Source organism: Geodermatophilus africanus, assembly GCF_900107105.1.
Classification (GTDB): Bacteria; Actinomycetota; Actinomycetes; order Mycobacteriales; family Geodermatophilaceae; genus Geodermatophilus; species Geodermatophilus africanus.
Map to the genome: position 1 here is coordinate 1 of NZ_FNOT01000022.1, position 50059 is coordinate 50059.

The window sequence follows — 50059 nt, forward strand, 5'->3', positions numbered from 1 at the left end:
CGCGCCCGGTGGGATGTGTCGCGCTCGGGCGGCTGAGCGAGTCGGTGGGTGAGGTGAAGCGGATGTACGTCGCCCCGGACACACGCGGGCTCCGGGTTGGTCGTCTGCTGCTGCGGGGGGTGGAGGAGCTGGCCGCCTCGCGCGGCTACCAGCTGCTGCGCCTGGAGACCGGCACTCAACAACCGGAGGCACTACGGCTGTACGACAGTTCGGGGTGGTCACGCATCGAGTGCTACGGCTACTTCAAAGACGACCCCACGACCATCTGCTACGAGAAGACCGTCTGCCGCTAGTCCCGCTGGCGGATCGCTCACCGGGGCGGTGGATAAGACTTGGTCTGGAGCCGACCTGCCCTCAATCGTTGTCGCAGGCTGTCACCCATCCACGAGACGTGAGCATCCAGGAGGTCTTGGCCTCAGTGTCGCCGCGTCACCGGTTGCATCTGGGCTGACTGCGATGCGATACCCGGGAAGCTTTCCGCCGACGCGGATGAACACCAGTCCGCGCGCATCCGGAGCCCGGCGTCGGCACCTCGACCCGGAGTCTCGTCAGTCGCCATCCGCGTCCCCGGACATTTCGTCGCCGTAGGGATGGACCGGGTTTGCCCAATCGGGCACGACGGCTCGGTGCTCGGTCTGCACCTCGATCTGCGCCTCGGGTGCGACCTGCGCGCTGGCAATCAATTCCTCGATCGGAATCGCGTACGGATTCTCCCTCATGCGGCAAGACTCCTCGAGCGAGAGCCCTTCGTCCACCGCTGCGGACGACGGTGTGGGGCGGGATGGTTTGGGGCCCGGCCTCCCGCCCAAGCTCCCACCCGACCTAGCCGGCGATGGCGTCAGCTGCGTGCCGCCGCCGACACTCAGCGACACCCTGTAGGGGGACGGCGCCTGTTTCGACCACCGGGCCGCTTGCTACAAGCCGTCCCAGTCTGGACCGTTCCCGATGGGGCGTCGGCGATGCTGTGGGCGTGGAGTACGTGTCCAGAGTGCCGCGCGCGCCGCTCGACGACCTGATCCACGACGTCTACTACCTGGCGGGCAGGCCGCCGTACCGCCGGCTGACGCTGCCAGCGGCGCCGGCACCGCTGCTCATCGTCAATCTCGAGGCGCCGTTCCACATCCGCGCGGGCAAGCACATCGAGGCGGCCGAGTACGCCGACGGCTGCGTGGTCAGCACGCCGACTCGTTCGTGGGAGTTCGGCTACCCGATCCCGAGCCGATCGGTCGGCGTGCACTTCAAGCCGTGGGGGCTGGCACCGTTCCTGCCGATGGCCGCGGCCGAGCTGTGTGACCGGTCGGCGACGATCGAACAGGTCTGGGGCCGGCCCGCCATCGCCGAGCTGCGAGACCAGCTGGCCACGGCGGCCGAACCCCACCAGATGCTGACGCTGCTCGAGGAGGCGTTGATGAGTCAGCTGAGTGAGATCCACGGTCTGGATCTGGTCCGCCACGTGAGCACCGCCATCGCGGCGACCGGTGGGACGGTGTCGATCGGCGACTTGATCGCGGCAGGAGGTGTCAGCAGCACCTATCTGGCGCGAAGGTTCAAGGAGATCATCGGCGTCACGCCGAAGCGGCTGGCCCGGGCGCACCGCTTCTCCACCACCGTGCTCGCCATCGACCCCGCCGAACCGATCGACTGGGCAGACCTCGCCGCTCGCGCCGGCTACTTCGACCAGGCGCACTTCGGTCACGAGTTCCGGGAGTTCACCGGCTTCACGCCGACCCGGTACGTCGAGGTCCGGAGGCGTTTCCTGCGCGAGCATCCCGGCCACGTGCTCGACGGCTGGCCGTTGCCGGCCGATTGATTTCTTACAAGAGCGAACAGCTCGACGCGCCGCAGACTTCGGGGACACATCCCATCAGAGGAGTCCCATGAGCAAGGTAGTCATGTACGCGTCGGTGTCGGTCGACGGCTTCATCGCAGCCGAGAACGACGACCCCGGGCCGCTGTTCGAGTGGCTGGTCAGCGGAGAGGTCGCGTTGGACGGGAGCGGTGTGTTGAAGGTGTCGCAGGCCTCCTACGACTACGTCCGGCCGTACTGGGACGAGATCGCGGTGACCATCGCCGGGCGCCATGTCTTCGACATCACCGACGGCTGGGACGGGACGCCGCCGGCTGGGGTCGACCACGTCGTCGTCGTCAGCCACCGGCCGCCGCCCGAGGGCTGGGACCCCGAGGCGCCCTACCACTTCGTCGACGGCATCGAGGCAGCGGTGGCCAAGGCGCGGGAGCTCGCGGGTGGTCGCACTGTCGAGGTCGCGGCCGGAGACGTCGGCAGCCAATTCCTTGCCGCGGGTCATGTCGACGAGGTGCGGATGGACGTCGTCCCCGTTGTGTTCGGGTCCGGCAAGCGCTTCTTCGGGTCGGTCCACGCGCAGCACCTGTTGGAGGATCCTGACGTGGTGATTCAGGGCAACCGAGTGCTTCACCTGCGCTATCGGGTGCGCCATTGACCGATCCCCGTGCGCGCGTCCGCGCGACGATCCGTATGCGGTGACGGCGGCTGCGATCTCCGGCCTGTCCCTAAGGGCGGTACTAAGGGACGGCCACGATCCGCTACCTGCGGTGACCGTCGGGCCCGTCCCTACGAACGCGACCCCGGTTGGCGCGCGATCAGGAGATGGTCCGCAGGTTGCCGTCCGTCGGGTCCGAGTCCGAGATCGGCGTGGTGCCGTGCACCGCAAGCCAGGCGGCTCTCCGGCGAGCTGAGGCCTGGGCAAGCCAGGCGTCCTGCACCAGTTGGGCAAAAATCTGCATGGCGATCCCCCCGAGCCGGTTCGCCTGCACCAGCAGCGAGCTGTGCCCGTCGAAGTGCGGGGTGGTGAAGGACGTTGTCTCATGGGTAACGACCTGCAAGGCTCAGGCTGAAGACTGGTCGCGCGTGGTCATGCCTTTGTGATTTTCAGCCAAACCTGTCCATTATAGCGCTCCGTCTTCAACTTGCTAACCCTTAGCCCGCGTTGACGACATTCGGTTCGAATCCAGCCAAGCCGATGGAACACTAGTCCTCGTCTGGATGATTCATGGCTCTTGCCGACCCACTCGTTACCCATATAATCCGGGAAGATAGGCCATCTTGCCCGTAGGAAGGAAGTCAAGAATACGGCCCCTCTGGCACTATTGGTGACAAACGAATCCAGCATCTGTGCAATTTGTCCCTTGGAGGCATGCGTCCAGATCGAGCGTGCCAGAAAAAAGTCAAAGTTCTCACCGAATACCGAGGCGTCGAAGGATGCGTTATGATCAAACCGCGGCTCCTTGGTCCGCAGCACCTCGGGCTCGAGCAGATGGCGCAAACCCGCTTCCAGCATCGCCCGGTTGGGCTCGATCCCGCACATAATGACCGGAAGCCAGGAAGTGAATGAGCCAATACCCGCCACGCAAGCAGCCGCAACCAACATCCAGGATCTTGGACTGCGGATATAGCCCGACGCGCAGCAAAGTGATTAGTTGAAGCCGTCCAACTCTCTCAAAATCTTTCACGAGACCGCCCAGGAATGTCTCCTTAGCGAGCCGTTCTGCTTTGTGGTGCAGGGTCATCTGGTCATCCTCATCCAGTGAAATTGTCTCAACGGATTGGTCGTTCGGCGGTGGTCAGGACGAGTGCCGCTTTGGCGATGACGCCGCTTCGCTGAGGGCACAATCGGATGCGGTTGAGCGCCTTCCAGCGGGGCGTGAGCAGTGCGATCGCGCGTTCGCCCTGGGCGCGCAGACAGTCGATGAGCTGGTGAAGGGTGAGGGGTGAGGGGTGAGGGGTGAGGGGTGAGGTTATCCGGGTGCAGGGTGCCACCGTCGCGGCGGCGCACGTGGTGATCGGCGAGCACACCGGCGCGGCGTCGGCTTACGTCGGGATGACCCGCGGTCGCACTGCCAACACCGCCCACCTGATCGCCGAGGACCTGGCCGAGGCCCGGGCTCAGTGGATCGCCGTGTTCGGCCGCGACCGCGCCGACCTCGACCCCGGCCATGCCGCGCAGCTCGCCGCCGCCGGGGCCGCTCGCTATGCCCCACCTCACCGCTCGAGCAGGTGCTCGCTGAGCTGCATCAGGCGTGGACGGCGGAGCAGCGCTGCCTGGACCGGCTCGCCCTGTTGCAGCCTATGCGCGACCGGCTGCGCGAGGTCGTCGCGCTCGACGCCGGCCACGCCGGCGAGTTCCCAGCCTTGAGGCCCGATGCCGGACGTCGTCCCTCGTGGCCGAACGGGCCACGCAGCAGGTCGAGGCCAGCGGCTCAGCCGTCACGGTGCAGGCCGAGCGGATCCGCGAGGACCTGCTCGGTGGCTGGGACGGCGAAGTGTGGGCACCGTGTGGGCACGGGGCTCGGTCGTCAAGATCGACAATCATGTACCAAGCCGCTGACCTGCCTTTTGCCGGTGGGGCGGGTGGGGCTCGAACCCACGACCCAGGGATTATGAGTCCCATGCTCTGACCGGCTGAGCTACCGCCCCGCGGTGTCCCAGCCTGCCAGATGCGCGAGCCGCCTCAGGACGCGGTGCCGATGGCGTCGATCGCCGTCCGGGCCTGGCCCCGCAGGGCATCGGAGATCGGCGCGGAGCCGGCGACCTCGGCGGCCGCGGCCTGGCCCTCCTCGCTCGTCACGTACGTCATAAAGTCAGCGACCAGTTCGGCGGTCGGGGCGTCCTCGTACGCCAGGCAGCCCGGGTGGTAGCTGACCAGCGCGATCGGGTAGCTGCCACACTCGGCCGTCGTCCGCTCGAGCTCGAGGGCGAAGTCGTACGGGCCACGGCCGCGCAGCGGCTCGGGCCGCTCGACGACGGCGGCCGCGGCCTCCGGGGTCGGCGCGACGAACTCCTCGCCGACGCCGATGCGGGCCACCCCCGGCTCCCCGGCCTGGGAGAGGTCGGCGTAGCCGACGGTTCCCGCACCACCGGCGACGGCGGCCACCACGCCGGAGTTGCCCTGGGCCGACTCGCCGCCCTCCACCGGCCACTCGCCGTCGGGCCCGAACGGCCAGGCCTCTCCGGCCGCGGCGGCCAGGTACTCGGTGAAGTTCTCCGTCCTCCCGGACCCGTCCGACCGGTTCACCGGGGTGATCGCCAGGGCGGGCATGGCGACGCCGGAGTTGTCCGCGGCGATCGCCGGGTCGTCCCAGGTCGAGATCTGCCGGGCGAAGACCCGGGCCAGCGTGGCGGGGGAGAGGGCGAGGTCCTCGATGCCGGGCACTTGAGCACGACCGCGATCGGCGAGATGTAGTTCGGCAGGTCGAAGACCTCGCCGCCGCAGCGCTCGCGGGCGGTGACGAAATCCTCCTCGTCGAGCGAGGCGTCCGAGCCGGCGAAGTCGATGCCACCGGCGAGGAACTGCTCGCGGCCGCCGCCGGAGCCGACGGGAGTCGTAGTCCACGGTCACGCCCGGCTGGACAGCCGAGTACCCGGCCTCCACCCCTGCATCGCCGCCTGCTGGCTGCTCGCCCCGGCGCCCACGAGGGCGCCGCCGAGGTCACCGGCGGCCACGGCGCCCTGGCCGCGCTCGTTCGGGGGCACGTACTGCGACAGCGCCACCGCCGCACCGGCCACCGCGGCGACCCCGACGGCAGCGGCGAGCTTCCTCCGGGCCGACACCCGCGTCCTCCCGACCTCCGGCCCCGCGCTCGCGCCGGGCGTCCGGGCGTCCGGGCGTCCGCCGCGCGACCCTAGGCGTCGCCCCGGGCCCCACCGACCGGCACCCGGCGGCGGCGCTACACGGGTCCCGCGCCCGGCGGAGGGGCCTGTGGACGACGGCCCGACGGCGTCCACAGCCGTTCGGTGTGGCCGAGATCTCAGTGGGATCTGTCCGAGTCGACGTGTACGCCCCATCCGGAGGGGGAAATCCGCGCCGGTTCGCCCGTCCGTGCAGGTCACCCCACCCATCTCGGTGACCACACCCGTCACCGCTCCGCAGTCGGTCCTTGACGCCCGGTAGTGGATGCAGGTGTCGGACCGCAAGGCGGCACTCCGGCTGCGTTACCCGATCGTGACCCGGGCCGGAGATCCGTGTAGGTTCCCCGACGGCCTCGCCGGGCTCAGCTCCTCGGGAACCGAGGGCCTCGGCGCGGCCACCGCCGAACCGCCGACGTCCCGATGCGGGGCCGAGGCGGACCGGGGACCCACCGAACACCTGGGGTGAGTCCTGCGTGCGCAGGTGCTGCGCGCGCGGGTAGGGCGCCGTCCGGCCCGAACCCGTCAGCTAACTCGGTAGGCGGTCGCGAGGATGGGAGAACAGTCGCCTTGGCGACCCTGCACCGCCAGAACACCGTGCTGCCCTGCGCCGCCCCGCCGCGCCGCCGCCTCCGTGCACCGCGCCGAGCCGTCCTCGTCGCCACCGCGGTGGCCGGGCTCCTGGCCGGCACGCCCGTCGTGGCCGGCGCCGCGCCCGCCACCTCCGAGCAGGCCTCGCTCGAGGAGCAGGTCGCCGCCATCGAGGAGCAGGTCGAGGCGGCGGAGGAGCAGCTCCAGCGGATGACCATCGAGGCCGAAGCCGCCGCCGACGCCGCCCTCGTCGCCCGCGCCCAGCTCGCCCACGGCCAGGCCGAGGCCGAGCGAACCGCCGCGGAGCTGGCCGCCGCCCAGGCCGACGTCGCCAGGGCCGAGGAGGACATCGCCGACCTCGGCCGCGAGGCCTACATGGGCGCCGACGAGCGCTACGGCGACCTCGAGCTCATCCTCGACGCGCAGAGCCCGACCGAGCTGCTGCAGCAGGCCGCCACGATGGAGCAGCTCGGCGACCACCGCGCCGACCGGCTGCAGGAGTTCCTCACCGTCCAGGCGCGGGTCGAGGAGGCCGACCGCGCCGCCCGGGCCGCCGTCGCGCAGCTCGGTGAGCTCGCCCGCAAGGCCGACGAGGCCGAGCGCGCCGCCAACGAGCACCTCGCCCGGGCGCAGGCCGACTACGACGCCCGCGCGGCGGAGAAGGCCCGCCTCGACGAGGAACTCCGCCTGGCCGGCGAGCGGCTGCTCGCCGCGCAGGGCGCTGCCGACGCCGCGGCCGCGTGGAACGCCCGCCAGGCCCAGCAGCAGCAGACACTGGCCAGCGCCTCGAGCACGTCCGGCATGCCGACCGCCGGCCGCGTGACCTCCTGCTATGGCCCGCGCTGGGGGACCATGCACCAGGGCGTCGACATCGCCGCGCCCATCGGCACCCCGATCTACGTGCCGGAGGACGGCGTCGTCCTGCAGGCCGGGCCCGCCAGCGGCTTCGGCCAGGCCGTCTACGTGCAGCACGGCGACGGGCAGATCACCCTCTACGGGCACGTCAACCAGTTCTTCGTCAGCGCCGGCCAGGTCGTCCAGGCCGGTGACCACATCGCCGACGTCGGCAACAAGGGCCAATCCACCGGGCCGCACCTGCACTTCGAGGTGCACCAGGGCGGGCTCTACGCCAGCCGGGTCAACCCGATGCCGTGGCTGCAGTCGCGCGGCATCTCGCTGGGCGGCGCCTGCTGAGGGAGGACCGGCCACACCGACGCGGCCGCCGGGGGAGTGCACCCCCGGCGGCCGCGTCGCGTCTACCGCCGTCCGCGCAGCCGGCCCACCAGCCCGCCCACACCGCCGAGGGTCTGCGCCGCCAGCGCCAGGATCGGGCCGCCGGGGATGCCCGGCGCCGACTGCACGATCGGCGCCAGGGCCAGCAGACCGCCCAGCTCGTGGACCCGCAGCCGCCGCCGGGCCAGCGCGGCGACCGGGTTCACCCGGCCGGAGGCCGCCTCCAGCAGGAGGTCCGCCGGGGCCTCCACCGCGGTGCCACGGACGTCGCCCGCGGGGGTCCGGCGCACCGTCCAGCCGGCGCCGTCCGCGGCGAAGGTCCAGCCGCCCTCCGGCGTCGCCAGCGTCGCCCCGCCGATGACGCCCTCCCGCGCCGCCAGGGCGCCGGTCACGTCGGCCAGTGCGGCCAGCCCGGACTGCAGCACCGCGGGCGGGGGAGGGGCCGCGCCGCAGGGGACCAGGTCCAGGCCGTGCACAGCGAGCTCGTAGGCCTGCCCCAGGACGACGCTCAGCAGCGGCAGCCGGCCGACGACGGCCACCGCCGGTGCGGTGTCGAGCTCCGCCGGCTCCTCGGCGAGGTACCGGGCGGTCGCGTCCCGGTTGCGGCGCAGCGCGGCCAGCACCTCCTCCCGGGAGGCGTCCCGGTGGGCGGCGGTCACCCGCGCGTTCGTCGCGTCGACGGCCGGCGGCGTCCCCAGCCCGCCGGCCCGAGCCGAGGCGATCAGGTCGGGCAGGGCGGCGTGGTCGTCCCAGAGGCCCAGGTGCACGCAGACCTCGTGCACCCGCCACTCGGGCAGCCGGGTCGGCCGCCCGAGGTCGACGGCCGCCGCCTGCTCGAGGAAGGCGTCCCACGCGCCGAGCATCATCGGCCCGACGGTGTCGCGGCCGGCGTCGGCCATCCCGCGGTGCTGGGTGTCCCCGCTCGGCGCCATGGCCGCCTCGTACCCGTGAGGGACGGCGGCAGGCGTGGCGTGGGTCTCCACCCCCGGGGTGAGCCCGGTCAAGGTGGAGTCACTCCACGTCGATGGTGGGGCCAAGGACGGCAGGCCGGCCGCGGACCGCCGCTCTCCTCGCCGTGACGGGGCGCGGGGTCGCCGTGCCGTGCTCCACGCCGCCCTGTACCGGCAGCTGGCCGCCGATGACGACCGCGCCGCCTACTGGGTGCGCCACGTGCGCCTGGGCGTCGGCCTCACCGAGGTCTCCGCCCTCGCCGTCGTCGCGTACGCGCTCGTGACCCCGGGCACCGCCACGCGCACCGCCGTCCTCCTGGCCCTCGCCGGCAGCGCCGTCCTGGCCGCGCCGCTGCTGCTCGTCCTGCCCGTCGCGCAGATGGTCCGGGACCGCCGCGGCAGGCTGCTCTTCTACGGGTGGAGCCTCGCGGTCACCGGGCTGGTCGCCGCCGCAAGCCGGGTGGACGGCGGGACGAGCAGCCCGCTGTTCGCGCTGCTGTTCATCACCCTCGGCTTCATGGCGGTCGCCTACCCGCCGTGGGGCGTGGTCGCGATGGGCGCCGTTATGACCGGGGCCTACCTGGTCTGCGTGACCGGCAGCAGCCTGGACTCCTCGGCGTCTTTCATCGCCGTCGTCATGGCCACCTGCACGGTGCTCTGCGCCATGGCCTCGGAGGATCATTGGGAGTCCTACGAGCGGCAGCAGTTGCTGCTGCACACCTCCGAGGTGCTCGCCGCGACCGACCGTTAACCGGGTGCCTCAACCGCCGGGCCTTCCTCGAGCGGCTGGACCGCGCGGCGGCTGGCGCTGAGGCCGCCTGGGTCGTCTGCCTGGTCGACCTGGACGGCTTCAAGGGCGTCAACGACGGCGCGGGCCACGCCGTCGGGGACGCCGTCCGGCGGGCGGTCACCGCCGCGCTCGGCGGCGTGGTCCGGGAGACCGACACCGTCGCCCGGCTGGGAGGCGACGAGTTCGCCGTCCTCGCGGCGGCGGACGCGGGCGGCAGCGAGGCGCTGGCCGCCCGGCTGCGGGAGGCCGTGGCCGTCGCCGGCGCCGGCACCGGGTTCACCGCGAGCGTCGGCGCCACCGACGTCCGGCCCGGCGACGAAGGGGACGAGATGCTCAGCCGCGCCGACCAGGCCATGTACCTGGCCAAGGGCGCCGGCTGACGCCGAGGCGGTGGAAGCCGGTCCCGCGCCAGGATGGTAGCTACGCAGCGTGAGCGCTTTCCGATACTGCCCCGATCATGTGGTCATGGGCTGTGGACCCACGGGGGAGATCCTGTGGACGGGATGTGGGGTGAGGGTGGATGCGTCCACCGCGTCCATGACCGTGCAGTACCGCCGCTGACCAGCGCGGAGGCGCAGGCGGCGTGACCGTCCCGTCACATCGGACTCATCTGTACCGCCCGCACTGGCGCGATCGGGTGACCATCGTGCACACTGTCCCCGGGACCCCTGGTCCGAGATCGCCGAACACAGCCTGTCACCGAATCGATCGTCCGTTGGGGAAGACGAGACCGATCGAGTCGATGGAGGTGCCTCGTGCAGCGACGGTCTACCCAGGGTGTCGTCTTCGTGCACGCGTGCCCGAAGGCGCTCTGCCAGCACGTCGAGTGGGCGCTCGAGCGCGTCATCGGCGCGCCGGTCTCCCTGTCGTGGGCCGACCAGCCCGCGGCACACGGTTCCTACCGCGCCGAGGTCGCATGGACCGGGGCCCCCGGGACGGGCGCCAAGCTCGTCGCGGCCCTGCGCGCGTGGCCGATGCTGCGCTTCGAAGTGACCGAAGAGGCCAGCTACGGCAACGACGGCGAGCGCATGTCGTACGTGCCCGGCTACGGCGTCTTCCGCGCGCCCACGAGCGCCAACGGCGACCTCGTGGTGAGCGAGCAGCAGCTGCGCAACCTCGCGGCCCACGCCACGTCGATCGAGGCGTTCCGGCACGGCGTCGACGAGCTGCTCGGCGCGGCCTGGGACGCCGACCTCGAGGTCTACCGGCACGCCGGCGACGGCAGCCCGGTCACCTGGCTCCACCAGGTCGTCTAGCGGCCCCGTCCCGAGGGCACGGGTTTCTTCATCACGAACTGGCCACGACCGGGCGGCGGCCCCCCACCCCTCGTCGTAGGCTCACAGCGGTCGTCCGGACGTCGTCGGGGAAGCGGCGTCCGGACGACCTGGCTCTCGCCGACCGGGCCCGGCACCTCAGCGGAGGTGCCGGGCCCGGTCGCGTGCGCTCAGAGCGGGATGTTGCCGTGGGCCCCGCGGCCGGGCGGCGCCGCCGCGAGTGCCGCCGCCAGCCGCTGCCGGGTCCGGGCGGGGTCGACCACCTCGTCGACCACGCCGATCTGCAGGGCCCGGTTCACGCCACCGGCGATCCGCTCGTGCTCGGCGGCCAGCTCGGCGTGCAGCGCCTCGCGCTCGCCGGGCGGGACGGCGGCCAGCTTCTTGCGGTGCAGGATGCCGACGGCGGCCCGGGCGCCCATGACCGCGACCTCGGCCCCGGGCCAGGCGAAGACGGTCGTCGCGCCGAGCGCGCGGGCGTTCATCGCGATGTAGGCGCCGCCGTAGGACTTGCGGGTCACCAGCGTCACCCGCGGCACCACCGCCTCGGCGAAGGCGTGCAGCAGCTTGGCGCCGCGGCGCACCACGCCATCCCACTCCTGACCGACGCCGGGCAGGTAGCCGGGGACGTCGACGAGCACCACCAGCGGGACGCCGAACGCGTCGCACATCCGCACGAAGCGGGCCGCCTTCTCCGCGGAGGCAGAGTCCAGGCAGCCGCCCAGCCGCAGCGGGTTGTTGGCGATCACGCCGACCGTCCGCCCGGCGAGCCGGCCCAGCGCGGTGACGACGTTGGGCGCCCAGCGCGGGTGCAGCTCCAGGGCGGGGCCGTCGAGGACGGCGGCGACGAGCGGCTTCACGTCGTAGGCGCGGTTGGCCTGCTCGGGCAGCAGCGCCCGCAGGTCGACGTCCGGCTCGTCGCCGGCCGGGGCGAACCCGCCCTGGGCGGCGAGCAGGTCGACGGCCTGCCGGGCGGTCTGCAGCGCCGCCTGTTCCGAGTCGGTCACCACGTGGACGACGCCGCTGCGCCGGCCGTGGGTGTCCGGCCCGCCCAGGCTCTCCATGTCCACGTCCTCCCCGGTGACCGAGCGGACGACGTCCGGGCCGGTGACGAAGACCCGGCCGGCCGGGCCCATGATCACCAGGTCGGTGAGCGCGGGGCCGTAGGCGGCCCCGCCGGCGGCCGGGCCGAGGACCACCGAGATCTGCGGCACCCGTCCCGAGGCGCGGACCATCGCCTGGAACACCTCGCCCACCGCGTGCAAGGCCGTGACGCCCTCGGCCAGCCGGGCGCCGCCGGAGTGCCACACCCCGACGACCGGTGCCCGCTCGCGCAGGCCGGTGTCGATCGCGTCGACGATGTGCCGGCAGCCGTCGACGCCCATGGCGCCGCCCATGACCGTGGCGTCGGTGCAGTAGGCGATGGTGCGCGTGCCCGACACCGTGCCCCGGGCCGCCACGACGCCGGAGGTGTCGCGCGGGGCCAGCAGTGACATCGAGCCCGCGTCGAAGAAGCGCGACAGCCGGTCCTCGGGGTCGCGCGGGTCGACGGCGGTGGTCGGGGGGACGGCGTGCAGCGTGGTCATGGGACCTCTCCGGGCCGGACGCGGGGGTGCGAGGACGGCCCGGGCAGGCACGCGGCCGACCCGGGCGGCAGTGGCCCCGCTGCAGGGTCCCGCCGCCGGCCCCGTCCCGAGGCTCGCCCCGAGCGTGCGAGGGGTGAGGTGGACGGGGTCCTGCTACGGCGGGGGCAGCGGGGTCCTTCTCTCTCAGGCGGTGGTGAACACCAGCGCGATGTTGTGGCCGCCGAAGCCGAAGGAGTCGTTGACGGCGGCGGCGAACTGCGCGCGCCGCGGCTCGCGGCGGACGATGTCGAGGGCCTGCACGGCCGCGTCGTCGTCCGGGTCGTCGAGGTTGGCCGTCGCGGGGACGACCTGCTCGCGCAGCGCGAGGATGGTGAAGACCGACTCCAGCGCCCCGGCCGCGCCGAGCAGGTGGCCGGTCTGGCTCTTGGTCGCCGTCACCAGGGTGTGCTCGCCGATCGTGCCCCGGATGGCCGCGGCCTCCGCGGTGTCGCCCACGGGGGTCGAGGTGGCGTGCGCGTTGACGTGGCCGATGTCGGCCGAGGTGAGCCCGGCGTCGCGGACGGCGGCCGCGATCGCCCGGCCGGCACCCTCGCCCTCGGGGTGCGGGGCGACCAGGTCGTAGCCGTCGGCGGTGCCGCCGGCGCCGGCCAGCCGGGCGTGGACGCGGGCGCCGCGGGCACGGGCGGAGTCGCCGCGCTCGAGCACCAGCGCGGCCGCACCCTCGCCGAGCACGAACCCGTCGCGGGCCTTGTCGAACGGCCGGGAGGCGCGCTCGGGCTCGTCGTTGCGGGTGCTCATCGCCCGCATCGCCGCGAAGCCGGCCATCGGCAGCGGGTGCACGCAGGCCTCCGCGCCGCCGACCAGCACGACGTCCGCGCGGTCGAAGCGCAGCAGGTCCAGGCCCCAGCGGATCGCCTCGGCGCCGGAGGCGCAGGCGCTGACGGGTGCGTGCACGCCGCCCTTGGCGCCGATGGCCAGCCCGACCGCAGCGGCCGGGCCGTTGGGCATGAGCATCGGGATGGTGAAGGGCGAGACCCGTTTGGGGCCCTTCTCCTCCAGGACGTCGTCCTGGCCGAGCAGGGTCAGCGCGCCGCCGATCCCGGTGCCGAAGACGACGGCCACCCGCTCGGGGGCGACGCCGGAGTCGGCGGCCCCCGAGTGGCGCCAGGCCTCCTCGGCGGCGACCGCGGCCACCTGCTGGCTGCGGTCGAGCCGGCGGGCGCGGACGCGGTCGAGCTGTCCGGCCGGGTCGGCGGCCAGCCGGGCGACGAGCTGGGCCGGGAACTCCTTGGCCCAGTCGTCGGTGATCCGGCTGACCCCCGACCTCCCGGCCAGCAGTGCGTCCCACGTGCTGGCGACGTCGCTCCCGAGCGGCGTGGTGGCACCGAGACCGGTGACGACGACGTCGCCGACGGACGTGCTCATGACGGGTTCCTCCTGGGACGTCCGGCCGGAGGGCCGGGGGTGTGGCCCCCCTGCAGGGTCCCGCCGCCGGCCCCGTCCCGAGGCTCGCCCCGAGCTCGCGAGGGGTGAGGTGGACGGGGTCCTTGCACGGTGGGGGGCAGGGGGGTCCTTACTTCAGGCCTTGTTCTTCTGGATGTAGCTCATGGCGTCGCCGACGGTCTTGATGTTGGCCAGCTCGTCGTCGGGGATGGCGACGCCGAACTTGTCCTCGACCGCGGTGGCGATCTCGACCATCGACAGCGAGTCGACGTCGAGGTCCTCGGTGAACGACTTCTCCGGGGTGGCGTCGGCGGGCGCCACGCCCGCGACCTCCTCAAGGATCTCGGCCAGTCCGGTCTGGATGTCCTCGCTCACGCGCGGTCCTCTCTCTCGGGTGGGGCGGGGGACTCCCGCCGTCGGGCCCCTGTGGCCCGGGGTTTGTGATGCCGGTCAGGGCAGGACGACGACCTGGCCGGCGAAGGTGAGACCGGCGCCGTACCCCAGGAGCAGGGCGATGTCACCGCTCTTGGCCTCACCGGACTCCAGCAGCGCCGACAGCGCCAGTGGGACCGAGGCCGAGGAGGTGTTGCCCGACCGCACGATGTCGCGGGCGATGACGGTGCGCTCGGGCAGTCTGAGGCGCTTGGCCATCAGCTCGACGATGCGCAGGTTGGCCTGGTGGGGGGCGAAGACGTCGATGTCCTCGGGGCCGACGCCGGCGCGCTCCATGGCCGTCAGCAGCGTGGCGGTGAGCCGGGTGGTGGCCCAGCGGTACACGGCCTGGCCGGCCATGCTCATCGCCTTCTCGCCCTCCGGGATGGCGATGGCGCTGGACTGGTCGCCGTCGCTGCCCCAGACGACCGGCCCGACGCCGGGACTGTCCGAGGGCCCCAGGACGGCGGCGCCCGCGCCGTCGGCGAAGATCACCGCGGTCGTGCGGTCGGTGAGGTCGGTGTAGTCGGTCAGCCGCTCGCCGCCGATGACCAGGGCGTTGCGCGCCGAGCCGCTGCGGATGGCGTCGGCAGCGGCGCTGAGCGCGTAGCACCAGCCGGCGCAGCCGGCGTTGAGGTCGAAGGCCCCGGGGCGCTGGGCGCCGAGCCGGTGCGCGACCTCGGGCGCCAGGCCGGGGATGGGCCGCGGGAGGCTGGCCGAGGCGAGCAGCACCAGGTCGACCTCGGAGGCGTCCAGGCCGCTGGCGGCCAGCGCCTTGCCGCCGGCGGCAGCGCTCATCTCCAGCAGCGTCTCGTCGGGCTCGGCCCAGCGGCGCTCGGCGATCCCGACCCGGGCCTGGATCCACTCGTCGTTGGTGTCCATGGTCTGGGCGAGCTCGTCGTTGGTGACCCGGCGGCGCGGCCGGTAGCTGCCGAAGCCGAGGATGCGCGCGCCGGCCGCCCCGGCCGTCAGCTGGAGCCCGCTCATGCCTGCACCTCCGGGTAGAGCCGCGCGATCGGGTCGCCGGCGTCGACGAGGTCGCCCTCCTGGACCAGCCACTCGGCGAGGACGCCGTCGTAGCCCGCGGACACGTCGGCCTCCGCGCGGCGGCTGCGGACGCGGCCCAGCGGGGTGCCGGCCGGGAGGCGGGTGCCCTCGGCGACGGCCGCGGGGCTGACCGTGCCGCGCACGGGGGAGACGACGACCCGCCAGTCGGGCAGGTGGTCGGCCTCGGGGCGGCCGCGCTCGGCCTCGATGAGGGCTCGGGCGCGGTCGAGGTCGGCGGGGCTGCTCACCGCCAGGACCTCGATGTCGCTGTCCTTCCACTCGCGCTTGGCCAGCCCGGCCAGCGCGCCGGCGGGGGGCAGCTCGATGACCGCGGTGACGCCGAGGTCGCGCATGGTCGCCAGGCACGCGTCGAACCGGACCGGGCTGGTGACCTGGCTGACCAGTCGGGACAGCACCTCCCGGCCGCTGGTCGCCGCGGCGCCGTCGGCGTTGGACAGCAGCAGCCGGCTGGGCTCGGCCGGGCGCAGGCCGTCGACGAGCCCCTCGAGCTCGGCCCGGGCGGGCGCCATGTACCGGGTGTGGAAGGCGCCGGCCACCGGCAGCGGCACCACCCGGGTCCTGGCCGGCGGGTCGGCCCGGAGCGCTGCGAGGCCCTCGAGCGGCCCGGCCACGACGACCTGGCCGCCGCCGTTCATGTTGGCCGGCGCCAGCCCGTGCGCCTCCAGCGCCGCGGTCAGCTCGTCGGGGTCGCCCCCGAGGACGGCGGACATCCCCGTGGGGGTCAGGGCGCAGGCGCGGGCCATCGCCCGGCCGCGGACGGCGGTCAGCGCGATCGCCGCCTCGACGCTGAGCACCCCGGCCAGGGCGGCCGCGGTGAGCTCCCCGACGCTGTGCCCGGTGATGACGACGTCCCGGCCGGTCTGCGGCGTGTGCGCCACCGGGCCGGGCAGGCCGCCCAGCTCGCGGGCGACGAAGAGGCTCATCGCGACGACCAGCGGCTGGGTGACCGCGGTGTCCTTGATCGCCTCGGCGTCGCCGGTGGTGCCCAGCGCCAGCAGGTCGGCGTCGGCGATGGCACCCGCCCAGCGGAAGAAGGACTCTGCCCCGGGGAGCTCGAGCCAATCGCTCAGCATCCCGGGCTTCTGCGCACCCTGTCCAGGGGCGAGGACGGCCAGCACCTCCTCACCGTGTCAGAGAACGGGAGGTGACGCGGTGGCGAACGACACGAAAGACCACCGCTGGTCTTTGGAGGGTTCCCACAACAGCACCGGCGTTGCGGGGGGCGTTGCGCGGGTCGTCGTGGTGGGAACTGCACTGTGCGGGGTCGGGGTGGCCTCCGGGCAGGCCCCGCCGTGGCCCCGTGCAGAAGCTCGCCGCGAGGCCCCGTCCCGGGTCCCGCCGGCCTTCCTGCAGGGTCCCGCCGCGAGCTTGCGAGCGGTGGGGGCAGGGAGGTCCTTTACGAAGGGTGGGGAGGGCGGGGTCCTTCCGCGGTGGGGAGGCCGGGGTCCTCTCTCAGTGCCAGAGCGAGCGGTCCTGGTCGAGGGCGGCGAGGGCGAGGGCGACCCGCACGGTCCAGCTCCCGCGCGGGTCGGAGGTCGCCACCCCGGTGATCTCGGTGGCCCGCCGCAGCCGGTACCGGACGGTGTTGGGGTGCACGAACAACGCGCGGGCGCTGGCCTCCAGGTTGCCCCCGCTGGCCAGAACCGCCCGCACCGTCTCGAGCACCTCGCCGCCGGCGGCCTGCAGCGGCACGGCGATCCGCTCCTGCAGGGTCGCGCGGGCGGTCGGGTCGCCGTCCAGGGCGCGTTCGGGCAGCAGCGCGTCGGCCGCCACGGGGCGGGGTGCGCCCGGCCAGGCGCGCACCGCCCGCAGCCCGGCGAGCGCGGCGGCGGCCGAGTCGCCGGCCCGGCCGAGGCCGTCGACCACGGGTCCCATGACCACCGAGCCGGGGCCGAACTCGTCGCTGACCCGCTCGGCTGCCGACTGCAGGTCCGGCGACCCGCCCAGCACGACCACCAGCTGGTCGGCGTGCACACCGACGAGCACCTCGCTGCGCACCTGCCGCGCGGCCCGACGGCAGGCGGCGTGCACGTCGCCGTCCGGCGGCGCCGCGCCGACCAGCACCGTCACCGGGCTCATCGCCGCCCAGCCGAGCGCCGAGGCCCGGCCGGAGAGCTCCTCGGGGCTCTCGCCGCGCACCAGGGCGTCGACCAGCAGGGCCTCCAGACGGGCGTCCCACGCGCCGCGGCTCTCGGCGAAGCTCGCGTAGACGTGGGCGGTGGCGAAGGCGACCTCGCGGCTGTACTGCAGCACCGCCAACCGCAGCACATCGGCGTCCCCGGGCTCGGCGACCGTGCCGACGAAGTCGTCCATCACCTCGACGGTCACCCGCACCAGGTCGACGGTGTGCTTGAGCGGCACGACGCGGGCCAGCTCGCGCGGGGCGGCGCCGAAGACCTCGCCGGTCAGCCGCGGCCGGCGATCGGGGCTGCGGCACCACTCGACGAACGAGGCGAGGCCGGCCTGCGCGACCAGCATCACCCAGGAGCGCTGGTCGGCGGGCATGGTGCGGAACCAGGGCAGCTCGTCGTCCATCCGGGCCACGGCACGGGTCGACAGCGAGCCCGACGCGCGCTCCAGCCGCCGCAGCGTGGCGGCGGAGGGCGGACGCCTGCTGACCCGGTCGGACACAGCGGCCAGCGTGGCACGCGGCGCGCCGTCAGGGAGAGTGGGAGGGGTGGCCGAGGAGCGGGGAGGAACGGAGCTGCGGCGGGACCTCCGGCGGACGGGAGTCCGGCGGGCGCTGGCGGCCGCCGGCGCGGGGGTCGCGGTGCTGTTCGCCCTCGGTGCCGGAGTGCTGGCCGGCTGGGCGCCGCAGGTCCGGCTGGACGAGGCGGTCAGCCGCGCGCTCTACGCCGGCGACGACCGTGCCGTGGCCACGGACGTGCTGCTGGAGGTGCTGACCACCCCGGGCGTGACGTGGTTCCGGGTGCTGGTCTCGCTGCCCGTGCTGTTCTGGCTGGGCACGCGGAGGGCGTGGCGGACGGCGGGCTGGGTGGTCGTGGCCAACGTGCTGGTCGGCCCGGTGACCGTGCTGCTCAAGGAGGCGTTCGGCCGGGTGCGCCCGGCGTTCGAGAACGGTGGGGCGAGCTATGACGGCCTGAGCTATCCCAGCGGGCACTCGTCGGGCATCGCCACGCTGGTGACCATCGCGCTCGTGCTGGCCTGGCCGCGGCTGACCGGGCGGCAGCGCCGGCTCGCCCTCGCGGCCGGTCTCGGCCTGGTCGCCCTCGTGGGGCTGACCCGGATGTGGCTGGGCGTGCACTTCCTCTCCGACGTCGTCGGCGGCTGGGCGCTGGGGCTGTCCTGGACACTGCTGGTGGCGGTCGCCTTCGACGCGCTGCCGGGCGGCCGCGGCGGGCTCCCACCCCGGGAGGGATCGTGACCCTGGACTCGAACGTCCTGCTGGAGCCCGGCGATGGCTCGCTGGGCCCGCTGCTCAGGCTGGCCGACGACCGGCTAGCGCCCGGCGCGGGCTACGGGCGGCACCCGCACCGGGCGGTCGACGTCGTCGCCGTGGTGCTGGCCGGCTCGCTGCGGCACGCGTGGGGGAGCGGCGCGGTCCTGGTCGCCGGTGACGTCGCCGTCCTGCGTGCCGGCACCGGCCTGGAGCACGACGAGGTCGCCGGCGACGACGGCACGCACGTCCTGCAGATCTACCTGCGCAGCGCCCGCCCGGACGACGGCCCCTCGCACGAGGTGCACGCGAACGCGGACGGCTGGGTCGACCTCGGCCGGCCCGCCGCCCGGCTCTGGGTCGAGACCGTGGCGGGTGGGACGTCGGCGACCGTGCCGCCCGGGCTGCTCGTGTTGGCCGGCCCAGGGAGCACCCGCGTGGAGCAGCAGGCGGGCGGCCCGGTGTCCGGTCCCGTCACCGCGGTGGTCTGGCAGCTGGACGCCACCCGCCCCGATTGGGCGCTCGAGTAGGGCTCGCGAGCCGTGCCGCCGGGGGTCGGGCTGTAACCGCCGGCGTGCTGGGGAAGAGTGGCGGCATGCCGACCCCCGCCGCGGACCTGCTGGCCGCCGCCCGTGCCGACGCCGACCGCACCGTCGACCTCCGCCGCCGGCTGCACCGCACCCCGGAGATCGGGCTGCACCTCCCGCGCACCCAGGCCACCGTGCTCGAGGAGCTCGCCCCGCTGCCCGTGGAGGTGACGACGGGGACGAGCACCACCTCGGTGGTCGGCGTGCTGCGCGGCGAGCGGCCGGGCCCCACGTACCTGCTGCGCGCCGACCTGGACGCGCTGCCCGTGCACGAGGACACCGGGCTGCCGTTCGCCTCGGAGATCCCGGGCGCGATGCACGCCTGCGGGCACGACCTGCACACCGCGATGCTGCTGGGTGCCACCCGGCTGCTGGCCGAGCGCCGGGACGAGATCACCGGCCAGGTCCTGCTGATGCTGCAGCCGGGCGAGGAGGGCTTCCACGGGGCGCGGTACATGCTCGACGAGGGGCTGCTGGACGCCGTCCCCGAGGCGCCGGTGGCCGGGGCGTTCGCGCTGCACGTGTTCGCCAATCAGCCCAGCGGGGTGGTCAGCGTGCGGCCCGGGCCGATGATGGCCGCCGCGGACCACTGGGAGGTCACCGTGCGCGGCCGGGGCGGCCACGCCTCGATGCCGCACGCGGCCGCCGACCCGGTGCCGGTGGCCGCGGAGATCGTGCTGGCGCTGCAGTCGATGGTCACCCGCCGGGCCCCGGTGTTCGACCCGGCGGTGGTGACGGTGGCCAACCTGGTGGCCGGCTCGACCGACAACGTCATCCCGGACACCGCCTACCTGCAGGGCACCATCCGCACCCTGTCGCCGGAGCGGCGGGCCGACGTCGTCGCCTCGGTGCGCCGGGTGGCCACGCACGTGGCGGCCGCGCACGGCATGGAGGTCAACTTCGTGCACGCGGAGGGCTACCCGGTCACGGTCAACGACCCCGAGGTGGCGGCGCGGGTGCTGGAGGTGGCGGGCGGGCTGGTCGGCCGGGAGCACAGCGTGCTCGCCACCGAGCCGCTCATGGGCGCCGAGGACTTCGCCTACGTGCTGCAGCGGGTGCCCGGCGCGATGGCGTTCCTGGGCGCCGGCCCGCCCGGGGCCGACCCGGCGACCGCCGCCGGCAACCACTCCAACCTGGTCGTCTTCGACGAGGACGTGCTGCCCGCCGGGGCCGCTCTGTACGCCGCGATGGCGCTGGGGGTCCTGGCCGGCTGAGGCTCCGTCCAGGGCACCGCCCCGAGCCCTGACGGCCCCCTTGCAGGGACCCGTCGCGAGCGTGCGAGTGACGGGGGGCAAGGGGGTCCTTCAAGGGGAGGACGAGGTCCTTCACCAGGCCAGGGACGCGACCTCGGCCGCGCAGCCCCAGGAGAGGGTGACGCCGGCGCCGCCGTGGCCGTAGCAGGCGACTACCGGCCGCCCATCGACGTCCAGCCGTTCCAGCCGGACGGTGGGCCGGCCCGGCCGCAGGCCCACCGCCCGCGACAGCACCGGCTGCCCGCGCAGCGCGGGGACCAGCGCGCACGCCCGCCGCAGGATCGCGGCCTCGACCTCCGGGTCGGGCTCCGTGCCGGTGGCGCCCTCCACCGCCGTGCCCCCGCAGACGACGTCCCGGCCGCGGGGGACGACGTAGGTCAGCCCCTCGGGGTGGTGGTCGTCGAGCACCCAGCCGGGGAGGCCCGGGTCGGCCAGCCGCACCACCTGGCCCTGCACGGGCACGCAGGAGTCGTCGCCGAGGAGCTGCCCCGAGGCCAGCCCCGTGGCCACCACCACGACGTCGCCGGGCACGTCGTCGAGCGCGGCGACCCGGCCGGGCACGGTCCGCACCCCGGCCGAGGCGCACGCGGCGGCCAGCCACGGCAGGTACCGTCCGGTGTCCACCACGGGCAGCGTGCAGCGGGTGCCCGCGGGCGCGCCGGGCGGGAGTTCCGCCGCGGTCGCGGGACGCACGTCGGCCACGCCGGGCGTCCACCACAGGTCCGGCTCGGATGTGCGGTGCACGAAGGTGCCCGACCGGAGCCGCACCCCGGTCGCGGGGTCGTCGGCCAGCCCGGTGAGGACGCCGAGCGAGGTGGCGCCCCACCGGAGCACGGCGTCCGCGGGGGCCGCGCGGTAGGGGAACCAGATGGCCGCGGCCACCGCGGAGGTGGTGGCCTCCAGCGGGTCGGCGGTGTGCAGCCGGACCCGGTGCCCGGCGCGGGCGAGCTCGAGCGCGCAGGTCAGCCCCACCACGCCGCCGCCGACGACGGCCACCTCACGGCGGCCGTCGTCGGCGGCGGGCATGGGCAGGGCGCCCGCCCTTACGTGGCCGGGCTCGGGTCGGACCGCTCCTCCTCGGGCGCGGCCTGCACGTCGCGGACCTGGTACTTCTCCACCGCCTGGCGGACGACGTCGCGGTCGACCTCGCCGCGCTGGGCCAGCGAGGCCAGCACCCGGACGACGACCGACTCGGCGTCGACGTGGAAGTGCCGCCGCAGCGCCGGACGGGTGTCGGAGAGGCCGAACCCGTCGGTGCCCAGCGTCGCCATCCCGCCGGGGACGTACGGCGCGATGAGGTCGGGCACCGCGCGCATCCAGTCCGACACCGCTACGACCGGCCCGGGGGCGTCCTGCAGCCGCTGGGTCACGTAGGGGACCTGCGGCTCGTCCTCCGGGTACAGCAGGTTGTGCTCCTCGGCCGCGTCGGCCTGCCGCCGCAGCTCGTTCCACGACGTCACCGACCACACGTCGGCCGACACGCCCCAGTCGTTCGCCAGCAGCTCCTGCGCGCGCAGCGCCCACGGCACCGCGACGCCGGAGGCCAGCACCTGCGCCTTCGGGCCGTCCCCCTGGCCGGGCGCGTAGCGGTACATGCCCGCGAGCAGTCCCTGCAGGTCGAGGTCCTCGGGCTCGGCCGGCTGGTTGTACGGCTCGTTGTAGACGGTCAGGTAGTACATGACGTCGGGCGAGCGGGAGCCGCCCAGCGGCGCGCCCGGGTCGTCGCCGTACATGCGGGCCAGCGCGTCCTTGGTGATGTGCCCGACCTCGTAGGAGAAGGCGGGGTCGTAGGAGACGACGGCCGGGTTGGTGTGCGCGAGCAGCAGCGAGTGGCCGTCCTCGTGCTGGAGGCCCTCGCCGTTGAGCGTCGTCCGGCCGGCGGTGGCGCCGAGGACGAAGCCGCGGGTCATCTGGTCGGCGGCCGCCCAGAAGGAGTCGCCGGTCCGCTGGAACCCGAACATCGAGTAGAAGATGTAGATCGGGACCATGGGCTCGCCGTGCGTGGCGTAGGAGGTGCCGACGGCGGTGAACGACGCCGTGGAGCCCGCCTCGTTGATGCCCTCGTGCAGGATCTGGCCCTGCTCGGACTCCTTGTACGCCAGCATCAGCTCGCGGTCGACCGAGGTGTAGCGCTGGCCGGCCGGGTTGTAGATCTTCTGCGACGGGAAGAGGGAGTCCATCCCGAAGGTGCGGGCCTCGTCCGGGATGATCGGCACGAAGCGCGGGCCGAGCTCGTTGTCCTTGAGCAGCTCCTTGAGCAGGCGGACGAACGCCATCGTGGTGGCGACCTCCTGCTTGCCGGAGCCGCGCCGCAGCACGTCGAGGGCCTTGTCCTCGGGAGCCTTGAGCGTCTTGAACTCCGACCGGCGCCGCGGCACCGCGCCGCCCAGCTGCCGGCGCCGCTCGAGCATGTACTGCATTTCGTCGGAGTCCGGGTCGGGCTTGTAGTACGGCGGCAGGGTCTTGTCGAGCTGCTCGTCGGGGATCGGCAGGTACAGCCGGTCGCGGAAGCCGGCGAGGTCCTCCGCGGTCAGCTTCTTCATCTGGTGGGTGGAGTTGCGGCCCTCGAAGTGGCTGCCGAGCGTCCAGCCCTTGATGGTCTTGGCGAGGATGACCGTGGGCTGCCCCTTGTGCTCCACCGCCGCCTTGAACGCCGCGTAGACCTTGCGGTAGTCGTGCCCGCCGCGGGAGAGGTCCCAGACCTCCTTGTCGCTCATGTTCTCCACGAGCTTGCGGGTGCGCGGGTCCCGGCCGAAGAAGTGCTCGCGGACGAAGGCGCCGTCCTCGGCCTTGTAGGTCTGGTAGTCGCCGTCCGGCGTCTGGTTCATGAGGTTGACCAGCGCGCCGTCGCGGTCGGCGGCCAGCAGCGGGTCCCACTCCCGGCCCCAGATCACCTTGATGACGTTCCACCCGGCGCCGCGGAAGAAGGACTCCAGCTCCTGGATGACCTTGCCGTTGCCGCGCACCGGGCCGTCGAGCCGCTGCAGGTTGCAGTTGATGACGAAGGTGAGGTTGTCCAGCTCCTCGCGGGCGGCGAGGCCGATCACGCCCAGCGACTCGGGCTCGTCCATCTCACCGTCGCCCAGGAAGGCCCACACGTGCTGGTCGGAGGTGTCCTTGATGCCGCGGGAGTGCAGGTAGCGGTTGAACCGCGCCTGGTAGACGGCGTTCATCGGGCCGAGGCCCATCGAGACGGTGGGGAACTCCCAGAACTCCGGCATCAGCCGGGGGTGCGGGTAGCTCGACAGCCCGCCGCCGGGGTGGCTGACCTCCTGGCGGAAACCGTCCATCTGCTGCTCGGTGAGCCGGCCCTCGAGGAAGGCGCGGGCGTAGATGCCGGGGGAGGCGTGGCCCTGGAACCAGATCTGGTCGCCGCCGCCGGGGTGGTCCTTGCCGCGGAAGAAGTGGTTGAAGCCGACCTCGTAGAGGGAGGCCGACGAGGCGTAGGAGGAGATGTGGCCGCCGACGCCGACCCCCGGACGCTGCGCCCGGTGCACCATGATCGCGGCGTTCCAGCGGATGTAGGAGCGGATCCGGCGCTCGACGTGCTCGTCGCCGGGGAACCACGGCTCCCGCTCCGGCGGGATCGTGTTGATGTAGTCGGTGCTGCGCAGGGCGGGCACGCCGACCTGCTGCGCGCGGCTGCGCTCCAGCATGCGCAGCATGAGATAGCGAGCCCGGCCGCGACCGGCGTGGTCGACGACGGCGTCGAGCGACTCCAGCCACTCGGCGGTCTCGTCGGGGTCGGTGTCGACCAGTTGGCTGGGGAGCCCGTCGGTGATGACCGCGCGGGCCCGTCCGGTCTCGTTGCCGGCGTCGCGGGCGGGGTCGCCGCCCGGCTGCTGCGGAGCACTCATGGGCCCATCGTCCCCCGCGGGTGGGGTGCGCGTCACGCCCGACGCTCACCAGGCGGGACGGCGGACGTCGAGGGAAGCTCCTCGACACACTTGCACCTGACCAGGCATGGCCTACGCTTCCGCCTACGCCGGCCGTGGCCTCGGACGACCGAGGCGGACCGGTGCGGGCGGAAAGGGGTGACATGGCCGGGCTGCGGGGGAGACCTCCCGCTGGTCGTGTCCTGCTCGGCTGCCGTTCGTTGCGCCCCCCACACCTGGCCGCGCTCCCCACCCCCACGACCCCCCGCCGGCGCGGGCACGGACGTGCCCCCCGGGCAGCAGCACCGGAACCCATGGAGGAACAGCAGGGATGAGCGTCGACTCGGGCAGCGCCAGCATGGCGGCCCGGCTGGGCATCAAGCCGGGCATGGTCGTGCAGGAGCTCGGCTGGGACGAGGACGCCGACGAGGACCTGCGGGACTCCATCGTCGAGGTCTCCGGCAGTGAGATGGTCGACGAGGACACCGACGAGGTGGCCGACGTCGTGCTCCTGTGGTGGCGCGAGGACGACGGCGACCTCTTCGACGCGTTGACCGACGCGATCACGTCCCTGGCCGACGAGGGCGTCGTGTGGTTGCTGGTGCCCAAGTCCGGGCGCCCGGGTCACGTCGAGCCCGGTGACGTCACCGAGGTCGCCCCCACCGCCGGCCTGTCGCAGACCAGCAGCGTGTCGGCGGCCAAGGACTGGTCGGGCATCCGCCTGGTCACCCCCAAGGCGGCGCGCAGCCGCCGCTGAGAAAGGACCACCCCTCCCCCCACGCCTCGCAAGCTGGGCGCGGGCCCCTGAGGGATGGCCGTTCCAGTGGGTCACCGGGGCCCTGCGAGGGGGCCGTTCCAGCACCTCGGCACGTGGGGCACGATCGGGCGCATGAGCCTCTCCGTCGGGGACGTCGCGCCCGAGTTCAGCCTGCCCGACCAGGACCGCCAGGTCGTGTCGCTGGCCGACCTGCGCGGGACCCCGGTCCTGCTGGTCTTCTACCCCTTCGCCTTCTCCCGGATCTGCACCGGCGAGCTGTGCCAGCTGCGTGACGAGCTGGCGACCTACACCGACGCGGGCGTCCGGGTGCTCGCGCTGAGCACCGACCCGGCCCCCACCCTCAAGGCGTGGCGCGAGCAGGAGGGCTTCGACTTCGCGCTGCTGTCGGACTTCTGGCCGCACGGCGCCATCGCGCAGACCTACGGCGTGTTCAACGACAAGGCCGGCATGGCCGTCCGCGGCACCTTCCTGCTCGACGCCGACGGTCGCGTCGCGTTCACCGAGGTCAACGGTCCCGGCGACGCCCGCGAGCAGTCCGGCTGGAAGGACGCGGTGGCGCAACTGGCCGCTTGAGGCCCGGGACGGCCCCCCTGCAGGGTCCCGCCGCGAGCTGGCGGGGGGCAGGGGGGTCCTTCCCTTACCCTGGGCGCGCGGGGCGCGTAGCTCAGCGGGAGAGCTCTCGCCTTACAAGCGAGCGGTCGCCGGTTCGATCCCGGCCGCGCCCACCCACCCGCGGGGCCCTGGACGCACCCTGCCGGGCCCCGCCACACTCGCGTCGTTCGTCGTGTTGCCCAGCGGGGCGTGCACCGCCGGGGCCGCACGAGGGCACAGTCCTCCGCTGCCCCTCGGGAGGCCCGCGTGGCCGATGCCGTCCTCGGTCTGCCGACCTGGCTCGTGGCCGTCCTGCTCGTGGTGGTCATGCCCGGGCTGGTGCTGCTGCTGCAGTGGGGGATCCGGCGCCGGTGGCCCAGCCTGGCCGAGGGCGACCACAACGAAGTGGTCGGCTTCATCATCGCGGTGGTCGGTGTCATCTACGCCGTCCTCCTGGCGTTCGTCGTGATCGTCGCGTGGGAGAACTCCGCCTCTGCGGAGCGGATCGTCGGCCAGGAGGCGAGCACCCTGCGCGGCCTGTACCGGGAGAGCGCGGCCTTCCCGGATGAGACGCAGGAGGAACTACACGTCCTGGTCCGGCAGTACGCCGACGAGGTCGTCGAACTGGAGTGGCCCGCGATGGCCGAGGGTGTCCCGGGTGATTCCCGGGCGGGTGCCGTCTTCGACGAGATGGCGGAGACGCTCGCGTCGGCCCAGGTCACGACGCCGGCCCAGGAGGAGTTCCTGGGCGCCGAGGCCGAACGGCTCAGCCAGCTGGTGAGCCTGCGCAGTCAGCGCCTCGACTACGCGGATCGGACGATCCCTGGCGTCCTGTGGACGGCGCTGATCGTGGGCGGGATCGTGACCATCGGCTTCGCGCTGCTGTTCGGGCTCCAGCGGGCCGTGCTGCACTCCCTGATGCTGGGCAGCCTGGCCGCGCTCATCGGCGTGCTGTTGTTCGTGGCCGTCGAGATGGACCGCCCGTTCGCGGGCGGCGTCGCCGTCCAGCCCGAGCCCTTCGAGCGGGTGCTGGCGGACTTCAGCCCCTGACAGGGGGCCCGGCGACCGTGCGGTCGCCGGGCCCCCGTCATCGGTGGGCTCAGGCCGCGGTGGCCGCCTCGACCAGCGGCGCGGGGACGTCGGGCCTCGGGAAGGCCGGGCGCAGGAACACCGGCGGCCGGAAGTGCGTCCAGCTGCCCTCGGGCTGGGCGAGCCGGTCGGCGATCGCCCAGAGGGCGGCCGGGTGGTGGCCGATCCCCAGGTGGCTGGCCATCACGGCGATGTTCTCCGACCGCTCGCCGGGGGTCTCCAGGCAGGTCTGCCAGTGCACGATGCCGTCGAAGTGGGAGTAGATCGACGTCGTGGGCACCGGCAGCGGGGTGCAGTCGGGCTCCAGCGGCAGCGAGCGGTACTCGACGTGCAGGTGCGAGTAGCTGTCGAAGACCCGCGACGCCCGGCTCTGGCTGTGCCGGGTGATCCGGAACGGGCTGCCCAGGGTTATCACCTGGCGCACCGAGTCCGGCGTCCGGCGGGCCAGGTCCCGGGCGAAGATGCCGCCGAGGCTCCAGCCGACCAGGGACAGCGGCCGCCCGTAGCGGTCGCTGAGGTCGTCGACCCGGTCGCGCATCCCGGCCACGCAGGCCGCGGTGGGGCCGATGTTGCGGCCCAGGCGCCAGCCGTGGACCCGGTAGCCGAGCCGGCGCAGCGTCGCGCGGAGCACCCGCGTCGAGGTGTCGTCGGCCATCAGGCCGGGCAGCACGAGCACCGGGTGACCGTCGCCCTGCGGCAACCTCGGCATCAGCGGCCGAGCCGCCAGGTACAGGCCGAAGTCGGCCACCGCCCGGCCGGGCTCGCTCCAGTAGAGCGGCAGAGCCGGTGCATCGCCTCGCGTCACGTCGCGCCTCCTCGTCAGCCGGCCGTCGTGGGCGGCTGGCTGCTCGCCGGTACCCACGCGGTGCCGTCCTCGACACACGGACGTCACCTGGACGACACATCGGCAGTCTCGCCCTGAGGTGTGACACACGCGTCACCGCTGCCGACCCGGCGGAGGGAGAACCGGGCGGGCGTGTCACGGTACGGGCATGGACACCGAGACCGACGCCGGGACGCCCGCCGCCCGCAGCTGCACCGTGGACCTCGACGGTCCGGTGCACCACGTCGACTTCGGCGGCCGGGAGGACGGGCCGACCGTCGTCCTGGTGCACGGCCTGGGCGGCTCGCACCTCAACTGGGACCTGTTCGCCCCGCTGCTCACGCCGCACGCCCGGGTGCACGCCCTCGACCTGCCCGGCTTCGGCCGCAGCGAGCCGGGGCAGCGGACGGCGAACGTGCGCGACAACGTGGTGGTCCTCGACCGCTTCATCCGCGAGGTGACCGGCGGGCCGGTGGTGCTGGTCGGCAACTCGATGGGCGGGATGGTGTCGGTGCTGGAGGCGCAGCGCTCACCGGCGAAGGTGAGCGGCCTGGTGCTGGTCGACGCGGCGCTGCCCGGTCCGCGAGGGCGCCCCGATCCCCGGGTCGCGGCGGCCTTCGGGCTGTACGCGCTGCCGGGCGCGGGCGCTCGCTACCTGGCCGGCCGTCGCCGCAGGCTCGGCGCGCGGGGCACGGTCCGCGAGATGCTGGTGCTGTGCGGCGTGGACCCCGACGCCGTCCCACCCGCGCTGATCGACCGCTCGGTGGCGCTGGTCGACGAGCGCCGCGACGTCGCCGGCATGGACCGCGCGTTCCTCACCGCGGCCCGGTCGCTGCTCCTGCTGCTGGCCGACCCGCGGCTGATCCGCCGGGCGATGGCCGGCGTGCAGGTGCCGGTGCTGCTCGTGCAGGGCGACCGGGACCGGCTGGTGCCGGTGTCGGTGGCGCGTGACGTCGCCCGGCGGCACCCGGACTGGCGCTACGTGGAGCTGGCCGGCGCGGGGCACGTGCCGCAGCTGCAGTGCCCGGAGTTGCTGGCCGAGCACGTCCTGGCATGGCTGCCCCGGTGAGGTACTGGAACGGCCCCGGTGCAGGGTCCCGTGCCGAGCTCGCGAGGCGCGGGGGGCACCGGGGTCCTTCCCTCAGGCCAGCGTCGCCCGCAGGGCCTCCAGCCCGGTGTAGCGGGGCCGCCAGCCCAGCTGCTGCTTGGCCTTGGCGGTGTCCATGATCACGGGGCGGCTGGCCGCCTCCACCCACTCGGCGACCGGCGGCAGGAACGGCAGCCTGGCCACCGCGCGGGCGGCGAACTGGGCCGGCGCGGCGGGCACCGGGATCGGCAGCGCGCCGAACTCGCGGGCGACGTCCGCGGCGGTCAACACGCCGTCCCCGGCGATGTTGTAGGCGCCGGGCGGACCCGCCGCGACGACACACAACTGCAGCGCCCGGCCGACGTCCTCCTCGTGGACGACCTGCAGCCGCAGCTCCGGGGTGACCACGGGGACGGTCACCGGCAGCCGCCGCGGGCGGCCGAACAGCCGGCGACCCAGCGGCGCGAGCGGGCCGGGCAGCACGTCCTTGGCGCCGACGGCGTTCGGGCCGAGCACGATCGGCGGCCGGAGCAGGTACAGCGCCAGGCCGGGCGCCGTGGCCGACTCGGCGCCGAGCAGCTGCTCGAGCTCGGCCTTCTCCTGCGCGTAGAAGAGCCGCGCGGCGGGGCGCACCGGCCAGTCCTCGTGGATCGGCTCGGGGTTGTCGGGGTGCCAGCCGTAGGCGGCCACCGACGACGCGTAGACGAACCGGCGCGCGCCGGCGGCCGCGGCGGCGCGGAAGACGTTGAGCGTGCCGTCGACGTTGATCGCCCGGGTCGTCTCCCGGGAGGCGTTGCCGGTGATCAGGAACGCCAGGTGGACGACGACGTCGGCGCCGGCGAACGCCTCCTCCAGGGCCGCGGGGTCGCGGACGTCGCCGCGCCGGTACTCCATCTTCGTCCAGCCCCGCTCGGCCGGGTCGAACGGCCGCCGCGCGATGCCGACGATGCGCGTGACGCGGTCGTCGGCCTGCAGGAGCGGGACGAGGCCGTTGCCGAAGGTGCCCGTCGGGCCGGTGACGGCGACGGTGAGGTCGGTCTCGGGGGCTGCCACGCCGACCGGCTACCCGGCCGGCGCGGTGGCCAACCGGTCAGGTCGCGGCGCCGGCGGGGGTGGCCGCCGAGGCGGCCTCGAGCAGCTCGCTCACGCCCGTGCAGATGCCGCGGGAGAGGACGTCGACGTCGGGGAAGGCGTCGAAGTCTGCGTTGATCCCGAAGGTCATCGAGCTCAGGTAGGAGAAGATCCCGATGGAGACCCGGGTGCCGCCGGCGATCGGCACGTAGGCGTGCGCCGAGGACATCCGTCGGCCGAGCACGTAGAGCGGCACCCGGGGGCCGGGCACGTTGGTCGTGACCGCCTGGCACCACATCTGCCCCGCGGCCAGCGCGGCCCGCACGCCGAGCGCGAGCATCGTCGGCGCCATGAAGTCGCCCATCGCGATGATCGAGCGGGCGTCGACGGTCTGCATGCGCCTCTTGTGCTCGTCCATCTGCCGGCGGACCGAGGTCAGCCGCGCCACCGGGTCGGGCTCGCTGACGGGCAGGTCGACGAAGACCGCGGAGATCTGGTTGTCCAGCTGCCCGTGCTGGTCGGGCCGCCGGACCGACACGGGCACCATCGAGCGGACCACCAGTCCATCCCTCAGGGACCCGCGCCGCTCGAGCAGGTCGCGGAAGCCGCGGGTGATGGCGGCGAGGACGACGTCGTTGACGGTGCCCCCGAACGCCGTCCGGACCCGTCGCAGGTCCTCGAACTCCGCGTCGGCCCACGCCCACCGCCGGTGCGGGCCGATCGGCCCGTTGAGGGAGCGGGCGGTCGGGGTGGCCAGCTGGCGGGCCGTCTTCGGCATGGTCGCGAACAGCGAACGGCCGGCCTTCACGGCGGTGCGGCCGGCGCCACGGACCCCGCCCGCGCCGGGGAGCCGGGTGAGCTCGCGCAGCGGGTGGGTGACGGCGTCCTGGACCGCGCCGGCGACCACCTCGAGGGACGACGGGCTGCGCTGCGGCGTCCAGTCCTGCGGCTCGCTGTGGGTGGCGTCGGGCGTGAGGTCGAACATCAGCTGCATGAGCTCGCTGCCGGCGACGCCGTCGACCATGCAGTGGTGCACCTTGGAGATCAGCGCCCAGCGGCCGTCCTCCAGGCCCTCGACCAGCCACAGCTCCCACAGCGGCTTGGCCAGGTCCAGGCGCTGGCCGAGGACGCGGCCGGCCAGGTTGCGCAGCTGCTCCTCACCGCCCGGGCTCGGGACGGCGGTGTGCCGGACGTGGTACAGGATCTGGAAGTGCGGGTCGTCGACCCACAGCGGCCGGCCCAGGTCCATCGGTACCCGCCGGACCCGCTGCCGGTAGCGGGGCACCTTCGGGAGCTTGCCGAGCAGCAGCCGCACGAGGTCGCCGTAGGAGGGTGCGGGCCCCTCGAACACCGCCACGGAGCCCACGTGCAGCGGCGTGTTCTCGCTCTCCGCGTAGTAGAACCCGGCATCGGTCGGACTCATGCGATCCACGGTCGGCTCCCTCCAGCCCGCCGGCCGACGGCGGGCCATCGTCGCAGCTCCTCGGGGGCTCGCGGAACGCCGTCGCCCCCTCTGGGTGGCACCTACCCGACCACGTGGCGGGGGTTGGCGTCCACCGGGGGCTCAGGCCGCCCGGGCGGCGTCCTCGACCCGGTCGAGCAGCCGCAGGAACGCCGCGTCGACGATCGCGGTGCGGGTCAGGTTGACGCTGTGCCCGGCGCCCTCGACCACGACCAGCTCGGCCGACGCGCCGATCTCCTCGGCCAGCCGCCGTCCGTGGGGGAGCGGGGTCAGCCGGTCGTGCGTGCCGGCGACGACGGTGACCGGCACGCGGCTGAGCACCGGCAGGGCGGCGTGCTCGTCGTGGTCGATCAGGGTCGCGTAGAAGGCCATCGTCACCGGCAGCGGCGTCTCCTCCAGCAGGTCCTGCACCACTCGGACCTGCTCCGGGTCGGCGTCGTCCCGGCCGAACAGGTAGCGGCGGGTGTACCAGCGCCCGATCCGCGTCCCGCGGCGGCGGGAGCGCTCCAGCAGCGGCGCCCACAGCTGCAGCAGCCAGAGGTAGAGCGGCAGGAGGTGCAGCGCGCGCAGCAGCCGCACCCCGAGCCCGACGACGCCGTCGCTCACCAGCCCACCGGCGGAGGTGGCCAGCAGGAAGGCCCCGACGACGCGGGTGCCGAACAGCTCGGGGCGCTGCCGGGCCAGGGCCATGACGCTCATCCCGCCCATCGAGTGGCCGGCCAGCACCACCGGCCCGCGGGGGACGACGGCGTCGAGCACCTGGCCCAGGTCGCGGCCGGTGCGGTCGATCGTCGCGCGGGTCAGCGGCGTCCAGCCGGAGCGGCCGTGCCCGCGCTGGTCCCAGAGGACCAGGCGGGCGCGGTCCCGCAGCGCCCGGCGCTGCAGGTCCCACTCGCCGAGCCGGGCGGTGAACCCGTGACTGAGGACGACGGTGAGCGGGGCTGCGTCGCTCCCGTCCCCGCCACCCCCAGCCGCAACGCCGTCGACCTCGACGTGCAGGTCGACGCCGTCGTCGGTGTGGACGGTCAGCTCGCGGGCGGTCACCCGGCCATCCTTACCCGCTGCGCCGGTGGTCCGCCCGGCGCGGCGCCGGGACCGCCCCGTGGGGAGCGGCCCCGGCGCTCGGCCCGTCGGCGCGGTCAGCCCAGACGGACCTCGAGGTCGACGGTGTCGGTGCCGGCCCGGAAGGTGCCGATCACCTCACCCGCGGCCCCGGCGTAGTCGCCGGTGCCGCCGGTGACCGCCCAGGTGTAGCCGGCCGGTCCGGTGGTCGGGTCCTCGTCGAAGGCGCCCTGTGTGGTGAGCGACCCCTCCGGGAGGATCAGCGTGGCCGTGCAGGCTCCTGCCAGGCGGGTCTCGGAGATCGTCGTGAGGGTGCAGCTGCCGGCGCTCGTGCCCACCGTCCGGCCGTCGCGCTGCAGGTCGTCGAGGAAGACCTGGGTGTCGCCGGCGCTCGGCCCGGGCGTGCCGAGGTCGAGGTCGGTGTTGCGGTCGGGGACGGCGACGGTGGTCAGCCGGAGCGGCTGGTCGGCGGCCGCGGCGGGCAGGACGACCAGCGCCGAGGCGGCACCGGCGACCAGCACGGTGGCCGCGAGCCCGGTGCGGCGGGTAGGGGTGGACGGGCTCATCGGGACCGCGCGGCTGCGGTCGCCCGGGCCCGGGAGGCCGGCCTGGGGCGGGCGTAGCCCGCCCGGCCTACTCGTCGGCGACGGCGGTGCCCGGACGGCGGCCTGGGGCGGCGTCGCGGACCAGCCGACGGGCGGCGTCCACCTCCCGGGCGACCGGCGCGAGCACGCCGTCCGCGTGGATCTCGGCGTCGTCCGGCGGCCGGTGCGCGCGGATGTCCTCCTCCAGCTCGCGGATCGCGCGGCGCAGGACGGCGACCTGCGCGAGGTCGGGTGCCGGCTCGCCGTGCCGGGTGGCGATCACGGCCTCGGTGACGGCGTCCGACGTCCGTTCCAGCTGCACGATGACCGGCCAGAACGCGGCGGCGCGGGTGCTCACCGGCGGCGGCTCGGCCAGCCGGCGCTGCAGCTGGGTGTGCAGCTCGGTCAGCGCGCGGTAGCTGCGGCGGCGGGCGCGGCGCCGCTCGGCGGGGCTCCCGGTGAACGCCGCCTCGACGAACTCGTCGAGCGCGTGGGCGGCGTCGCGCAGCGCCTCGTCGAGCGGCGCCCGCCAGGTCTGCGGCCACAGCAGGTAGCCGAAGACCAGCACGATCGCGCAGCCGATGAGGGTGTCGAGCAGCCGCGCGGCGACCAGCCCCGGGCCGCCGGGCAGGGCGATGTCCAGCAGCAGGATGATCACCGGCGTCTGGAAGACCGAGAACAGCCCGAAGTTGGCCGCCCGCCCCCAGGGCATGAGCGCCGCGGCCGCCGCCATCGCCACCAGCACCCACGCGTCGCGGGGCAGCACCGCCAGCAGCAGCGAGCCGATGAGCACGCCGAGCAGCGTGCCCCCGGCGCGCTGCACCGCGCGGGTGAAGACCGACCCGAAGTCGGGCTTGAGCACGATCGCGACGGTGAGCAGCACCCAGTAGGGGCGCTCGATGGGCAGGTACTGGCGGGCGATCTCGGCGATCGTCATGCACAGCGCCAGGCGGACGGCGAAGGCGCGGGTGTCGGGGCTGACCACCGTGCGGTCGGCCAGCTCGCGCAGCCGGAGGCGCCAGTCCGGTCGCAGCGGCGGCACGGCGGCCCCGGCACGCTCCTCGGGGTCGCCGACGACGTTCCACGCCAGCCGCAGCCCGTGGCGCACCGCCCGCCGGGTGGGCTCGCCCTCCGCCAGGGACGACGGCCGCTCCCCGGGCAGCTCCTGCCGGCCGGCCACCGCGGCCGCGAGCGCGTGCACGGCGCCCACGTCCTGCGGGTCGGCGGGCACCCCGGCGCGGGCGGTGGCCACCGTGCCTTCGACCAGCGGCGCGGCCGCGTTGAGGACGCCGGCCAGCTCCGCCAGGTCGCGGCTGCGCCCGGCGGTGCGGCTGCGGGAGCGGATGACGCGGTCGTAGGCGTCGTTGAGGGCGGTGGTGAGCTCCCGGCGGGCCTCCTCGGCCCGGGGTGTCCCGGCCGCGGCAAGCAGCTCTCCGATGCGGGTGAAGACGGTCGCGACCGCCGTCCGGTCGGGGTCGCTGGGCTCGGTGGCGTACTGGACCAGCGTGGTGAGCGTCGCCCACGCCGCCCCGGCGACGAACCAGCCGACCTCGGCGGCGGTGGAGAGCGGGGTGACCAGCCCGGAGGCGAGGGCGGTGTAGACCAGCAGCTGGAGGGCGCCGAGGGACAGCGCGGCGTTCACCGCGCTGACGAAGGCGGCCAGCGTGGCCGCGAGCGCGACGACGACCACCGGCAGCCACCCGCCGCCGGAGGCGAACTGTCCGACCAGCAGCCCGATGCCGCCGAAGACCGCGGCCGCAGCGGTGCGGCGCAGCCGGTCGCGCAGCGGGCCGCCCTGCGGGGCGAGGCTGCCGGCGAGCGCGCCGGTCGTGGCGAAGACGCCCGCGCCGAGCACCGGGCCGGGCGCGATGCCGCCCTCCACCGCGACCGCGACGGCCAGGGGCGCGGGCACGGTCACGGCGAAGCGGACGACGTCCCGCCACGGCACCGGCGGGGGTGTCGTGCGCACCAGCTCCTCGAGCCAGGCCGGTGCACGCAACCCCCGCTCCGCCACGGGTCCCGAGCTTTCCACGCCCTGGGACCGGGTCCCCGGAGCGCCCGGCGTATCAGGCGGGGTGGGGCCCGCATCCGTCCCCCGAGCAGCCGCCGTCCGGGCGGCGGAACCGGGAGGTACCGATGACGCAGCGCAGTCCGGGCCGGGACGGCACCGCCGCCGTCGTCGTCGGGGCGAGCATGGCGGGGCTGCTGACGGCCCGCGTCCTGGCCGAGCACGTCGACCGGGTCGTGGTGCTCGACCGCGACACCCTGCCCGAGGACGCCGTCCCGCGCGGCGGCGTCCCGCAGTCCGCCCACGCGCACGGGCTGCTGGCGCGGGGGCTGCGGGGGCTGGAGGAGCTCCTGCCGGGGCTGACCGCGGACCTCGTCGCGCAGGGCGCCCTCCGGGCCGACATGCAGGGGGACGTCCGCTGGGTCAACGAGGGCCTGCCGATGGCCCGGCGCAGGTCGGGGCTGGACGGCCTGCTGCTCAGCCGGCCGCTGCTCGAGCGGGAGGTGCGGCGCCGTGTCCTGGCCGACCCGCGCGTCAGCGTGTGCGAGCGGGTCGTCGCCCGGTCGCTCACCCACGACGGGGCGGGCCGGGTGACCGGTGTCCTCGGGGTGACCCGCGACGACCCGGCCGGCCCCCACCGCCGGTGGGACGCCGACCTCGTGGTCGACGCGTCCGGTCGGCAGTCGCCGGCACCGTGGTGGCTGTCCACGCTGGGCTTCGAGCCGCCGGAGGAGGAGCGGGTCGAGGTGGACGTCGCCTACGCGACGCGGCACTACCGCCGCGAGCCCGGCCACGTCGACGGCGACCTGGGGCTGGCCATGGCCGGCACGCCGGACAACCCGCGGGGCGGCGTCCTGCTCGCCCAGGAGGGCGACCGCTGGATCTGCGGCCTCAGCGGGATCCTGGGCGACCGGCCGCCGCTGGACCCCGAGGGCTTCGAGGCCTACGCCGCGACCCTGCCCTCGCCGGTGCTGCACGAGGTCATCCGCGCCGCCGTGCCCCTCGACGAGCCGCGGCGCTTCCGGTTCCCGGCCTCGGTGCGCCGGCGGTACGAGCGGCTGGCGCGGTCGCCGCGGGGGCTGCTGGTCACCGGCGACGCCGTCTGCAGCTTCGACCCCGTCTACGGGCAGGGGATGACCGTGGCCTGCCTGGAGGCGCTCGTGCTGCGCGACGTCCTCCGCCAGGGGCTGGAGCGGCCCACGCTGGCCCAGGACTTCTGGCGGGCCTGCGCGCCGGTGGTCGACGCCCCGTGGCAGATCGCCGCCGGCGGCGACCGGCGCTTCCACGGCGTCCCCGGGCCGGTGGACCGGCGCACGCGGCTGCTCAACGGCTACGTCGCGCGGGTCCAGCGCGCGGCCGCCGTGGACCCCGCCGTGGGGACGGCGTTCCTGCGGGTGGCCAACCTCGAGGTGCCACCGTCCCACCTGGTGTCGCCGTCGCTGCTGGCCCGGGTGGTGCGGTCGTCGCGCCGTCCCCCGGTGGACGCCCGCCGTCCCGAGCCCGTCGCCGCCTGAGCGCAGCCCGCGCGATGCCCCCGCGCGGCTCGCCTCCGGGATGCTCGGTGCGTGAGCGGGTCCGTCGTCCGGGTCGCCTCGGCCGCGGACCTGCTGGAGGTCCCCGCGGTCGAGGCGGCCGCCGACGAGCTGTTCCGGGCGCGGGGCGTGCTGGACCTGCCGCCCGCGGCGTCGGCCCGGGAACGTGCCCGCGCCTGGCGGGTGCTGGTCGTCGGGCGGCCGGTGGCGGGCTTCGCCGTCCTGGAGCGGGTGGACGGCCACGTGCACCTGGAGCAGCTGTCGGTGCACCCGTCGGCGATGCGGCGGGGGACCGGTGCGGTCCTGCTCGCGGCGACGGTGGAGCACGCCCGCGCGGCCGGCGCCCGACGGGTCACCCTGCTGACCTACGCCGACGTGCCGTGGAACGCGCCCTGGTACGCCCGGCACGGGTGGCGGGAGACCGACGACCTCGGGCCGCAGCTGCGCGCGCTCGCCGAGCACGAGGTGGAACTCGGCCTGGCGCGGCACGGCCGCCGGGTCGCCATGGCCCGGCCGGTGTAGCCCGTCCCCTGCCGCGCGAACCGGACGATCTCGTGGCCATCAGCCGCTGATCGCCACGACATCGACGGTCTCGCGCCGCTGCCCGAGGGCTGGCCTAGTCTCCCGCCGGTGACCGTGACACTGGGGCAGGTCGTCGCCGCGCTGGAGGCGCGCTACGACCCGGCGCTGGCCGAGGACTGGGACGCCGTCGGGCTGGTGTGCGGCGATCCGGACGAGCCGGTGGAGCGGGTGCTGTTCGCCGTCGACCCGGTGGCCGCCGTCGTCGACGAGGTCGTCGGCACCGGCGCCCAGCTGCTCGTCACCCACCACCCGCTGTTCCTGACCCCCGTCCACGGCGTCCCGGCCGACGACCCCAAGGGCCGCCTGGTGCACCGGCTGGTCCGATCCGGCGCGGGCCTGTTCGTCGCGCACACGAACGCCGACCGCGCGCCCGGCTCCGGCGTCAACGACGCCCTCGCCGCCGCCCTCGGCCTCACCGGCACCGGCCCGCTCCTGCCGGACGCCGGCGACCCCCGCGTCGGCCTCGGCCGCGTCGGCCGGCTCCCCGGGCCGGGGACCCTCGCGGAGTTCGCCGACCGGGTGGCCGACGCGCTCCCCGGGACCGTCGGCGGCGTCCGCGTGGCGGGCGACCCCGGACGCCGCGTCGAGACCGTCGCCGTGTGCGGCGGCAGCGGCGGCTCGCTGCTGCCCGCCGCCGCGGCGGCCGGCGCCGACGTCCTGCTCACCAGCGACCTGCGGCACCACCCCGTGTCGGAGTCCCAGGAGGTGCCGGGCCCCGCGCTGTGTGACGTGGCCCACTTCGCCTCCGAGTGGCCCTGGCTGCCGATCGCGGCCGACGTCCTCGCCCGGGACCTGTCCGGCCGGGTCGAGGTCGCCGTCTCGACGCGGCGCACCGACCCGTGGACGGCGCACGCCGGAGCCGGCCGCTGACCCGGCTGTGCGCGAGGCCGGTTCGCGGGAGCTGCCCGACCCGCTGGAGCCGACGTCACCGGGAGCGCTCGGCCCGCAGGTGGTGGTGGTGGAAGGACCCCCGTGCCCCCACCGTGGAAGGACCCCGTCCTCCTCATCCCTCGCGAGCTCGGCGAAAGGACCACCTCCTCCCCACCACTGGCAAGCTCGCGGCGGGGCCCTGGAGGCGGCCGGGACGGGGCCGGCGGCGGGGCCCTGCACGGGGGCCGGGGACCGGGGCGGTGCCCCGGTAGGTTGGACGGGTGAAGGCCGACCACTTCGACCAGCAGAAGCTGCTGGCCCTCGCCGCCGAGGACGTCGCCCTGGGCCAGCTGGCCCACCGCCGGCGCACCCTGCCCGAGAACGCCGCGCTCGAGACCGCGGCCGCGTCGGAGCGGGAGCTGGCCGACGCCGTGGTGCGCGCCGAGACCGAGGTGCGCGACCTGCAGCGGGAGGTCAAGCGGCTCGAGGGCGACGTCGAGACGGTGCGCGCACGGGTCGCCCGCGACCAGGGCCTGCTCGACTCCGGCAGCGTCTCGGCCAAGCAGATGACCGACCTGCAGCACGAGATGCAGTCGCTGGCGCGGCGCAAGTCGGACCTCGAGGACCAGGAGCTCGAGCTCATGGAGCAGCTCGAGACCGCCGAGGCGGCGCTCCGCGAGGCGCAGCAGGGGCAGGAGGCCGCCCGGGCCGAGCTCGAGCGCGCCCAGCAGCTCCGCGGCGACGCCCTGGCCGACATCGCCGACGGGACGGCGCAGCACGAGGCCGCCCGCACCGAGGCCGCCGGCCGCATCCCCGCCGACCTGCTGGCGCTCTACGAGCGGATCCGCACCCAGACCGGCGGCACCGGCGCGGCGGTGCTCAAGGCCCGGCAGTGCCAGGGCTGCCGCATCGAGCTGTTCGGGAAGGAGTTGGCCGCCGTCCGCAACGCCGACCCCCACGAGGTGGTCCGGTGCGACAACTGCGGTCGGGTCCTGGTGCGCACGGCGGAGTCGGGCCTGTGAGCCCCCGGTTCCTCGGCCGCGAGATCTGCACAGTCGCGGTCATCAGCGCCGCGAAGGCTGCCACTGTGCAGATCTGGCGCGGGGCACTGTGACCCGCCGGTTCATCGTCGAGGCCGACGGCGGGTCGCGGGGCAACCCCGGCCCGGCCGGCTACGGCGCCCTGGTGCGCGACGCCGGCACCGGCGAGGTGCTCGCCGAGCGGGCCGAGTCGGTCGGCCGGGCCACCAACAACGTCGCCGAGTACGGCGGCCTGGTCGCCGGGCTGCAGGCCGCGCTCGACCTGGACCCGACCGCCGACGTCGAGGTGCGGATGGACTCCAAGCTCGTCGTCGAGCAGATGTCGGGTCGCTGGAAGGTCAAGCACCCCGACATGCAGAAGCTCGCGCTGCAGGCCCGGCAGATCGCCCGGCAGCTGGGCGGCGTCCGCTACACCTGGGTGCCGCGGGCGCAGAACGGCGCCGCGGACGCGCTGGCCAACAGCGCGATGGACGGCCGGCCGGTGCACCGCGACCTCGCCGCCGAGCCCACCACCGCCGGCGACGACGTCCAGCCGGTGGCGCCGCGCGCCCCGGCCGTCACCACGGTCACGCACCTGCTGCGGCACGGGCGGACCGAGCACACGCCGGAGCGTCGGTACAGCGGCCGCAACGACCTGCCGCTGTCGGCGATCGGCCGGGCGGAGGCCGAGGCGGCGGCCAAGCGGGCCGCGGAGCTGAGCATCGACGTCGTCGTGGCCTCGCCGCTGCGCCGCACCCGCGAGACCGCCGAGGTGGTCGGCACGGCGCTCGGGCTGCCCGTGCAGTACGACGACGACCTGGTCGAGCTGGACTTCGGGGACTTCGAGGGCCTCACCGCCGAGGAGGCGAGGCAGCGGCACCCGCTGGCCGCCCGCCGGTTCGCCGACGACGTCACGGTCGCGGCGCCGGGCGGGGAGTCGGTCGCCGACGTCAGCGACCGGGTCGCCCGCGCCCGGGCCCGCATCCTGCGCGGGCACGCGGGGAAGACGGTGCTCGTCGTCTCCCACGTCACGCCGATCAAGCTGCTGCTGGCCGCCGGTCTCGACGTGCCCGACGACGTCGTCCACCGGGTGTTCCTCGAGGCGGCGTCGTTCTGCACGATCGCGTGGAGTTCCGACGGCCGCACCTCGGTCCGGCTGGTCAACGACACCGCCCACCTGCGCTGAGGTCCCCGGCGCGAGTGGTCAACCGATGAGTTGACGACCGCGCGCCGGTCTCCCCTGCAGGCGGCTCCGCCCGGGGCCGGGAGCCGGGAGGGACGTCATGGGTGCGGTGGTGCTGTTCGCGGCGGTGTCGCTGGACGGGTACGTCGGCAGGGACGACGACATGCCGGGGCCGCTGTTCGACTGGTACGGCAACGGCGACGTCGAGGTGACGTTCAGCGACCCGAACCGGGTCTTCACCGTGACGCCGCAGACGGCCGAGTTCTTGCGGACGACGGCGTCGCGGACGGCCGTCATGGTCTGCGGCCGCCGGCTGTTCGACATCACCGACGGCTGGGAGGGCGTGCCGCCCAACGGGGAGCACGTCGTCGTCGTCACCCACCGGACCGCCGACGACTGGCCGCACGCCGGCACGGCGCCCTTCACCTTCGTGCCCGACGTCCCGACCGGGATCGAGCAGGCGCAGGCGCTCGCCGGCGACCGGGACGTCACGGTGACCGCCGGCGACGTCGGCGGGCAGGCGCTCCGGGCCGGCCTGGTGGACCGGGTGGTGCTCAGCCTCGTGCCGGTCGTGCTGGGGTCGGGCAGGCCGTTCTTCGGCGGCGGCGGGCCGCCGGAGATCCAGTTCGAGGACCCGGTCGTCGTCCAGGGGAAGCGGGTGACCCACCTGGTGTACGACGTGCGGCGCTGAGCGGGAAGCGGGCCGGGGAGCCCGGTGTTGTACCGGACACCCCGCCGTCGCAGCCTCCGACGTGGCGGGGAGCATGAGAGCCCCTTCCCCCTGACGAGGAGCCCCGTGACCGCCACCATCGCGCCCGCCACCCCCGCCGTCGCCGGCGACGAGCGCACTCTCTCGCCCGCCGAGTACGAAATGTGGGCGGCCGAGGTCCGCCGGCTGGCCGAGGAGCGCGGCGCGGTGATCCTGGCGCACAACTACCAGGTCCCCGAGATCCAGGACGTCGCCCACTTCACCGGCGACTCGCTGTACCTGTCGCGGGTCGCGGCGCAGACCGACGCCCGGGAGATCGTCTTCTGCGGCGTCCACTTCATGGCCGAGACCGCGAAGATCCTCTCACCGGACAAGACCGTGCTGCTGCCCGACCACGACGCCGGCTGCTCGCTGGCCGACTCGATCACCGCCGAGCAGCTGCGCGAGTGGAAGGCCGAGCACCCCGGCGCCGTCGTCGTCAGCTACGTCAACACCACCGCGGCGGTGAAGGCCGAGACCGACATCTGCTGCACCTCGTCCAACGCCGCCGACGTCGTCCGGTCGATCCCGGCGGACCGGGAGATCCTCTTCTGCCCCGACCAGTTCCTCGGCGCGCACGTCAAGCGGGTGACCGGGCGCGACGACATCCACGTGTGGGCGGGGGAGTGCCACGTGCACGCCGGCATCAGCCCGTCCGACGTCCGCGCGCAGGTGGCCGCCCACCCGGACGCCGAGATCCTGGTGCACCCCGAGTGCGGGTGCACCACCTCGGTGCTCGACCTGGTCAGCCACGGCGACCTGCCGGCCGACCGCACCCGGGTGCTGTCCACCGGCGGCATGGTCGAGCAGGCGGCCACCACGACGGCCGGCCAGGTGCTGGTCGCCACCGAGGTCGGCATCCTGCACCAGCTGCGGGCGCTCAACTCCGGGACGCAGTTCATCCCGATGAACGACCGCGCCGCCTGCCGCTACATGAAGATGATCACGCCGGCCAAGCTGCTGCAGACGCTGCGCACCGGGAAGGGCGCGGTCGACGTCGACCCCGTGACCGCCGCTCGCGCCCGGCGGGCCGTGGAGGCGATGATCGCTATCGGCGAGCCCGGCCGCGGCGGAGAGTAGAAGGACCACCCTTCCCCCCACGCTTCGCAGGCTCAGCGCGGGGCCCTGAAGGGTGGCCGTTCCAGCACGTCACCAGGCCAGGGGTCGTTCAGCGCAGGACGTCGTCGGCGATGTCGGTGACGATCGCCCGGAACGTGCTGGTATCGACCTCGTCGTCCACGGTGACGCGGACGATGTCGGAGACCTGCTGCTCGGAGGTGGGCCGCACGGCCGCGGCCCGCGCCGCGGCGATCAGGTGCAGCTGCTGGACCCGGGCCGCGTCGCTCGCGTTCCGGACCGGGGAGAGTCGGTTCTCGCGCATGTCCCGACGCTAGGGAGGGCCGCGGCATGCGCGGGGACGCGACGGGCGTGTCCGGACCCGGGTGGACCCCTCCGTCACACGTGTAACGCGGCCCACACCCGCGACCCCGGTGCGGTCAGATGCGGGTGAACAGGTAGATCGACACGACGACCCCGAAGGCGACGATGAGGACCCGCAGCGGCGTGGCCGGGATGCGGGTGGCGATGCGGGCGCCCAGGAAGCCGCCGAGCAGGCTGGCCGGGGCGGCGACCGCCACGACCTGCCAGTCGACCGGCCCGAACAGGCCGAAGACCACGACGGTGACCGTCGCGGTGACCGCCGAGAGCGCCGACTTCAGCGCGTTGGCCAGCTTCAGCCGGTGCAGGCCCACGCCGAGGACGCCGACCAGGATGACCCCGAGCGCCCCGCCGAAGTAGCCGCCGTAGACCGTGGCCAGGAACAGCGCTCCGTACAGCCATCCCGGGTCCCGCCGCGGGCCGCCGTCCTCGGCCTGCCTGAGCCGCCGGGTGAGCAGCGGCTGCACCGCCAGCAGCAGGCTGGCCAGCAGGACCAGCACGGGGACGACGACATCGAAGGCCGCGGTGGGCGTCGTGAGCAGCAGGACGCTGCCGGCGACCCCGCCGACGAGCGCGACCAGGCCGAAGCGGAGCAGCCGGCCGCGCTGGCCGGCGTACTCCGACCGGAAGCCCAGGACACCGCCGAGGTAGCCGGGCCACTGGGCGATCGAGTTGGTGACGTTCGCGGCGACGGTCCCCAGGCCGAGCGCGACGAGCGTGGGGAAGAGGATCAGCGACCCGCCCCCGGCGACGGAGTTGACGGCGCCGGCGAGGAGGGCGACGCCCGCCGCGATGGCCAGGTCGAGGGCGGACACGAGCCGCGAGCCTACGGTGACCGGCGTGGCACTGACGCGGACGGGGACGGCACTGGCGCTGGCGCTCGGCGGGTCGGGGGTGCTGCACCTGGTCCGGCCGCGGACCTACGAGTGGCTGGTCCCGCCCGAACTGGGCGACGCCCGCGCATGGGTGCACGCCAGCGGGGTGGCCGAGATCGGCACCGCCGCGTTGATGGCGGTGCCGGCGACCCGGCGGGCCGGCGGCTGGGCCGCGGCGGCGCTGCTGGTCGGCTTCGTGCCCGCGCACCTGCACACCTTCCGGGTGGTGCCGCGGCGCGCGCTGCCGATGACGGTCGCCGCCGTCCGGCTGCCGCTGCAGGTGCCGCTGATCAGGCTGGCGCTCCGCGTCGCCCGGGGTCGGTGAGGCCCGCACTCCACCGCCCCCGGACGACGGCTCAGCTGTCCAGCGCGGACGTCGGCTCGGTCGCCGCCCGGGGCGCCGGCGCCGGCGCGGCGGCCGCCGTCCGCTCGGGGGCGGTCCCGGCGACGGCCGTACCCGGCACCTGGCCGGGAGGCGGCGTCGGCAGCACGAGCAGCGCCAGGCCGAGTCCGGCCAGACCGGACCAGACGATGGTGCCCGCCCAGATCTCCGGCGGGTACCAGACCCCCGCCTGGACGGCTAGTGCCGCGAACCAGGCCGCGGTCAGCGCCATCGGCGCAAGCAGGGCGACCACGCGCACGGCCGCCCGCCGCTCCGGCGCCGGGCGCAGCCGGCGGACCAGGACGTCGACGACCAGCCCGGCCACGAGTGCGGCCACCACCAGCAGCGGCCGCGCGAAGCCCTCGAGCGCGCTGGACAGGAGCGCGGGGACGGTGACGAGCACCGTCGCGGTGCCCGCCGGAGGCCGCCAGCGGCGCAGCACCAGCAGCAGCGGGCCGACGAACAGCACCGTCGCGGTCAGCGCAGCGGCCACGCCGTCGGTGACGAGGTAGTAGCGCAGCGACTCCTGGTAGTCGGCCGGGGCGCCGGCGACGTACGCCGCGATGTCCCGGGTGGGCGCCCAGGTGGTGTACGGCGACCAGTACATGAAGAAGAAGCCCACCAGCGAGACGACGAGCGTGATCGAGGCCAGCGCCGGGAGGAAGGCGCGCAGCCCCGGCGCCCCGGCGTCCGGCGTGCTCCACGCGTCGCGGAACGGCGAGGCGACGATCAGCGCGATCCCCGCGAACAGCAGCAGGTGCGTGGGGCTGAAGAGCGCGTCGATGTCGCGCTCGACGCCGAACACCAGGTGCCAGGTCATGTCACCGGCGCCCCCGACGGCGAACAGGGCGGTCCCGACCACGGCCAGCCCGTAGCCCTGGGGCACCGCGGCGACGCCGGGCCGTCCCTGCCGGAGACCCCGCCAGACCAGCCACGCCAGCCAGCCGGCGCAGGCGGTGAACCCCGAGTAGAAGAGCGCGTGCCACGGCGTGAAGAAGCTCTCGAGGGAGGTGTCGAGGTTGTTGTGGGCCCACCCGTCCACGAAGAGGCCGACCATCAACCAGGTCGCCACGGCGACGGTGACCAGGTGCTGGGCGTAGGACGCCCGGTACGGATCGCCCGACGCGGTCCGGCGCGTCAGCCGCAAGGCGGTCGGTCCGTCCATGGCACGTCTCCCGTCGTGGCGGAGCCTCGGTCGGTGCGCTGGAACCATCGCATCGTCGGGCCCTCCGGGGCGAGCCACTTCCGCTGTGTCGTGGCGACGTCGTGCCGACACCGGCCGTGGTCCGGTGGTGGGCCGCCGTCCTGGGGCGGGCACCGGGCGCTAGCCGAACCGGCGCCGGTGCAGCTCGTGCACCTCCTCGTCGAGCCCGGCGACCGGGCCCTCGACCGGCACGCCGGGAGCGACCTCGGGAACGGGGAGCGGCGCCACCGGCGAGGGCGGGGCGCCGAGCCCGGCCCGCCAGACCCGGAGCTGGGCCGAGGAGCTGGCGTAGGCGATGCGGCCGAGGCCGACCCAGGCGTGCGCGGCGGCGCACATGGGGCAGTGCTCGCCGGAGGTGTAGACGGTCGCCGCGGCCCGCTCGTCGGGGGTCAGGTGCGTGGCGGCCCAGCGGGCGATGGCGAACTCGGGGTGCTGCGTGGCGTCACCGCCGGCCACGTGGTTGCTGTCCTCGAACCGGACCCGCCCGTCGCCGTCCACCAGCACCGACCCGAAGGGCTCGTCGCCGGCGTCGAGGGCTGCGCGGGCGAGCGCGATGCAGCGCCGCAGGTGGGTCCGGTCGGTCTCGTCGATCACGCCGTCCATCCTGGCCGGACGTCGTCCCTCGGGAGCAGACTGCGCGCCATGCCACCTCTGCCGATGCCCGACGACTGGCGGCGCGCGCTGGTCGTGGCCGCGCACCCCGACGACATCGAGTACGGCCTCGCCGCGGCGGTCGCCGCGTGGACGGCGGCCGGCAAGGAGGTGCACTACCTGCTGGCCACCCGCGGCGAGGCCGGGATGGCGGGGATGCCGCCGGCCGAGTCCGGACCGTTGCGCGAGGACGAGGAGCGGCGCTCGGCCGCCGTCGTCGGCGTCACCGAGGTGGAGTTCCTCGACCACCGGGACGGCGTGCTGGTGGCCGGGCCGGAGCTGCGGCGCGACCTCGCGGGGGCGATCCGGCGGCACCGGCCCGAGCTCGTCGTCACCGGCTACTTCGGCCCGACGTGGACGCCGCCGGGCGTCTCGCCGGCGTACGTGAACTCGGCCGACCACCGTGCGCTGGGTCAGAGCACACTGGACGCGGTCGCCGACGCGGGGAACGAGTGGATCTTCCCAGACCTGACCGAGGAGCCCTGGCGCGGTGTGCAGTACATCGCGGTGGCAGAGCTGACGGACACGCCGCACGAGGTCGACGTGACCGATCAGGTGGAGAGGGCCGTCGCCTCCCTGTGCGAGCACCGCCGGTACTTGGAGCTGATCTCGGACGAACCCGTCGACGTGCAGGCACGTCAGATCGTCGACATGTCGACGCTGACCGAGGACGGTCGCCGGCGGGTCGGCTTCTCCCTCTACTGGGGCTGACACCCGCGAGGCGGGGTCTGGACACGACCGGCCTCCAGCGCCCACAGTGACGGCCGCCACACTCTCCGCGGCGGTCAGGGGAGCCGCCCGGTGGGCTGACAACGGGGGCGTCATGCGCAGACGCGGCACGGCCGGAGTGCTTCCTGACGGCCACGCCGCTGGGCTGCCAGGCCGCCTTGGATGCCGCGCTGACCGGCGTGGCGGAGCGGCTGACCACCATCCTCGGCGCGCTGGTCGATGCCGCCGTGCGGGACACCGAGGTGGTGGTGACCACCTACTACAACCCGATCGGCTCCTGCGTCCTCGGCCAGCGGAACCCGGCGGCCCCGAGGATCGCCGACGTCGGTCTCGAGGGCGGCAGCATCCCCGGCGTCCTGACCCTGACGGCGGGTCTCAACGACGTCATCCGCGAGGTCGCCGCCGGCACGGGCGCCCAGGTGGCGGAGCTGTACGGGGAGCTCGGTCCGGGCCAGTACATCGGTGGCGAGGACTGCCTGCACCCGAACGCGGCCGGCCACGTGCGGATCGCGGAACTCCTGTACGCCACCCTGGCCCACTGATGCGCGAGCCTCGGGGATCCGGCCGACTAGACTGCTCACCACGACGGACGAGTCGGCCGGGCGGTCGCGTCGGCGGGGGAGACCCCGTCGCCGAGGAACGTCCGGGCTCCACAGGGCAGGGTGGTCGCTAACGGCGACCCGGGGTGACCCGCGGGACAGTGCCACAGAGAACAGACCGCCAGCGGCTCGCCGCTGGTGAGGGTGAAACGGTGGTGTAAGAGACCACCAGCGCACCGGGTGACCGGTGCGGCTCGGTAAACCCCACCCGGAGCAAGGTCGAGAGGGACGACGGTCGCACCGCCGTCCTGCGCAGGCGTTCGAGGGCTGCCCGCCCGATGCCTGCGGGTGGACCGCTGGAGCCTGCCGGCAACGGCAGGCGTAGATGGATGGCCGCCCATCGGGATGCCGTGAGGCACCCGTGGACAGAACCCGGCGTACAGGCCGACTCGTCCGTCGCCCGGCTCTGAGCTGCAGGAATGCAGTCAGAGGTGGGCGTCGGTCCGCGCAGGGCCCGCGATTCGGCCGAGCACGGCGTCCACCCGGCCCGCTCCACGGCCGGTCGCCGGACCGCCGCCCTTCCGGCAGGCGCATCCCCGACCGACCGAGCCGGACGCAGACCCGCGGGACCGATGAGATCGTCCGCGTCGGCCGGTCCGAGCTGCCGGACCGAGTCGTGGATCAGGAGGACGCATGCGGAAGATCGTCGTGCACATGATGCTGTCGCTGGACGGCTACTTCGAGGGGCCGGACCACGACCTGAGCTGGCACCGCGTCGACGAGGAGCTGCACGCGCACTTCAACGAGCAGCTCGCGACCCAGAGCGCCTTCCTCGAGGGCCGGGTCAGCTACGAGCTCATGGAAACGTTCTGGCCGACCGCCGACCAGAACCCGGACCACCCGCCGACCATGCGCGAGTTCGCCGGCATCTGGCGGGCGGTGCCGAAGATCGTGTTCTCCCGCACGCTGCAGCAGGTCGGCCCCAACGCCTCGCTGCGGACAGAGGTGGACGCCGACGAGATCCGCGCACTGAAGCAGCAGCCCGGCGGGGACATGACGCTCGGCGGGGTCGACCTGGTCGAGACCTTCCGCCGAATGGACCTGGTCGACGAGTACCGGCTCTACGTCAACCCGGTCGTCATCGGCCGCGGTCGACGGCTGTTCGAGACCGCCGACGACCCGACCGACCTGGAGCTGGTGGAGAACCGGCGGTTCGGCAACGGTGTCGTCCTGCTGCGCTACGCCGTCCGACGGGCCCAGGTGTCGACGTCGAGCGGTTGAGCACGACCGCTCCGATGCGCCCACAGGTCACCCCAGGGACACCCGGGGTGTGCCGGGTTCGCGGCGCCGGAGGCCGCGCTCGAGTCGACACAGCGTCCACACCTCGGCCGGATACAGCCGTCTGCGACCAACTGGCCACAGAGCCCGGGAGCCGCCGTCCGATCCGCCACTGCACTCCCGCTCAGCACCGGCCTCAGTTCAGTCGCGGGAACGGCGACGGAACGCCGAGACGGCGAGCGGCGCGAAGATCGCCGTGAGCACGACCGACCAGCCGATCGAGACCAGGATCGGGTGCTGCAACGGCCACGCGGCATCCGCGCCAGCGGCCGGCCCGTTCCCCCACAGCTCGCGGCACGCCTGGGTGATGGCCGAGACCGGGTTCCACTCGGAGACGGCCCGCAGCCAGGCCGGCATGCTCTCGGTCGGCACGAACGTGTTGGCCACGAAGGTCAGTGGGAACATGACGGTGAACATGAAGCCCTGCACGGCCTCGACGGTCCGCATCAGCGAGCCGACCCAGATGCCGAGCCAGATGAGCGCGAAGCCGAACAGCAGCAGGAGCAGGAAGGCGAGCACTCCGCTCACGACCCCGTTGCGGACCCGCCAGCCGATCAGCAGACCGGTCACCGCCATGACGGCGACGCCGATGCTGGAGTGGATCAGGCTCGAGATGCTCCGCCCGACCAGCACCGCCGGCCGGGGGACCGGCAGGGACTTGAACCGGTCGACGAACCCCTTCTGCAGGTCGTTGGTCAGCCCCATGGCCACGATGGCGGAGGAGAAGACCATGGTCTGCACCATGATCCCGGGGAGCAGGAACTCCTTGTAGTCGGCGCCCGGCGCCGCGATCGCCCCGCCGAAGACGTAGGCGAACAGCAGCACGAACATCACCGACTGCACCGTGACGTCGAGCAGCATCTCGGGCATCCGCCGGATGTGCAGCAGGTTGCGCCAGACGATGGTCGACGACGCCCGCAGCAGGGACGGCGGGGAGATGGGCGGCCGCGTGGCCGGTGCCCGGGTGGCCTGGACGGTGGTCATGGCGTGACTCCCTCGTTCGTCAGGTCTGCGGCATCCTCGGCCTCGGCCCGGTGCCCGGTGAGGTGCAGGAAGACGTCGTCCAGGCTCGGCCGGGTCAGGCCCAGGTCGTCGAGTTCGATGCCGCTGGTCTCGAACACCGCGGCGATGCGCGTCATGTCGCCGAGCCCGCCGGCCTGCGCGGTCAGCCGCCGGCTGCCTGGCTCGACGTGCACCTCCTGGCAGCAGGACTCCATGAGCTGCGCCGCCCGGTCGAGATCAGCGGCGTGGGTCAGGGTGACGACGACGCTGGCTCGGCCCGCCTGGTCCTTGAGCTGTGTCGGCGTGCCGGCGGCGATGACCCTGCCCTTGTCCACCACCACGATCTCGTCGGCCAGGTGGTCGGCCTCCTCCAGGTACTGCGTCGTCAGGACGAGGGTGGTGCCCTCGCTCACGAGCTCCCGGAGGACCGCCCACAGCCCCGACCGGCTCTGCGGGTCCAGGCCCGTCGTGGGCTCGTCCAGGAAGAGGATCGGCGGTGCCGCCAGCAGGCTCACCGCCAGGTCGAGGCGGCGACGCATCCCGCCGGAGTACGTCTTCGCCATCCGGTCGGCCGCGTCGAGGAGGTCGAAGCGGGCGAAGAGCCGCTCGGTCGCCTCCCGGACGTACTTCTTGGGCAGGCCGTAGAGACTGCCGATCAGCTTGAGGTTCTCCCGTCCGGTGAGGATCTCGTCGACGGTCGCCGCCTGACCGGTGAGGCCCAAGCTGCGGCGGACCTCGGTCGGCTGCCTCAGGATGTCGAAACCGGCCACCCGACCCGTCCCGCTCGTGGGGACGCTCAACGTGGTCAGCATCCGCACCAAGGTGGTCTTGCCCGCCCCGTTGGGCCCGAGCAGGCCGAGGACCGAGCCCTCCGGAACGACGAAGCTCACCCCGTCGACGGCTCGGGTCTCGCCGAAGTGCTTGACCAGGTCGATCGCCTCGACCGCAGGTGCGGCGTTCATGCCGCGATCCTGTTCCTCGGTACCGACAGTTCGACGACGGTGGTCGTCCGCGGAGTCATGCGGCCAGCATGCGACCTCAACTGAGCTTGAGGGCAAGTGGATTACGAGGTCCTCCGGCGTCAGAGCCCGCACTCGTCGGCGAGGTAGTCGTCGACGTTCCGGCCGGCCGTGGTCAGGTCGCCCTCGGCCTGGTCGAGCGCCTCCAGCGAGTCGAGGTCGGTGAGGGAGTCGACGCCGGCGAAGGCGTCGGCCATCCGGTCCAGGCCGGCCGCCATCGCCTCCCAGTCGGACCTGATGGCGTCCGGTGCGTCGA

At 74.3% G+C, this 50059-nt stretch carries 53 protein-coding genes, 2 tRNA genes, 1 other RNA gene, 2 pseudogenes and 1 riboswitch; of the genes and pseudogenes, 27 read left to right on the forward strand and 31 right to left on the reverse strand.

Annotation, left to right across the window (positions count from 1 at the left end):
* The coding region (locus BLW63_RS23370; protein WP_091161668.1) for a GNAT family N-acetyltransferase at positions 1 to 293 on the forward strand (293 nt) is incomplete at its 5' end.
* A gap of 255 nt (positions 294 to 548) precedes the next feature.
* Here BLW63_RS23370 and BLW63_RS27120 read toward each other — a convergent pair.
* Positions 549 to 719, reverse strand: a complete 171-nt coding sequence (locus BLW63_RS27120; RefSeq protein WP_170856942.1) for a hypothetical protein — start codon at positions 717 to 719, stop codon at positions 549 to 551.
* 251 nt (positions 720 to 970) lie between these two features.
* Between BLW63_RS27120 and BLW63_RS23375 the strand changes: the two genes are divergently transcribed.
* Together BLW63_RS23375 and BLW63_RS23380 are read left to right on the forward strand one after the other, a co-directional pair.
* Positions 971 to 1810 carry an AraC family transcriptional regulator gene (locus BLW63_RS23375; RefSeq protein ID WP_211517263.1) on the forward strand — a complete coding sequence of 280 codons (840 nt, stop codon included), beginning with the start codon at positions 971 to 973 and terminating at the stop codon, positions 1808 to 1810.
* 67 nt (positions 1811 to 1877) lie between these two features.
* Positions 1878 to 2459 carry a dihydrofolate reductase family protein gene (locus BLW63_RS23380; protein ID WP_091161675.1) on the forward strand — a complete coding sequence of 194 codons (582 nt, stop codon included), beginning with the start codon at positions 1878 to 1880 and terminating at the stop codon, positions 2457 to 2459.
* Positions 2460 to 2619: 160 nt separating this feature from the next.
* On the opposite strand, the gene BLW63_RS23385 is transcribed toward BLW63_RS23380, so the two are convergent.
* The 8 genes and pseudogenes from BLW63_RS23385 to BLW63_RS28275 form a co-directional block, all read right to left on the reverse strand.
* Positions 2620 to 2862, reverse strand: a complete 243-nt coding sequence (locus BLW63_RS23385; RefSeq protein WP_091161678.1) for a hypothetical protein — start codon at positions 2860 to 2862, stop codon at positions 2620 to 2622.
* Positions 2863 to 2891: 29 nt separating this feature from the next.
* On the reverse strand, positions 2892 to 3407 hold the full coding sequence (locus BLW63_RS26405; protein WP_139263767.1) for a hypothetical protein: 516 nt from the start codon (positions 3405 to 3407) through the stop codon (positions 2892 to 2894).
* 167 nt (positions 3408 to 3574) lie between these two features.
* A pseudogene (locus tag BLW63_RS23390) lies at positions 3575 to 3733 on the reverse strand (IS5/IS1182 family transposase); the annotation flags it as partial.
* A 285-nt stretch (positions 3734 to 4018) separates the two neighbouring features.
* Positions 4019 to 4150, reverse strand: a complete 132-nt coding sequence (locus tag BLW63_RS28805) for a hypothetical protein (protein ID WP_342028721.1) — start codon at positions 4148 to 4150, stop codon at positions 4019 to 4021.
* A gap of 229 nt (positions 4151 to 4379) precedes the next feature.
* Positions 4380 to 4453, reverse strand: a tRNA-Ile gene (locus tag BLW63_RS23400).
* Between the two features lie 34 nt (positions 4454 to 4487).
* Complete coding sequence (locus tag BLW63_RS28270) at positions 4488 to 5189, reverse strand: substrate-binding domain-containing protein (RefSeq protein ID WP_244522758.1); 702 nt, start codon at positions 5187 to 5189, stop codon at positions 4488 to 4490.
* 56 nt (positions 5190 to 5245) lie between these two features.
* A pseudogene (locus BLW63_RS28710) lies at positions 5246 to 5311 on the reverse strand (hypothetical protein); the annotation flags it as partial.
* Positions 5312 to 5371: 60 nt separating this feature from the next.
* Entirely contained in the window at positions 5372 to 5587 is a 216-nt protein-coding gene (locus tag BLW63_RS28275; RefSeq protein WP_244522759.1) for a hypothetical protein, read from the reverse strand.
* Between the two features lie 467 nt (positions 5588 to 6054).
* Positions 6055 to 6221, forward strand: a riboswitch (cyclic di-AMP (ydaO/yuaA leader).
* Between the two features lie 11 nt (positions 6222 to 6232).
* Between BLW63_RS28275 and BLW63_RS23410 the strand changes: the two genes are divergently transcribed.
* Entirely contained in the window at positions 6233 to 7447 is a 1215-nt protein-coding gene (locus BLW63_RS23410) for a M23 family metallopeptidase (protein ID WP_091161684.1), read from the forward strand.
* A 62-nt stretch (positions 7448 to 7509) separates the two neighbouring features.
* Here the strand turns inward: BLW63_RS23410 and BLW63_RS23415 are convergent, their stop codons facing one another.
* A complete protein-coding gene (locus BLW63_RS23415; RefSeq protein WP_091161772.1) occupies positions 7510 to 8418 on the reverse strand; it encodes a maleylpyruvate isomerase N-terminal domain-containing protein in 909 nt (302 codons plus the stop codon).
* 169 nt (positions 8419 to 8587) lie between these two features.
* Between BLW63_RS23415 and BLW63_RS27125 the strand changes: the two genes are divergently transcribed.
* The 3 genes from BLW63_RS27125 (at position 8588) to BLW63_RS23425 (ending at position 10482) form a co-directional block, all read left to right on the forward strand.
* Complete coding sequence (locus BLW63_RS27125) at positions 8588 to 9187, forward strand: hypothetical protein (protein ID WP_170856943.1); 600 nt, start codon at positions 8588 to 8590, stop codon at positions 9185 to 9187.
* On the forward strand, positions 9118 to 9606 hold the full coding sequence (locus BLW63_RS27130) for a GGDEF domain-containing protein (RefSeq protein ID WP_170856944.1): 489 nt from the start codon (positions 9118 to 9120) through the stop codon (positions 9604 to 9606). Before BLW63_RS27125 ends, BLW63_RS27130 begins: the two co-directional genes overlap by 70 nt.
* Before the next feature lie 375 nt (positions 9607 to 9981).
* Positions 9982 to 10482, forward strand: a complete 501-nt coding sequence (locus BLW63_RS23425; RefSeq protein WP_091161689.1) for a DUF3145 domain-containing protein — start codon at positions 9982 to 9984, stop codon at positions 10480 to 10482.
* Between the two features lie 188 nt (positions 10483 to 10670).
* Here the strand turns inward: BLW63_RS23425 and BLW63_RS23430 are convergent, their stop codons facing one another.
* The 6 genes from BLW63_RS23430 to BLW63_RS23455 form a co-directional block, all read right to left on the reverse strand.
* Positions 10671 to 12083: an acyl-CoA carboxylase subunit beta gene (locus BLW63_RS23430; RefSeq protein ID WP_091161692.1), complete on the reverse strand. Its 1413-nt coding sequence runs from the start codon at positions 12081 to 12083 to the stop codon at positions 10671 to 10673.
* Positions 12084 to 12266: 183 nt separating this feature from the next.
* Entirely contained in the window at positions 12267 to 13508 is a 1242-nt protein-coding gene (locus BLW63_RS23435) for a beta-ketoacyl-[acyl-carrier-protein] synthase family protein (RefSeq protein WP_091161694.1), read from the reverse strand.
* A gap of 153 nt (positions 13509 to 13661) precedes the next feature.
* A complete protein-coding gene (locus tag BLW63_RS23440) occupies positions 13662 to 13901 on the reverse strand; it encodes an acyl carrier protein (RefSeq protein WP_012949533.1) in 240 nt (79 codons plus the stop codon).
* 75 nt (positions 13902 to 13976) lie between these two features.
* The gene (locus BLW63_RS23445; RefSeq protein ID WP_091161697.1) at positions 13977 to 14945 is read right to left on the reverse strand and encodes a beta-ketoacyl-ACP synthase III; all 969 of its coding nucleotides are present in this window, start codon (positions 14943 to 14945) and stop codon (positions 13977 to 13979) included.
* Positions 14942 to 16144, reverse strand: coding sequence for an acyltransferase domain-containing protein (locus tag BLW63_RS23450; RefSeq protein ID WP_091161700.1), 1203 nt, complete (start codon positions 16142 to 16144; stop codon positions 14942 to 14944). The genes BLW63_RS23445 and BLW63_RS23450 overlap by 4 nt, the downstream gene beginning before the upstream one ends.
* Before the next feature lie 334 nt (positions 16145 to 16478).
* The gene (locus BLW63_RS23455) at positions 16479 to 17657 is read right to left on the reverse strand and encodes a PucR family transcriptional regulator (RefSeq protein WP_091161704.1); all 1179 of its coding nucleotides are present in this window, start codon (positions 17655 to 17657) and stop codon (positions 16479 to 16481) included.
* Positions 17658 to 17703: 46 nt separating this feature from the next.
* On the opposite strand from BLW63_RS23455, the gene BLW63_RS23460 reads away from it, so the two are divergent.
* From BLW63_RS23460 to BLW63_RS23470, 3 genes are all read left to right on the forward strand, one after another.
* Positions 17704 to 18411, forward strand: a complete 708-nt coding sequence (locus tag BLW63_RS23460; RefSeq protein ID WP_244522760.1) for a phosphatase PAP2 family protein — start codon at positions 17704 to 17706, stop codon at positions 18409 to 18411.
* Complete coding sequence (locus tag BLW63_RS23465) at positions 18408 to 18953, forward strand: pirin family protein (RefSeq protein ID WP_091161707.1); 546 nt, start codon at positions 18408 to 18410, stop codon at positions 18951 to 18953. The genes BLW63_RS23460 and BLW63_RS23465 overlap by 4 nt, the downstream gene beginning before the upstream one ends.
* Before the next feature lie 65 nt (positions 18954 to 19018).
* Positions 19019 to 20224: a M20 metallopeptidase family protein gene (locus BLW63_RS23470; RefSeq protein WP_091161710.1), complete on the forward strand. Its 1206-nt coding sequence runs from the start codon at positions 19019 to 19021 to the stop codon at positions 20222 to 20224.
* A 111-nt stretch (positions 20225 to 20335) separates the two neighbouring features.
* Here BLW63_RS23470 and BLW63_RS23475 read toward each other — a convergent pair whose 3' ends face one another.
* Together BLW63_RS23475 and aceE are read right to left on the reverse strand one after the other, a co-directional pair.
* Positions 20336 to 21289, reverse strand: coding sequence for an FAD-dependent oxidoreductase (locus tag BLW63_RS23475; RefSeq protein WP_244522761.1), 954 nt, complete (start codon positions 21287 to 21289; stop codon positions 20336 to 20338).
* Between the two features lie 17 nt (positions 21290 to 21306).
* Positions 21307 to 24120: a pyruvate dehydrogenase (acetyl-transferring), homodimeric type gene (aceE, locus tag BLW63_RS23480; RefSeq protein ID WP_091161713.1), complete on the reverse strand. Its 2814-nt coding sequence runs from the start codon at positions 24118 to 24120 to the stop codon at positions 21307 to 21309.
* A 349-nt stretch (positions 24121 to 24469) separates the two neighbouring features.
* Between aceE and BLW63_RS23485 the strand changes: the two genes are divergently transcribed.
* From BLW63_RS23485 to BLW63_RS23500, 4 genes are all read left to right on the forward strand, one after another.
* Positions 24470 to 24895, forward strand: coding sequence for a DUF3052 domain-containing protein (locus tag BLW63_RS23485; RefSeq protein WP_091161715.1), 426 nt, complete (start codon positions 24470 to 24472; stop codon positions 24893 to 24895).
* A 132-nt stretch (positions 24896 to 25027) separates the two neighbouring features.
* Complete coding sequence (locus BLW63_RS23490) at positions 25028 to 25489, forward strand: peroxiredoxin (RefSeq protein ID WP_091161717.1); 462 nt, start codon at positions 25028 to 25030, stop codon at positions 25487 to 25489.
* Positions 25490 to 25569: 80 nt separating this feature from the next.
* Positions 25570 to 25641, forward strand: a tRNA-Val gene (locus BLW63_RS23495).
* A 133-nt stretch (positions 25642 to 25774) separates the two neighbouring features.
* Positions 25775 to 26557 (forward strand): bestrophin-like domain, encoded by a 783-nt coding sequence (locus BLW63_RS23500; RefSeq protein WP_091161720.1) that lies wholly within the window; start codon positions 25775 to 25777, stop codon positions 26555 to 26557.
* 49 nt (positions 26558 to 26606) lie between these two features.
* Here the strand turns inward: BLW63_RS23500 and BLW63_RS23505 are convergent, their stop codons facing one another.
* On the reverse strand, positions 26607 to 27401 hold the full coding sequence (locus BLW63_RS23505) for an esterase/lipase family protein (RefSeq protein WP_211517264.1): 795 nt from the start codon (positions 27399 to 27401) through the stop codon (positions 26607 to 26609).
* Between the two features lie 187 nt (positions 27402 to 27588).
* On the opposite strand from BLW63_RS23505, the gene BLW63_RS23510 reads away from it, so the two are divergent.
* Positions 27589 to 28488 (forward strand): alpha/beta fold hydrolase, encoded by a 900-nt coding sequence (locus BLW63_RS23510; protein WP_091161723.1) that lies wholly within the window; start codon positions 27589 to 27591, stop codon positions 28486 to 28488.
* A 72-nt stretch (positions 28489 to 28560) separates the two neighbouring features.
* Here BLW63_RS23510 and BLW63_RS23515 read toward each other — a convergent pair whose 3' ends face one another.
* The 5 genes from BLW63_RS23515 to BLW63_RS23535 all read right to left on the reverse strand — a co-directional run bounded on the left by BLW63_RS23515 (position 28561) and on the right by BLW63_RS23535 (position 34654).
* Positions 28561 to 29559 carry an NAD-dependent epimerase/dehydratase family protein gene (locus BLW63_RS23515; protein ID WP_091161726.1) on the reverse strand — a complete coding sequence of 333 codons (999 nt, stop codon included), beginning with the start codon at positions 29557 to 29559 and terminating at the stop codon, positions 28561 to 28563.
* Positions 29560 to 29596: 37 nt separating this feature from the next.
* Positions 29597 to 31000, reverse strand: coding sequence for a WS/DGAT/MGAT family O-acyltransferase (locus BLW63_RS23520; protein WP_244522762.1), 1404 nt, complete (start codon positions 30998 to 31000; stop codon positions 29597 to 29599).
* A 141-nt stretch (positions 31001 to 31141) separates the two neighbouring features.
* Positions 31142 to 32083 (reverse strand): alpha/beta fold hydrolase, encoded by a 942-nt coding sequence (locus tag BLW63_RS23525; protein WP_091161728.1) that lies wholly within the window; start codon positions 32081 to 32083, stop codon positions 31142 to 31144.
* A 95-nt stretch (positions 32084 to 32178) separates the two neighbouring features.
* Positions 32179 to 32667 (reverse strand): allene oxide cyclase barrel-like domain-containing protein, encoded by a 489-nt coding sequence (locus tag BLW63_RS23530; protein WP_091161731.1) that lies wholly within the window; start codon positions 32665 to 32667, stop codon positions 32179 to 32181.
* 67 nt (positions 32668 to 32734) lie between these two features.
* Positions 32735 to 34654, reverse strand: coding sequence for an FUSC family protein (locus BLW63_RS23535; RefSeq protein WP_244522763.1), 1920 nt, complete (start codon positions 34652 to 34654; stop codon positions 32735 to 32737).
* 167 nt (positions 34655 to 34821) lie between these two features.
* On the opposite strand from BLW63_RS23535, the gene BLW63_RS23540 reads away from it, so the two are divergent.
* The 7 genes from BLW63_RS23540 (at position 34822) to nadA (ending at position 41707) form a co-directional block, all read left to right on the forward strand.
* Positions 34822 to 36207, forward strand: coding sequence for an NAD(P)/FAD-dependent oxidoreductase (locus BLW63_RS23540; RefSeq protein WP_091161738.1), 1386 nt, complete (start codon positions 34822 to 34824; stop codon positions 36205 to 36207).
* A gap of 51 nt (positions 36208 to 36258) precedes the next feature.
* A complete protein-coding gene (locus tag BLW63_RS23545) occupies positions 36259 to 36747 on the forward strand; it encodes a GNAT family N-acetyltransferase (RefSeq protein ID WP_091161740.1) in 489 nt (162 codons plus the stop codon).
* A 108-nt stretch (positions 36748 to 36855) separates the two neighbouring features.
* Entirely contained in the window at positions 36856 to 37677 is an 822-nt protein-coding gene (locus tag BLW63_RS23550; protein ID WP_091161743.1) for a Nif3-like dinuclear metal center hexameric protein, read from the forward strand.
* 281 nt (positions 37678 to 37958) lie between these two features.
* On the forward strand, positions 37959 to 38699 hold the full coding sequence (locus BLW63_RS23555) for a zinc ribbon domain-containing protein (RefSeq protein ID WP_091161745.1): 741 nt from the start codon (positions 37959 to 37961) through the stop codon (positions 38697 to 38699).
* A gap of 88 nt (positions 38700 to 38787) precedes the next feature.
* Positions 38788 to 39882, forward strand: coding sequence for a bifunctional RNase H/acid phosphatase (locus tag BLW63_RS23560; RefSeq protein ID WP_091161746.1), 1095 nt, complete (start codon positions 38788 to 38790; stop codon positions 39880 to 39882).
* Between the two features lie 97 nt (positions 39883 to 39979).
* Entirely contained in the window at positions 39980 to 40570 is a 591-nt protein-coding gene (locus BLW63_RS23565; RefSeq protein WP_091161749.1) for a dihydrofolate reductase family protein, read from the forward strand.
* A gap of 105 nt (positions 40571 to 40675) precedes the next feature.
* Positions 40676 to 41707 carry a quinolinate synthase NadA gene (gene nadA, locus BLW63_RS23570; protein WP_244522764.1) on the forward strand — a complete coding sequence of 344 codons (1032 nt, stop codon included), beginning with the start codon at positions 40676 to 40678 and terminating at the stop codon, positions 41705 to 41707.
* Positions 41708 to 41795: 88 nt separating this feature from the next.
* Here nadA and BLW63_RS23575 read toward each other — a convergent pair whose 3' ends face one another.
* Positions 41796 to 42008, reverse strand: coding sequence for a hypothetical protein (locus BLW63_RS23575; RefSeq protein WP_091161752.1), 213 nt, complete (start codon positions 42006 to 42008; stop codon positions 41796 to 41798).
* A 115-nt stretch (positions 42009 to 42123) separates the two neighbouring features.
* Positions 42124 to 42879, reverse strand: a complete 756-nt coding sequence (locus BLW63_RS23580; RefSeq protein WP_091161755.1) for a sulfite exporter TauE/SafE family protein — start codon at positions 42877 to 42879, stop codon at positions 42124 to 42126.
* A gap of 25 nt (positions 42880 to 42904) precedes the next feature.
* Between BLW63_RS23580 and BLW63_RS23585 the strand changes: the two genes are divergently transcribed.
* Positions 42905 to 43264 carry a DoxX family protein gene (locus BLW63_RS23585; RefSeq protein ID WP_091161787.1) on the forward strand — a complete coding sequence of 120 codons (360 nt, stop codon included), beginning with the start codon at positions 42905 to 42907 and terminating at the stop codon, positions 43262 to 43264.
* A 31-nt stretch (positions 43265 to 43295) separates the two neighbouring features.
* Here the strand turns inward: BLW63_RS23585 and BLW63_RS23590 are convergent, their stop codons facing one another.
* Both BLW63_RS23590 and BLW63_RS23595 read right to left on the reverse strand, forming a co-directional pair.
* On the reverse strand, positions 43296 to 44486 hold the full coding sequence (locus BLW63_RS23590) for a hypothetical protein (RefSeq protein WP_091161757.1): 1191 nt from the start codon (positions 44484 to 44486) through the stop codon (positions 43296 to 43298).
* A 159-nt stretch (positions 44487 to 44645) separates the two neighbouring features.
* Positions 44646 to 45119 carry a nucleoside deaminase gene (locus BLW63_RS23595; RefSeq protein WP_091161790.1) on the reverse strand — a complete coding sequence of 158 codons (474 nt, stop codon included), beginning with the start codon at positions 45117 to 45119 and terminating at the stop codon, positions 44646 to 44648.
* 48 nt (positions 45120 to 45167) lie between these two features.
* On the opposite strand from BLW63_RS23595, the gene BLW63_RS23600 reads away from it, so the two are divergent.
* The 4 genes from BLW63_RS23600 to BLW63_RS23615 all read left to right on the forward strand — a co-directional run bounded on the left by BLW63_RS23600 (position 45168) and on the right by BLW63_RS23615 (position 47725).
* Complete coding sequence (locus tag BLW63_RS23600) at positions 45168 to 45887, forward strand: PIG-L deacetylase family protein (RefSeq protein WP_091161759.1); 720 nt, start codon at positions 45168 to 45170, stop codon at positions 45885 to 45887.
* Positions 45888 to 46084: 197 nt separating this feature from the next.
* Positions 46085 to 46447, forward strand: a complete 363-nt coding sequence (locus BLW63_RS23605; RefSeq protein ID WP_091161762.1) for an SGNH/GDSL hydrolase family protein — start codon at positions 46085 to 46087, stop codon at positions 46445 to 46447.
* A gap of 48 nt (positions 46448 to 46495) precedes the next feature.
* An RNA gene (rnpB, locus tag BLW63_RS23610) (RNase P RNA component class A) lies at positions 46496 to 46900 on the forward strand.
* A gap of 237 nt (positions 46901 to 47137) precedes the next feature.
* A complete protein-coding gene (locus tag BLW63_RS23615; RefSeq protein WP_091161765.1) occupies positions 47138 to 47725 on the forward strand; it encodes a dihydrofolate reductase family protein in 588 nt (195 codons plus the stop codon).
* 198 nt (positions 47726 to 47923) lie between these two features.
* On the opposite strand, the gene BLW63_RS23620 is transcribed toward BLW63_RS23615, so the two are convergent.
* From BLW63_RS23620 to BLW63_RS27135, 3 genes are all read right to left on the reverse strand, one after another.
* Positions 47924 to 48766, reverse strand: a complete 843-nt coding sequence (locus BLW63_RS23620) for an ABC transporter permease (protein ID WP_091161768.1) — start codon at positions 48764 to 48766, stop codon at positions 47924 to 47926.
* Complete coding sequence (locus BLW63_RS23625; RefSeq protein WP_091161770.1) at positions 48763 to 49746, reverse strand: ATP-binding cassette domain-containing protein; 984 nt, start codon at positions 49744 to 49746, stop codon at positions 48763 to 48765. The genes BLW63_RS23620 and BLW63_RS23625 overlap by 4 nt, the downstream gene beginning before the upstream one ends.
* Before the next feature lie 119 nt (positions 49747 to 49865).
* The coding region (locus BLW63_RS27135) for a hypothetical protein (RefSeq protein ID WP_211517265.1) at positions 49866 to 50059 on the reverse strand (194 nt) is incomplete at its 5' end.

What these genes read in the sequence shown, in the direction of transcription:
- BLW63_RS23470 (WP_091161710.1), top strand. Translation starts at nt 19,019, where the DNA reads ATGCCGACCCCCGCCGCGGACCTGCTGGCCGCCGCCCGTGCCGACGCC.
- BLW63_RS23565 (WP_091161749.1), top strand. Translation starts at nt 39,980, where the DNA reads ATGGGTGCGGTGGTGCTGTTCGCGGCGGTGTCGCTGGACGGGTACGTC.
- BLW63_RS23540 (WP_091161738.1), top strand. Translation starts at nt 34,822, where the DNA reads ATGACGCAGCGCAGTCCGGGCCGGGACGGCACCGCCGCCGTCGTCGTC.
- BLW63_RS23380 (WP_091161675.1), top strand. Translation starts at nt 1,878, where the DNA reads ATGAGCAAGGTAGTCATGTACGCGTCGGTGTCGGTCGACGGCTTCATC.
- BLW63_RS23490 (WP_091161717.1), top strand. Translation starts at nt 25,028, where the DNA reads ATGAGCCTCTCCGTCGGGGACGTCGCGCCCGAGTTCAGCCTGCCCGAC.
- BLW63_RS26405 (WP_139263767.1), bottom strand. Translation starts at nt 3,407, where the DNA reads ATGTTGGTTGCGGCTGCTTGCGTGGCGGGTATTGGCTCATTCACTTCC.
- BLW63_RS23615 (WP_091161765.1), top strand. Translation starts at nt 47,138, where the DNA reads ATGCGGAAGATCGTCGTGCACATGATGCTGTCGCTGGACGGCTACTTC.
- BLW63_RS23510 (WP_091161723.1), top strand. Translation starts at nt 27,589, where the DNA reads ATGGACACCGAGACCGACGCCGGGACGCCCGCCGCCCGCAGCTGCACC.
- BLW63_RS23575 (WP_091161752.1), bottom strand. Translation starts at nt 42,008, where the DNA reads ATGCGCGAGAACCGACTCTCCCCGGTCCGGAACGCGAGCGACGCGGCC.
- BLW63_RS23600 (WP_091161759.1), top strand. Translation starts at nt 45,168, where the DNA reads ATGCCACCTCTGCCGATGCCCGACGACTGGCGGCGCGCGCTGGTCGTG.
- BLW63_RS23530 (WP_091161731.1), bottom strand. Translation starts at nt 32,667, where the DNA reads ATGAGCCCGTCCACCCCTACCCGCCGCACCGGGCTCGCGGCCACCGTG.
- BLW63_RS23625 (WP_091161770.1), bottom strand. Translation starts at nt 49,746, where the DNA reads ATGAACGCCGCACCTGCGGTCGAGGCGATCGACCTGGTCAAGCACTTC.
- BLW63_RS23620 (WP_091161768.1), bottom strand. Translation starts at nt 48,766, where the DNA reads ATGACCACCGTCCAGGCCACCCGGGCACCGGCCACGCGGCCGCCCATC.
- BLW63_RS23430 (WP_091161692.1), bottom strand. Translation starts at nt 12,083, where the DNA reads ATGACCACGCTGCACGCCGTCCCCCCGACCACCGCCGTCGACCCGCGC.
- BLW63_RS23520 (WP_244522762.1), bottom strand. Translation starts at nt 31,000, where the DNA reads ATGAGTCCGACCGATGCCGGGTTCTACTACGCGGAGAGCGAGAACACG.
- BLW63_RS23475 (WP_244522761.1), bottom strand. Translation starts at nt 21,289, where the DNA reads ATGCCCGCCGCCGACGACGGCCGCCGTGAGGTGGCCGTCGTCGGCGGC.
- BLW63_RS23590 (WP_091161757.1), bottom strand. Translation starts at nt 44,486, where the DNA reads ATGGACGGACCGACCGCCTTGCGGCTGACGCGCCGGACCGCGTCGGGC.
- aceE (WP_091161713.1), bottom strand. Translation starts at nt 24,120, where the DNA reads ATGAGTGCTCCGCAGCAGCCGGGCGGCGACCCCGCCCGCGACGCCGGC.
- BLW63_RS23435 (WP_091161694.1), bottom strand. Translation starts at nt 13,508, where the DNA reads ATGAGCACGTCCGTCGGCGACGTCGTCGTCACCGGTCTCGGTGCCACC.
- BLW63_RS23445 (WP_091161697.1), bottom strand. Translation starts at nt 14,945, where the DNA reads ATGAGCGGGCTCCAGCTGACGGCCGGGGCGGCCGGCGCGCGCATCCTC.
- BLW63_RS27120 (WP_170856942.1), bottom strand. Translation starts at nt 719, where the DNA reads ATGAGGGAGAATCCGTACGCGATTCCGATCGAGGAATTGATTGCCAGC.
- BLW63_RS23485 (WP_091161715.1), top strand. Translation starts at nt 24,470, where the DNA reads ATGAGCGTCGACTCGGGCAGCGCCAGCATGGCGGCCCGGCTGGGCATC.
- BLW63_RS23415 (WP_091161772.1), bottom strand. Translation starts at nt 8,418, where the DNA reads ATGGCGCCGAGCGGGGACACCCAGCACCGCGGGATGGCCGACGCCGGC.